General features: G+C 64.6%; 50 protein-coding genes. 28 read left to right on the top strand and 22 right to left on the bottom strand.

From position 1 onward, the window contains the following. A partial coding sequence (locus AC07ZH_RS04115; RefSeq protein ID WP_495198668.1) for an acyl-CoA thioesterase occupies window positions 1–462 on the top strand: 462 nt, incomplete at its 5' end. Further along, window positions 459–1,412 (top strand): EamA family transporter, encoded by a 954-nt coding sequence (locus AC07ZH_RS04120; RefSeq protein ID WP_495198669.1) that lies wholly within the window; start codon window positions 459–461, stop codon window positions 1,410–1,412. The genes AC07ZH_RS04115 and AC07ZH_RS04120, both read left to right, overlap by 4 nt. A 67-nt stretch (window positions 1,413–1,479) precedes the next feature. Here the strand turns inward: AC07ZH_RS04120 and AC07ZH_RS04125 are convergent, their stop codons facing one another. Next, window positions 1,480–1,776 (bottom strand): DUF4148 domain-containing protein, encoded by a 297-nt coding sequence (locus tag AC07ZH_RS04125; RefSeq protein WP_119109626.1) that lies wholly within the window; start codon window positions 1,774–1,776, stop codon window positions 1,480–1,482. Window positions 1,777–2,008: 232 nt separating this feature from the next. Between AC07ZH_RS04125 and dsdA the strand changes: the two genes are divergently transcribed. Both dsdA and AC07ZH_RS04135 read left to right on the top strand, forming a co-directional pair. Further along, a complete protein-coding gene (gene dsdA / locus AC07ZH_RS04130) occupies window positions 2,009–3,376 on the top strand; it encodes a D-serine ammonia-lyase (protein WP_495198670.1) in 1,368 nt (455 codons plus the stop codon). Between the two features lie 20 nt (window positions 3,377–3,396). Next, the gene (locus tag AC07ZH_RS04135; RefSeq protein ID WP_495198671.1) at window positions 3,397–4,524 is read left to right on the top strand and encodes an NAD(P)/FAD-dependent oxidoreductase; all 1,128 of its coding nucleotides are present in this window, start codon (window positions 3,397–3,399) and stop codon (window positions 4,522–4,524) included. A 68-nt stretch (window positions 4,525–4,592) separates the two neighbouring features. Here AC07ZH_RS04135 and pyrF read toward each other — a convergent pair whose 3' ends face one another. The 4 genes from pyrF to metX form a co-directional block, all read right to left on the bottom strand. Further along, window positions 4,593–5,417, bottom strand: a complete 825-nt coding sequence (gene pyrF, locus AC07ZH_RS04140; RefSeq protein ID WP_495198672.1) for an orotidine-5'-phosphate decarboxylase — start codon at window positions 5,415–5,417, stop codon at window positions 4,593–4,595. A gap of 92 nt (window positions 5,418–5,509) precedes the next feature. After that, entirely contained in the window at window positions 5,510–5,863 is a 354-nt protein-coding gene (locus tag AC07ZH_RS04145) for a gamma-glutamylcyclotransferase family protein (RefSeq protein ID WP_495198673.1), read from the bottom strand. Window positions 5,864–6,249: 386 nt separating this feature from the next. Then, on the bottom strand, window positions 6,250–6,837 hold the full coding sequence (gene metW / locus AC07ZH_RS04150) for a methionine biosynthesis protein MetW (RefSeq protein ID WP_495198674.1): 588 nt from the start codon (window positions 6,835–6,837) through the stop codon (window positions 6,250–6,252). Beyond that, complete coding sequence (metX, locus tag AC07ZH_RS04155) at window positions 6,834–8,012, bottom strand: homoserine O-succinyltransferase MetX (protein ID WP_495198675.1); 1,179 nt, start codon at window positions 8,010–8,012, stop codon at window positions 6,834–6,836. Before metX ends, metW begins: the two co-directional genes overlap by 4 nt. 344 nt (window positions 8,013–8,356) lie before the next feature. On the opposite strand from metX, the gene rbp (AC07ZH_RS04160) reads away from it, so the two are divergent. Both rbp (AC07ZH_RS04160) and rbp (AC07ZH_RS04165) read left to right on the top strand, forming a co-directional pair. Then, window positions 8,357–8,758: an RNA-binding regulator gene (rbp, locus tag AC07ZH_RS04160; RefSeq protein ID WP_119109631.1), complete on the top strand. Its 402-nt coding sequence runs from the start codon at window positions 8,357–8,359 to the stop codon at window positions 8,756–8,758. Between the two features lie 308 nt (window positions 8,759–9,066). Next, window positions 9,067–9,567 carry an RNA-binding regulator gene (gene rbp, locus AC07ZH_RS04165; protein ID WP_119109632.1) on the top strand — a complete coding sequence of 167 codons (501 nt, stop codon included), beginning with the start codon at window positions 9,067–9,069 and terminating at the stop codon, window positions 9,565–9,567. Window positions 9,568–9,686: 119 nt separating this feature from the next. Here rbp (AC07ZH_RS04165) and lptC read toward each other — a convergent pair whose 3' ends face one another. From lptC to AC07ZH_RS04180, 3 genes are read right to left on the bottom strand one after another with little or no spacing between them, the layout of a single operon-like run. Next, window positions 9,687–10,304: an LPS export ABC transporter periplasmic protein LptC gene (gene lptC / locus AC07ZH_RS04170; RefSeq protein ID WP_119109633.1), complete on the bottom strand. Its 618-nt coding sequence runs from the start codon at window positions 10,302–10,304 to the stop codon at window positions 9,687–9,689. Beyond that, the gene (locus AC07ZH_RS04175; RefSeq protein ID WP_119109634.1) at window positions 10,301–10,864 is read right to left on the bottom strand and encodes a KdsC family phosphatase; all 564 of its coding nucleotides are present in this window, start codon (window positions 10,862–10,864) and stop codon (window positions 10,301–10,303) included. The genes lptC and AC07ZH_RS04175 overlap by 4 nt, the downstream gene beginning before the upstream one ends. A 1-nt stretch (window position 10,865) precedes the next feature. Beyond that, window positions 10,866–11,867: a KpsF/GutQ family sugar-phosphate isomerase gene (locus AC07ZH_RS04180; protein ID WP_119109635.1), complete on the bottom strand. Its 1,002-nt coding sequence runs from the start codon at window positions 11,865–11,867 to the stop codon at window positions 10,866–10,868. A gap of 39 nt (window positions 11,868–11,906) precedes the next feature. Between AC07ZH_RS04180 and AC07ZH_RS04185 the strand changes: the two genes are divergently transcribed. Further along, entirely contained in the window at window positions 11,907–13,892 is a 1,986-nt protein-coding gene (locus AC07ZH_RS04185; RefSeq protein ID WP_119109636.1) for a monovalent cation:proton antiporter-2 (CPA2) family protein, read from the top strand. An 11-nt stretch (window positions 13,893–13,903) separates the two neighbouring features. Here AC07ZH_RS04185 and AC07ZH_RS04190 read toward each other — a convergent pair whose 3' ends face one another. Further along, window positions 13,904–16,966 carry a bifunctional diguanylate cyclase/phosphodiesterase gene (locus tag AC07ZH_RS04190; RefSeq protein WP_495198676.1) on the bottom strand — a complete coding sequence of 1,021 codons (3,063 nt, stop codon included), beginning with the start codon at window positions 16,964–16,966 and terminating at the stop codon, window positions 13,904–13,906. A gap of 151 nt (window positions 16,967–17,117) precedes the next feature. Here AC07ZH_RS04190 and AC07ZH_RS04195 point away from each other — a divergent pair, with 151 nt between their 5' ends. Next, complete coding sequence (locus AC07ZH_RS04195) at window positions 17,118–17,672, top strand: adenine phosphoribosyltransferase (protein WP_119109638.1); 555 nt, start codon at window positions 17,118–17,120, stop codon at window positions 17,670–17,672. 15 nt (window positions 17,673–17,687) lie between these two features. On the opposite strand, the gene AC07ZH_RS04200 is transcribed toward AC07ZH_RS04195, so the two are convergent. From AC07ZH_RS04200 to rpmH, 7 genes are all read right to left on the bottom strand, one after another. Further along, the gene (locus AC07ZH_RS04200) at window positions 17,688–18,452 is read right to left on the bottom strand and encodes a hypothetical protein (protein ID WP_495198677.1); all 765 of its coding nucleotides are present in this window, start codon (window positions 18,450–18,452) and stop codon (window positions 17,688–17,690) included. A 225-nt stretch (window positions 18,453–18,677) separates the two neighbouring features. Continuing rightward, window positions 18,678–19,169: a Crp/Fnr family transcriptional regulator gene (locus AC07ZH_RS04205; RefSeq protein WP_495198678.1), complete on the bottom strand. Its 492-nt coding sequence runs from the start codon at window positions 19,167–19,169 to the stop codon at window positions 18,678–18,680. 75 nt (window positions 19,170–19,244) lie between these two features. Further along, window positions 19,245–20,651 (bottom strand): tRNA uridine-5-carboxymethylaminomethyl(34) synthesis GTPase MnmE, encoded by a 1,407-nt coding sequence (gene mnmE, locus AC07ZH_RS04210; protein ID WP_495198679.1) that lies wholly within the window; start codon window positions 20,649–20,651, stop codon window positions 19,245–19,247. Window positions 20,652–20,816: 165 nt separating this feature from the next. Continuing rightward, the gene (gene yidC / locus AC07ZH_RS04215) at window positions 20,817–22,586 is read right to left on the bottom strand and encodes a membrane protein insertase YidC (protein ID WP_495198680.1); all 1,770 of its coding nucleotides are present in this window, start codon (window positions 22,584–22,586) and stop codon (window positions 20,817–20,819) included. Beyond that, entirely contained in the window at window positions 22,583–22,882 is a 300-nt protein-coding gene (yidD, locus tag AC07ZH_RS04220) for a membrane protein insertion efficiency factor YidD (protein ID WP_119109643.1), read from the bottom strand. The genes yidC and yidD overlap by 4 nt, the downstream gene beginning before the upstream one ends. Then, complete coding sequence (locus AC07ZH_RS04225) at window positions 22,879–23,295, bottom strand: ribonuclease P protein component (RefSeq protein ID WP_495198681.1); 417 nt, start codon at window positions 23,293–23,295, stop codon at window positions 22,879–22,881. Before AC07ZH_RS04225 ends, yidD begins: the two co-directional genes overlap by 4 nt. A gap of 56 nt (window positions 23,296–23,351) precedes the next feature. Continuing rightward, window positions 23,352–23,486 (bottom strand): 50S ribosomal protein L34, encoded by a 135-nt coding sequence (rpmH, locus tag AC07ZH_RS04230; RefSeq protein WP_005798102.1) that lies wholly within the window; start codon window positions 23,484–23,486, stop codon window positions 23,352–23,354. 248 nt (window positions 23,487–23,734) lie between these two features. Between rpmH and dnaA the strand changes: the two genes are divergently transcribed. The 3 genes from dnaA to gyrB all read left to right on the top strand — a co-directional run bounded on the left by dnaA (window position 23,735) and on the right by gyrB (window position 29,182). Further along, complete coding sequence (dnaA, locus tag AC07ZH_RS04235; protein ID WP_495198682.1) at window positions 23,735–25,156, top strand: chromosomal replication initiator protein DnaA; 1,422 nt, start codon at window positions 23,735–23,737, stop codon at window positions 25,154–25,156. Between the two features lie 90 nt (window positions 25,157–25,246). Further along, window positions 25,247–26,353 carry a DNA polymerase III subunit beta gene (gene dnaN / locus AC07ZH_RS04240; protein ID WP_495198683.1) on the top strand — a complete coding sequence of 369 codons (1,107 nt, stop codon included), beginning with the start codon at window positions 25,247–25,249 and terminating at the stop codon, window positions 26,351–26,353. 231 nt (window positions 26,354–26,584) lie between these two features. Beyond that, entirely contained in the window at window positions 26,585–29,182 is a 2,598-nt protein-coding gene (gene gyrB, locus AC07ZH_RS04245) for a DNA topoisomerase (ATP-hydrolyzing) subunit B (protein ID WP_495198684.1), read from the top strand. A 117-nt stretch (window positions 29,183–29,299) separates the two neighbouring features. On the opposite strand, the gene AC07ZH_RS04250 is transcribed toward gyrB, so the two are convergent. Continuing rightward, window positions 29,300–30,166: an SDR family oxidoreductase gene (locus tag AC07ZH_RS04250; RefSeq protein ID WP_495198685.1), complete on the bottom strand. Its 867-nt coding sequence runs from the start codon at window positions 30,164–30,166 to the stop codon at window positions 29,300–29,302. A gap of 553 nt (window positions 30,167–30,719) precedes the next feature. On the opposite strand from AC07ZH_RS04250, the gene AC07ZH_RS04255 reads away from it, so the two are divergent. The 15 genes from AC07ZH_RS04255 to AC07ZH_RS04325 all read left to right on the top strand — a co-directional run bounded on the left by AC07ZH_RS04255 (window position 30,720) and on the right by AC07ZH_RS04325 (window position 49,004). Beyond that, a complete protein-coding gene (locus AC07ZH_RS04255; RefSeq protein WP_495198828.1) occupies window positions 30,720–32,633 on the top strand; it encodes an ABC transporter ATP-binding protein/permease in 1,914 nt (637 codons plus the stop codon). Window positions 32,634–32,838: 205 nt separating this feature from the next. Further along, entirely contained in the window at window positions 32,839–34,356 is a 1,518-nt protein-coding gene (locus tag AC07ZH_RS04260) for a DUF3375 domain-containing protein (protein ID WP_495198686.1), read from the top strand. Between the two features lie 76 nt (window positions 34,357–34,432). Then, the gene (locus AC07ZH_RS04265; protein ID WP_495198687.1) at window positions 34,433–35,665 is read left to right on the top strand and encodes an AAA family ATPase; all 1,233 of its coding nucleotides are present in this window, start codon (window positions 34,433–34,435) and stop codon (window positions 35,663–35,665) included. Between the two features lie 2 nt (window positions 35,666–35,667). After that, entirely contained in the window at window positions 35,668–36,321 is a 654-nt protein-coding gene (locus AC07ZH_RS04270) for a DUF4276 family protein (protein WP_495198688.1), read from the top strand. 64 nt (window positions 36,322–36,385) lie between these two features. Further along, window positions 36,386–37,150: a DUF4194 domain-containing protein gene (locus AC07ZH_RS04275; RefSeq protein WP_495198689.1), complete on the top strand. Its 765-nt coding sequence runs from the start codon at window positions 36,386–36,388 to the stop codon at window positions 37,148–37,150. After that, entirely contained in the window at window positions 37,147–40,500 is a 3,354-nt protein-coding gene (locus AC07ZH_RS04280; RefSeq protein WP_495198690.1) for an ATP-binding protein, read from the top strand. The genes AC07ZH_RS04275 and AC07ZH_RS04280 overlap by 4 nt, the downstream gene beginning before the upstream one ends. A 51-nt stretch (window positions 40,501–40,551) precedes the next feature. Further along, on the top strand, window positions 40,552–41,739 hold the full coding sequence (locus AC07ZH_RS04285) for a Wadjet anti-phage system protein JetD domain-containing protein (RefSeq protein WP_495198691.1): 1,188 nt from the start codon (window positions 40,552–40,554) through the stop codon (window positions 41,737–41,739). Between the two features lie 298 nt (window positions 41,740–42,037). After that, window positions 42,038–42,709, top strand: coding sequence for an amino acid ABC transporter permease (locus tag AC07ZH_RS04290; RefSeq protein ID WP_495198692.1), 672 nt, complete (start codon window positions 42,038–42,040; stop codon window positions 42,707–42,709). A gap of 10 nt (window positions 42,710–42,719) precedes the next feature. Continuing rightward, window positions 42,720–43,373, top strand: coding sequence for an amino acid ABC transporter permease (locus tag AC07ZH_RS04295; protein WP_495198693.1), 654 nt, complete (start codon window positions 42,720–42,722; stop codon window positions 43,371–43,373). 67 nt (window positions 43,374–43,440) lie between these two features. Beyond that, window positions 43,441–44,247, top strand: a complete 807-nt coding sequence (locus AC07ZH_RS04300) for a transporter substrate-binding domain-containing protein (RefSeq protein WP_495198694.1) — start codon at window positions 43,441–43,443, stop codon at window positions 44,245–44,247. Window positions 44,248–44,264: 17 nt separating this feature from the next. Next, window positions 44,265–45,044, top strand: coding sequence for an amino acid ABC transporter ATP-binding protein (locus AC07ZH_RS04305; RefSeq protein ID WP_495198695.1), 780 nt, complete (start codon window positions 44,265–44,267; stop codon window positions 45,042–45,044). Between the two features lie 57 nt (window positions 45,045–45,101). Further along, a complete protein-coding gene (locus AC07ZH_RS04310; protein WP_495198696.1) occupies window positions 45,102–45,845 on the top strand; it encodes a sugar phosphate isomerase/epimerase family protein in 744 nt (247 codons plus the stop codon). Then, complete coding sequence (locus AC07ZH_RS04315) at window positions 45,842–46,807, top strand: sugar kinase (RefSeq protein ID WP_495198697.1); 966 nt, start codon at window positions 45,842–45,844, stop codon at window positions 46,805–46,807. Before AC07ZH_RS04310 ends, AC07ZH_RS04315 begins: the two co-directional genes overlap by 4 nt. Then, window positions 46,804–47,793, top strand: coding sequence for a 2-hydroxyacid dehydrogenase (locus tag AC07ZH_RS04320; RefSeq protein WP_495198698.1), 990 nt, complete (start codon window positions 46,804–46,806; stop codon window positions 47,791–47,793). Before AC07ZH_RS04315 ends, AC07ZH_RS04320 begins: the two co-directional genes overlap by 4 nt. Beyond that, complete coding sequence (locus AC07ZH_RS04325; protein ID WP_495198699.1) at window positions 47,790–49,004, top strand: LacI family DNA-binding transcriptional regulator; 1,215 nt, start codon at window positions 47,790–47,792, stop codon at window positions 49,002–49,004. The genes AC07ZH_RS04320 and AC07ZH_RS04325 overlap by 4 nt, the downstream gene beginning before the upstream one ends. Here AC07ZH_RS04325 and AC07ZH_RS04330 read toward each other — a convergent pair. Together AC07ZH_RS04330 and AC07ZH_RS04335 are read right to left on the bottom strand one after the other, a co-directional pair. Further along, window positions 48,958–49,650: a LysR substrate-binding domain-containing protein gene (locus tag AC07ZH_RS04330; protein ID WP_495198700.1), complete on the bottom strand. Its 693-nt coding sequence runs from the start codon at window positions 49,648–49,650 to the stop codon at window positions 48,958–48,960. The genes AC07ZH_RS04325 and AC07ZH_RS04330 overlap by 47 nt on opposite strands. Beyond that, entirely contained in the window at window positions 49,575–49,859 is a 285-nt protein-coding gene (locus AC07ZH_RS04335; protein WP_495198701.1) for a LysR family transcriptional regulator, read from the bottom strand. The genes AC07ZH_RS04330 and AC07ZH_RS04335 overlap by 76 nt, the downstream gene beginning before the upstream one ends. Window positions 49,860–49,965: 106 nt before the next feature. Between AC07ZH_RS04335 and AC07ZH_RS04340 the strand changes: the two genes are divergently transcribed. Together AC07ZH_RS04340 and AC07ZH_RS04345 are read left to right on the top strand one after the other, a co-directional pair. Beyond that, on the top strand, window positions 49,966–50,403 hold the full coding sequence (locus AC07ZH_RS04340; RefSeq protein ID WP_495198702.1) for a carboxymuconolactone decarboxylase family protein: 438 nt from the start codon (window positions 49,966–49,968) through the stop codon (window positions 50,401–50,403). A gap of 35 nt (window positions 50,404–50,438) precedes the next feature. Continuing rightward, window positions 50,439–51,968 carry an MFS transporter gene (locus AC07ZH_RS04345; RefSeq protein ID WP_495198703.1) on the top strand — a complete coding sequence of 510 codons (1,530 nt, stop codon included), beginning with the start codon at window positions 50,439–50,441 and terminating at the stop codon, window positions 51,966–51,968. A 134-nt stretch (window positions 51,969–52,102) separates the two neighbouring features. Here the strand turns inward: AC07ZH_RS04345 and AC07ZH_RS04350 are convergent, their stop codons facing one another. The 3 genes from AC07ZH_RS04350 to AC07ZH_RS04360 all read right to left on the bottom strand — a co-directional run bounded on the left by AC07ZH_RS04350 (window position 52,103) and on the right by AC07ZH_RS04360 (window position 54,487). Then, on the bottom strand, window positions 52,103–52,930 hold the full coding sequence (locus AC07ZH_RS04350) for an exosortase H-associated membrane protein (protein WP_495198704.1): 828 nt from the start codon (window positions 52,928–52,930) through the stop codon (window positions 52,103–52,105). Window positions 52,931–52,946: 16 nt separating this feature from the next. Continuing rightward, on the bottom strand, window positions 52,947–53,495 hold the full coding sequence (gene xrtH, locus AC07ZH_RS04355) for an exosortase H (protein ID WP_495198705.1): 549 nt from the start codon (window positions 53,493–53,495) through the stop codon (window positions 52,947–52,949). 197 nt (window positions 53,496–53,692) lie between these two features. Further along, on the bottom strand, window positions 53,693–54,487 hold the full coding sequence (locus AC07ZH_RS04360; RefSeq protein WP_495198829.1) for an IPTL-CTERM sorting domain-containing protein: 795 nt from the start codon (window positions 54,485–54,487) through the stop codon (window positions 53,693–53,695). Window positions 54,488–54,505: the final 18 nt, after the last annotated feature.

Consider the following 54,505-nt stretch of genomic DNA (forward strand, 5'->3'; position numbering starts at 1 on the left):
CGCCCACACCCGCCCATGCACTCCATCACCTTGCGCTTTCTGGCCCCGCACAACAGCCCGCACGCCGGCGCCGGCGCCCGCGTCTCAGGCGGCAGCGTTCTTGGCTGGGTGGACGAAGCCGGCTTTGCCTGCGCCTCGGCCTGGGCGCGGGGCGCCTGCGTGACGGCTTTTGTCGGCAACGCGCACTTTTTGCGGCCGGTGCATGCGGGCGATTTGGTCGAGGTGCGTGCGCACCTGGCGTTCACCGGCGAGACCAGCATGAGCCTGGCAATTGAAGTGCACACCGGCGCGCTGGCCGGCAGCGAGCTGCACATGGTGCTGCACTGCGCAGCCGTCTATGTGGCGCTGGATGCTGCCGGCGCGCCGCGCGCCGTAGACCATTTCATTCCCGAAACGCCCGGCGACATGGCCCTGGCGCAGCGGGTGCAAGCGCAAATTGCCGCCGCGCAGGCGGTGCAGTGAGCCGCCGCCCCGCCGGTGAGGCAGCGGGCCTGGGGACGGGCGACCTGCTGGCGGCGCTGGCCGTGGTCGTCCTCTGGGGGCTTAACTTCATTGCCATGAAGTGGGGGCTGGAAAGCTTCACCCCCTTTGAACTGGGCGGCATGCGCTACGTCGCCGCCGCCCTTCCGATGGTGTTTCTGGTGCGCCCACCGCGCATTGGTTGGCGCTGGGTGGTCGGATTTGGCATGTTCCAGGGCGTGGGACAGTTCAGTTTTGGTTTCTTTGCGCTCAAACTCGGCATGACGGCGGCGCTGGCCAGCGTGCTGATGCAGACCCAGGTGTTCTTCACCGCGCTGTTTGGCTTTATGGCGCTGGGCGAGCGACCCAGCCGCCCGCTGCTGATCGGCATGGCCCTGGCGGCTGTCGGGCTCGGGTGCTTTGCCATGAACTTCATTGGGCCTGAAGCGGGCAGCGCCGGCGGTGCCACGCTGATCGGCATTGCGCTCACGCTGTGCGCGGCGGCGTCTTGGTCGGTCTCGAACATCATTGCGCGCCTGGCACAGCGTGCGGCGCCGGGCTACGACCCGATTGCCTTTGTCGTCTGGTCCTGCCCGGCGCCGATTCTGGCGTTCGCTGCGCTCGTGGCGGTCACGGAGCCTGACGCTGGCCGCTGGCTCCACCTGGGTAGCTGGAGCGCTTTGCCCGGGCTGGCCTGGGGGTCGGTCGCGTACCTGGGCTGGGCGGCAACCATCCTCGGCTACGGCCTGTGGACACGTCTGCTCACGCGCCACCCGGCCAACCGGGTGGCGCCTTTCAGTCTGGGCGTGCCGGTCGTGGGCCTGGCGGCCGGCCTGCTGGTGCTGGGCGAAGTCGTGACCGGCTGGCAATGGGTCGGAACGGCCTTTGTCGTGGCGGCGCTGGTTTGCGTGGTGCTGGGCGGGCGCATGGCCCAGCGCAAAAGTACCCCGTAAAAAAGGCCCGCACCGTTTGCACGGTGCGGGCCTAGAAGCGAGGGCGCCTAGCGCCCTGCCGCAGTGTTTAGCTGCGTTCGCCGGTGGCGATCTGGTGGGCGCGGATAGCGACCAAGGCGTCCGAACGAACAGCGGCGCGGTCCAGATTGCTGGTGGTGCGTGCAGCGTAGTCGGCCACGGGGCCCTTGGCGAAGTTGGGCAGTGCCTTCTGGCCTTCGGCGCGCACGTCGGTGCTGCTGCGGGTGGATTGCACATGGGCTTCAAAGTCCGTGCCGTAGAGGTTGCCGTTCAATTCGCCGGCTTGGGCGCCGATGGAGGCAAAAGCGGCAACAGCGGCGATAGAGAGAATGCGTGCGGTGTTCATGATGGTTTCTTTCTTAAAAACGACTTAAAAAACCCGCTGCGGGAAGGACACGGTGCCCTTGGGGAGCGGTTTCGGTGAGTCGCCTTGTGTGTTCGGCTCATCGATGGGTTGAACTGTACGCCGCATGAGGTCGATTTAAAACCATTAAGTCACGAATTGACTGTTCCAGTATTTGAAACAATCTCGATCAACGGCAGGTGCGCAAAAGGTGCGCACTGGGCACAATGGCAACATGCCTTCCCTTGCTTCTTCCGTTCCACCCGCTGGCGCTGGCAGCGCCGAACTACTGGAGGCGCAACTGCGCCAAGCCGAGCCCTGTTTGTGGCCCAACCCCGATTGGCAGGCGGCCCCGGCGCCCGGTGAAGTCGGCCAGGCCCAGATAAACGCCGCGCAGCAGCGCTTCGAGCGTGCAACAGCCCTGTTGGCACACGTATTCCCGGCGCTAGCCGGTACCGGCGGACGCATCACGTCGCCTCTGGTGCGCACCGCCGATTTGCAGCGCGCCCTGGGCCTGGATGCTGCCTGCGGCGCGCTCTGGTTGAAATGCGACCACCTGCTCCCCGTTGCCGGCTCGGTCAAGGCGCGCGGCGCGACGCACGAAATACTGGAACTGGCCGAGCGTCTGGCGCTTGCCCACGGGTTGATGGCGGCAGGGGACGACCTGATGGTGCTGGCCAGCGCCCCCGCGCGTGCGCTGTTTGCGCAGCATGAAGTGGCCGTGGGCTCGACCGGCAACTTGGGGATGGGGGTTGGGCTGATTGCCAAGGCGCTCGGGTTTCGCGCCCGTGTGCACATGTCGCACGACGCCAAGGCCTGGAAGAAAGCGCGGCTGCGCGCGCATGGCGTGGAGGTGCTGGAGCATGCAGGCGACTACGCGCTGGCCGTGCAGGCCGGACGCGAAGCGGCCGCCCAAGACCCGCTGTGCCATTTCGTCGACGACGAGCAATCGCGTTCGCTGCTGCTGGGCTACAGCGTCGCGGCTGGCGAGTTGCAGGCGCAACTGGACGCCGCCGGCGTGGTGGTGGACGCCCGGCACCCGCTGTTCGTCTACCTGCCCTGCGGCGTCGGCGGCGCGCCCGGCGGCATCACCCTGGGCCTGCGCGAGCGCTTCGGGCCGCATGTGCACTGCTTTTTTGCCGAGCCGGTGCAATCGCCCTGCATGCTGCTGCAATTGCGCGCTGGCCTGGGCGCCGAGCCTTCGGTGTACGACGTGGGCCTGACCAACCGCACCGAAGCCGATGGTCTGGCGGTGGCGCAGGCCTCGCGCCTGGCAGCAGGCCTGATCCGCGAGCGGCTCTCTGGCGTGTACACGGTGGACGACGCGACCCTGTTCCAGCACCTGGTGCGGGCCCACGAGGCAGAAGGCCTGCGCATCGAGCCCTCCGCCGCCGCCGGGCTCGAAGGCCCGCTGCGCCTGACGCACAGCGCCGTAGGCCGCGCCTGGCTGGCGCACACGGGTTTGCTCGCGCAGTTGCCGCAGGCGACCCACGTGGCCTGGACCACCGGCGGCTCCTTGCTGCCGGACGCCGAATTCGGGCAATTTGTCGCGCGCGGACGGGGCCTGTCCGCAACCGCTACTGCAGGCGCAGCCGCATCCTGAACCCGCAAGGAGACCTGAGCATGTCCACCGTAGATTTCGCCATCGTCGGCGCCGGCATTGCGGGCGCCAGCCTGGGCTGGGAGCTCGCCGCGCACGGCAGCGTGCTGCTGCTGGAGCGCGAATCCCTGCCCGGCTACCACACCACGGGGCGCTCGGCGGCGCTGTTCCTGGAAACCTACGGCACGCCGGCGATTCGCGCCATGACGCGTGCCAGCCGGCCGTTCCTGCAATCGCCTCCGCCCGGTTTCTGCGACAGCGCCATCCTCTCGCCGCGCGGCGTGGTCTATATCGCAGGGCCCGACCAGCTCGACCTGCTGGACGCCACCGAAGCCGAACTGCGCCCCCATGCACCGCAACTCGAACGCCTGTCGGCCGACGCCCTGGCCGCACGCCTCCCCTGCCTGCGCCGCGAGGCGCTGGGCGGCGGCCTGCAGGAAGGGGGCGCCGCGGACATCGACGTGCACAGCCTGCACCAGGGCTATCTGCGTGGGCTGAGGCAGCGCGGCGGCGCGCTGCGCACCGATGCCGAAGTGGTCGCGGTCAAGCACCACGACGGGTGGTGGGACCTCACGCTGGCCGACGGCAGCCACGTGCGCGCGCGCACCCTCGTCAACGCAGCCGGCGCCTGGGCCGATGTGCTGGGTGAGATGGCGGACGCCGCCCCCATCGGCCTCACGCCGTGCCGGCGCACCGCCTTCACCTTCCCGGCGCCAGAGGGCATGGATCTGGCGCGGATGCCCGCCATCATTGCCGTGGACGAGAGCTTCTACATCAAGCCCGACGCGCGCCAACTGCTGGGCTCACCCGCCAACGCCGACCCGACGACGCCGCACGACGTCATGCCCGAAGAGATCGATGTGGCCACCGGCATCTTCCACATCGAGGAGATGACGTATTTCACCATCCGCCGGCCCACGCACACCTGGGCGGGGCTGCGCTCTTTCGTGCCGGATGGCGAGATGGTGATCGGCTGGGATGGCGGCGTGGGCGGCCTGTTCTGGCTGGCCGCGCAGGGCGGCTACGGCATCCAGAGTGCGCCCGCCTACGCCCTGCTGGCGCGCAACCTCGTGCTGGGCGAAGCGCTGGACGAGAGCCTGCAGGCGCAGGGCGTGGACCCGGCTGCCATGTCGCCCGCTCGTTTGCGCTGAAATTTAAGAGAAATAGGCCGCTAACGCACAGCCTGTATGCGCCTGCAGCTATATTTACCGTAGCTATCTTACGCCAGCGCTGCCTGCAGTTGCGCCCGCGTGCGCTCGGCTTCGCGCCGTGCAGCCTGGGCAAAATCCTTGCCGTTGCTGGCGTACAAAATGGACCGCGACGAGTTGACGACGATCGGCCCGTCCACCCGCCAGCCGGCGCGCACCGTGGCGGCGGCGTCGCCCCCCTGGGCCCCCACGCCGGGAATGAGCAGCGGCACCGTGGGCGCCAGTGCCCGCACGCGCGCGATCTCGGCCGGGTAGGTGGCGCCCACCACCAACCCGAGCTGGCCGTTGCGGTTCCACGGCCCCTGCGCGAGGCGGGCGATGTGCTCGTACACACGCGGCTGGCCTTCCACATCGGCCAGGTGCTGGTTCTGCAGATCGTCGCCCCCAGGGTTAGACGTGCGGCAGAGCAAAAAGACGCCCTTGCCGGGGTACTGCAAATACGGTTCGATAGAGTCGTAGCCCATGAAGGGCGAGAGCGTCACCGCGTCGGCGCCATAGCGCTCGAACGCCTCGCGTGCGTACTGCTCGGCGGTGGAGCCGATGTCGCCGCGCTTGGCGTCGAGGATCACCGGCACCTGCGGCGCATTGGCGCGCATGTGCTGCATCAGGCGCTCCAACTGGCCCTCGGCGCCGTGCGCGGCAAAGTAGGCGATCTGCGGCTTGAAGGCGCACACCAGGTCGCAGGTGGCGTCGACGATGGCGGCGCAGAAGTCGTAGAGCCGGTTCGGGCCCTCCGGCACGCAAGCAGGGATGCGTGTGGGTTCGGGGTCCAGCCCGACGCAGAGCATGGAGGCGTTCTGCGCCGAAGCGGCGCGCAGCATGTCGAGGAAGTCCATGGGGGGATTTTAGGCAGCCAGGACCACCAGTTTGCACGGTTCAGCGGCCTTGGCGTCGGCGCACAGGCATGGCGGATGGCATGAGGGGGGCATCACGGCGCTGCGAGGGTGCGCGCATCGATGTAAACCCAGGCCGTTCGCCCGGAAGCCAGTTGGGCCGCGACGCGCTTGTAGTCGGACACCTCGTAGCGGTCTGCCTGCGCGAGCTCCTCCTGCGTCACTTCGAAAACGGTCCCTGCCACACGGTCGTCTGGCCTGCCGGTGCGGGCGACGATGGGGTGGTGGGTTTTCCCGCTGGTCCTCACCACATCGGGATCTTCAATCTTGACCATGGATTGGTGAAAACCTAGCAGCTCGTCGGCGGTTCCATGAAGGAGTCTCCCAAACGTGGCCTGTTGCACATCACGCTGCTGGAGCGTTCCATAGGAGAAGAGAAGCTGCATCATGGGCATGGAAGTGTCATGAAAAACGGTTGCGCCCCGCATCGGCAAGCGTGCCGTGCCGGGAACATGGGGCGGTGAAGGCAATGCTGAATAAGTCCCTCACGCGCCGCGCATCCGTGCTTCGGGCGGTCTGCGGCGTTGCAAATCCTCACCATAGCTGCGGCTATGGCTGCGGTTTGCGCCTTGCATCCCATCCCGATGCACGGCACGCGCCATCGCGGTGACTTATTCAGCATCGCCTTAAATCATTCTATTGGGCGGCATCTGGAGACGGTATTTTGCGAGGAGTGAAACCCGCATGCTTGCCATTGACCCGCGCCACCGGCAACGATCCAAGAGGGCGTCGGCCTGGAACCGTGAATCGCTGCGCTCCCACCGGGTGCCCGCGCTCACGCAGCACGCTCAAAATGAAACACCGCCGTCCCCGCCCGCGCGTTCGGCAGCCAGCGCACCACTTCGCCGTCCTGCAACCCAAAGGCGTCGAGGATGCGCAGCTGGTTCTTATGCGCCAGCACCTCAAAGTCCTTGTAAGTGCCGACGCGGATGTTGGGCGTGTCGTACCACTGGTAGGGCAGGCGCCGCGTCACTGGCATACGCCCGCGCAGCACCGAGAGCCGATTGGGCCAGTGGGCAAAATTGGGGAAGGCGACGACGCCGGCGCGGCCTACACGCGCCGTTTCGCGCAGCATGACTTCGGCGTTGCGCAGATGCGGCAGGGTGTCGATCTGCAGCACCATGTCGAACGAGTTGTCCTCGAAGAGGGCCAGGCCTTCGTCGAGGTTGAGCTGCACCACGTTGACGCCGCGGCGCACGCAGGCCAGCACGTTGGCATCGTCAATTTCGACGCCGTAGCCGCTGCAGCCGCGCTCTCGTTGCAGGTAGTCGAGCATGGCGCCGTCGCCACAGCCCAGATCGAGCACGCGTGAGCCCTGGGGAACCAGCGCGGCCAGCGCCTGCATGGTGGCCTTTTCAGTCATGCCAGCTCCTTGGCAATGCGATCGAAATACGCGCCGACGACGCCCAGGTAGCGGGCATCGTCGAGCAAGAAGGCGTCGTGCCCGTGCGGCGCATCAATTTCGGCGTAGCTCACGTCGCGCCTGTTCTCCAGCAGCGCCTTGACGATTTCACGCGAACGCGCGGGGGCAAAGCGCCAGTCGGTAGAAAAGCTGACCAGCAGGAATTTGGCGCTGGCGCGCGCCAGCGCCTCGGTCAGGTTGCCGCCAAAAGCACGCGCGGGGTCGAAGTAGTCGAGCGCGCGGGTGATCAGCAGGTAGGTGTTGGCATCGAAATACTCGCTGAACTTGTCGCCCTGGTAGCGCAGATAGCTTTCGATCTGGAACTCGATGTCCTGCGTGCTGTAGTGGTAGTCGCGCAGCAGCGTGGCCGGGTCGTCCGACGGCGGCGCCTGGCCGGCGAGCAGCTCGGGCGGCCGCAGGCTGCGGCCGAACTTCTCGTTCATCACGTCGTCGGAAAGGTACGTGATGTGGCCGATCATGCGGGCGATGCGCAGGCCGCGTTTAGGAACCACGCCGTGGCGGTAGAAATTGCCGCCGTGGAAATCCGGGTCGGTCACGATGGCGCGGCGCGCCACCTCGTTGAAGGCAATGTTCTCCGCCGTGAGATTGGGCGCACTCGCCACCACCACGGCGTGGCGCACCCGCTCGGGGTACTGCAGTGCCCACGACAGCGCCTGCATGCCGCCCAGGCTCCCACCCAGCACGGCGGCCAACTGCGCGATGCCCAGCACATCGAGCAGCCGCGCCTGGGCATTCACCCAGTCTTCCACCGTGACCACGGGAAAGTCGGCGCCATAGACCTGGCCGGTGGCCGGGTTCTCGTGCATGGGGCCGGTGGAGCCAAAGCACGAGCCGAGGTTGTTGATGCCGATGACGAAGAAGCGGTTGGTGTCCACCGATTTGCCGGGGCCGATCATGTTGTCCCACCAGCCTTCGCTCTTGTCCTGGCCAGCATAGACGCCCGCCACATGGTGCGATGCATTGAGCGCGTGGCACACCACCACGGCGTTGGAGCGCGCAGCGTTGAGCGTGCCGTAGGTTTCAAACGCCAGCGTGTAGCCGGCGATGGACGCACCGCTTTGCAGCGCGAGTGGCTCGGAAAAATGCTGGAACTGGGGCGTGGCGAGTAGCGGCATAAAAAAACCCGGCAACGCTAAAAACGGTACCGGGTGGCTCGCGGACGGTCTTTAGCAGTATTTGTAAAGCGCCCGCAAGCTGTGGCAAATCGGCGCGTGGCAGCCACTATAGCAAAGCCGCAGGTGCCCATGCGCGCCATACGGGCGTTGTGCCAAGGCACAATTTAGAAGAAAAGGGAAATAAAAGCGGCCGCCCTGGAAAATTGGCTGATAATGGCCAGGTTTTTCCGCATGTCGAAAAAACAGTGAAGCGGTGCATGGTCAGTTTCGCGTCTTTGAAGTCGTCACAGGTTTGTTGATTGCGTCGGACTCCATCGCGTTTTTTGTTTCTTCAGGAGTCCCTTATGGGCAACAAACTTTACGTGGGCAACCTGCCCTATTCTTTCCGCGACAGCGACCTTGAGCAAACCTTCGGCCAGTACGGCTCGGTCTCCAGCGCCAAAGTCATGATGGAACGCGACACCGGCCGCTCCAAGGGTTTCGGCTTTGTCGAAATGGGCAACGACGCTGAGGCACAAGCTGCTATCGCTGGCGTGCACGGCCAAAACTTCGGCGGCCGCGACCTCGTGGTCAACGAAGCGCGCCCCATGGAACCCCGTCCTCCCCGTAGCGGTGGCGGCGGTGGCTATGGTGGTGGTGCTGGCGGCGGCGGCTACGGTGGTGGTGCCGGTGGTGGCGGCGGCTACGGTGGTGGCCGCAGCGGCGGCGGCGGTGGCGGCTACGGTGGTGGCCGCGGCGGCTACTGATCAGCCCCTTGCGAGCCGGCTTTCGCCGGCATAGCTAAAAAAGGAACCTTCGGGTTCCTTTTTTGTTGCCGGTGCACACAAAAATCCCAGAAAACCCTTGCTTTCCCGGGAAAAACAAGATTCATAATGCGCTGGCGGGTGCTCCATTGGAGCGCGTGCGGAGAGTGCCTTTAACAAATGGGGCGTGCTTCGTGCGGTCCCGTTGGGTTTGCGGTGATCCGTCGGTTTCACGCAGCGTCGTCAAGATGATCTGGTTGCGTTTTCGGGACTCCATCGCTTTTTTCATGTGTTTTTGAGGAATCCCGAACATGGGCAACAAACTGTACGTGGGCAACCTGCCCTACGGCGTGCGCGACAACGATCTGGAAGAGGCTTTTGCCGAGTTCGGAGCCGTGACCAGCGCCAAGGTGATGATGGAGCGCGATACCGGTCGCTCCAAGGGCTTTGGATTCGTTGAAATGGGCAGCGACGCAGAAGCGCAGGCCGCCATCAACGGCATGAATGGCCAATCGCTCGGCGGCCGGGCCATCGTCGTCAATGAAGCGCGTCCCATGGAGCCGCGCCCACCGCGCTCCGGTGGCTATGGCGGCGGTGGTGGCGGATACGGCGGTGGTCGCAGCGGTGGCGGCGGCTACGGCGGGGGACGCGAAGGTGGCGGTGGAGGCTACGGCGGTGGCCGCGAGGGCGGCGGTGGTGGCTACGGCGGCGGTCGCAGTGAAGGGGGTTTCCGCAGCCCTTACGGCTCTGGCCCCCGCGGCGGCGGTGGCCGAAGTGGTGGCAACGACTATGGCGGCGGAAGCGGCTACTGACCGGCCGCATAGCACTTCGACGAAAAGCCTCTGCGGAGGCTTTTTTTTTCGACCTAGCCAATCAAATGCTACTAATTATGTAGCACAAAACTGTTATTCCAATTACGATAGAGCGCTTTTTACTTTGATTTTCTCGGCACCAAGCTACCGTGCACGGCACCCTGCAGTTCCAACACCTGGGCGATGTTGTCGTACACCAGGCCATTCGCCGTGAAACGGTCATTGCCGCGGGTCAGCGTCACCGGTTTGTTGGACCGCACCCGCTCCAACTGCGGCCACACGTGCAGGAACTCGCCTTCAAACGCAAGCTGCGGCTGCGCCTGCCCGCGCACGCTGGGTACGGCCTCGCGCACCACCTTGGCATTCCCGAAAAGCTGCACTTCGGAGCCATCAGCGTTGCTCAGTGCACGGTCGGCAGAGGCATGGGTGACCCGGCCGGCAGCGTCCTGCGCGCGCAGGCGCATGCGGTCGATCTCCAGCGTGTCGGTGTCTGGGTAGTGGCGGCCCATTTCACCGCGTACTTCACTGAGCAACTGCCCCTGGGGGCCAAAATTCTTGACCGAAAAACCCTGCATGAAATAGTCCGCCTCATGGCCACGCACAGGCTCCTGCGCACCGGACGGAGCCGAAGGCGCACTGCGCACCAGCCACCAGGTGGCGAGCGCCAGCATCCCCATGAGCACGACGGGCAGGTACACCGATATGTGGTCCCACACGCGCTGCGGGCGGCTTCTCATACGCAGTAGTCGGCCAGCAGGCCAGCATAGCTGCCGCTGGCCACCAGCAGCAGATCACAGAACTCACGTGCGGCTCCGGCACCGGCCAATGCCTGGGTGGTGTATTGGGCGCTGGCAAGGACCTCGGCGTGGGCACCCGGCGGCGCACAGGCGAAGCGGGCGCGCCGCAACACTGGCAGATCGGGCCAGTCGTCGCCCATGGCAGCCGCCTGGCCCCAAGTGAGGCCCAGCTCTGCCAGCAGGCGCTCCGCGGCCGGGCCCTTGTCTTCGGTGCCGAACACCGCATGCTGCACGCCCAGGGCGGAGAGCCGCAGGCGCAGCGGCGCAGAATCGCGCCCGGTGATGACGGCGGGCACAATGCCGGCGCGCTGCAGCAGCTTGAGGCCATGGCCATCGAGCGTACTGAAGCGCTTGAGGGTTTCGCCAGTGTCGGTGAAATAGATGCCCCCGTCGGTCAGCACCCCGTCCACGTCAAAAAACGCCACGCGCACGCCCTGTGCGGCCAGCAGCAGCTCAGGCGCAAAGCGCAGGGCGGGGAGGGTTGGCGCAGCGCTCTTCATATCAGATCACCTTGGCGCGCATCAGGTCGCGAATGTGCACCACGCCCAGCAGCAGCGCATCGTCGCCGGCCACCAGCACGCTGGTGATGCCATGGGTTTCCATCAACGCCGCAGCGTCGGCCGCCAGCGCGTCGCTGCGGATGGTGCGCGGACCCGGATGCATGAGCTGCGCGGCGGTGCAAGGGCGCAGATCGGCGCCGTTCTCGATCCGCCGGCGCAGGTCACCATCGGTAAAAATGCCCAGAATATGGCCAGCTTGGTCCACGATGGCAGCGGCGCCCAGGCCCTTGGCGCTCATCTCGCGCATCAGTTCGCCAAATCCGGCTTCTGGGCCCACGCGTGGCAGTTCGTCGCCGCTGCGCATCACGTCGCTGACATGCGTCAGCAACTTGCGACCCAAGGCACCGCCGGGGTGTGAGCGCGCAAAGTCTTCGGCGCGGAAACCCCGTGCATCCAGCAGGGCCACGGCAAGCGCATCGCCGAGGGCCAGCTGCGCCGTGGTACTGGTGGTCGGCGCCAGGTTGAGCGGGCAGGCCTCGCGCTCGACGCTGCAGTCAAGCACGATATCGGCATGCTGCGCCAGCGCCGACTGCGGCTTGGCAGTGATCGCGACCAGTGGCGTGCCAAGCCGCCGCAGCACCGGGAGGATGGCAATCAACTCGGCGCTCTCGCCGCTGTTGGAAATGGCCAGCACCAAATCGCCCGGGGTCACCATGCCCAGGTCGCCATGGCTGGCCTCTGCGGGGTGAACGAACAGCGCCGGGGTGCCGGTGGAGGCGAGCGTGGCGGCGATTTTGCGCCCCACATGCCCGCTTTTGCCCATTCCCATGACCACCACGCGCCCCGTCGTGTGCAGCATGGCACGCACCGCGTCGGGGAACGCGCCGGTGAGCGATTCACCCAGGCGCTGCAGAGCAGCCGACTCGATTTCAAAGGTCTCACGACCAAGTCGCAGGGCTTGCTGCGGGTCGAAAGGGCGCTCGGAGGCGTGGGCAGCGTGCATCGGCCAATTCTATCGGTGGCGCTCCGCTAGCATTGCACCATGTCCAGCCTTGCGCTCACACTTCTTTATCTGCTTGCCGCAGTGCTGGGCGTAGTCGTGTGCCGAAGCCTGCGACTGCCCCCCATGCTCGGCTACCTGGTGGCAGGAGTGCTGATCGGGCCCCATGCGCTGGCGCTGGCGCGCAATTCCGACAGCGTGCGCCATCTGGGCGAATTCGGCGTCGTGTTCCTGATGTTTGCCATTGGCCTGGAATTCAGCCTGCCCAAGCTGCGCGCCATGCACCGCCAGGTGTTCGGGCTGGGTCTGCTACAGGTGACGCTGACCATGGCCCTGGGGTTTGGCGGGACCTTGTTCCTGGCCAAGTACCTGGGCGGAGTCTGGGATGTGGGGTGGCAGACCGCACTGGCACTCGCCGGCGTACTGGCCATGAGCAGCACGGCCATTGTGGTCAAGCTGATGTCCGAACGTGCCGAGCTGGAGAGCGAGCACGGGCGCAATGTCATGGGCATCCTGTTGTTCCAGGATCTGGCGGTCGTTCCGCTGCTGGTGCTGGTCCCGGCGCTGGGGTCGTCGCCCGACAACCTGCTGAGCGCCCTGGGCTTGGCCTTGCTCAAGGCCATTGTGCTGGTAACGGTGCTGCTAACGGGCGGACAAGGCGTGATGCGCCGGTGGCTCACGCTGGTGGCGCGGCGCAAGAGCGACGAGCTGTTCATGCTCAATCTGCTGCTCATCACGCTGGGCCTGGCGTGGCTGACCGACCTTGCGGGCTTGAGCCTGGCTCTCGGGGCCTTCATTGCGGGCGTACTGGTGTCGGAAACCGAATACCGACACCAGGTGGGTACGGACATTCGCCCTTTCCACGACGTGCTGCTGGGCCTGTTCTTCATCACCATCGGAATGATGCTGGACTGGCACATCCTGCTCGAACAAGGGTGGCTGGTGCTGGGCCTGGTGGTTGTGCCGCTGGCGCTCAAGCTGCTCATCATCCTGCTTCTGGCGCGCCTCACGGGGGCCAGCACGGGCGTGGCGCTGCGCACCGGGTTGTACCTGGCTCAGGCGGGCGAATTCGGCTTCGTGCTGCTCTCGCTGACCCTGCAAAACAACCTGCTGCGTCCGGCGCTCATGAACCCCATCCTCGCGGCCATGGTGCTGTCGATGCTGGCCACACCCTTTCTGATTTTGTACAGCAACCGCATTGTCATGCGCCTGGTGGCGAGTGACTGGCTTTTGCAATCGCTGCAGATGACAACCATTGCGCGCAAGTCGATTGACACCAACGGACACGTGATCATTTGCGGCTATGGCCGTTGCGGACAAAACCTGGCGCGCATGCTTGAGCGCGAATCGATACCGTACCTGGCACTGGACCTCGACCCGGACCGCGTACGCCAGGCCGCTGCCGCGGGTGACAAGGTGGTGTACGGCGACGCCACACGCCTGCAGGCCTTGATGGCGGCGGGCCTGGTACGCGCCAGTGCGGTGGCCATCACCTACCTGGAACTACCTGCGGCGCTCAAGGTGCTCGCCAATACGCGTACGCATGCACCGCACGTTCCGGTGGTCGTACGCACCCAGGACGATCTGCACCTGGAAAAATTGCGCGAAGCGGGCGCAACGGAAGTGGTGCCCGAGGCTATCGAGGGCTCGCTGATGCTGGCCAGCCACGCACTGGCGCTGGTGGGCGTCCCCATGCGGCGCGTGATCCGCTCCGTGCAGGACCAGCGCGAAGCGCGCTACCAGTTGCTGCGTGGCTACTTTCATGGTGCGGACGACGACACCTCCGCCGAGCGCGAACAGGCACGCCTGGCGACGCTGACGCTGCCTACGGGGGCGGCCACGCTGGGACAGGCATTGGGGACACTCCATTTGCCCGATCTGGGGGTGAGCGTGGTGAATCTGCGCAATCGCCTGGGCCATGCACTCAGTGTGAGCGAGGCGGCTGTACTGGCCGAAGGCGACACCCTGGTGCTTTCGGGCGCGCCGCCCGCGCTGGCACTGGCAGAGGAGCGGCTACTGCGCGGCTGAGTGCGCCGCCACTATGGCTGCAGCAAGGCCTCAGCAGGACCTGGGCGCCCGAACAAATACCCCTGAAAGCAGCGGCAGCCATTGTTCAGCAGAAACTGCCGCTGGCCTTCGGTCTCCACTCCCTCGGCCACTACATCGAGCCCCAGGCTCTGCGCCAGCGTGACAATGGTGCAGGCGATGGCGGCATCGTTGGGGTCGGTCAACACATCGCGCACAAAGCTCTGGTCAATCTTGAGCTGGTCCAGCGGCAAGCGCTTGAGGTAGGTCAGGCTCGAATACCCGGTGCCGAAATCATCCAGGGAAAACCCCACGCCCCGGCTGCGCAGGACCTGCATCTTGGCGATGCAATCCTCTACATCGTGCAGCAGCAGGCTTTCGGTGAGTTCGAGCTTGAGCAGGGCCGGCTGTGCTCCCGTTTCCTGAAGGATGGCGAGCACTTGCTCGACAAAGCCAGGGTGGCGAAACTCGTGCGCACTGACATTCACCGAGACCGTCCAGTGCGCGCTGGCCGCATGGGCAGCCCAGCGTGCGAGTTGCTCGCAAGCGCTACGCAGGACAGCACGGCCCAGCGGCAGGATCAAACCGGTCTGCTCAGCCAGACCGATGAACTCCATCGGTGGCACCAGCCCACGCTGCGGATGCTGCCAGCGCACCAGTGCCTCCGCCCCGAGCACACGGTTGTCTGCGTCGACCAGGCGCTGGTAGTGCACAAGAAATTCGGACCGCGCCAACGCCTGCCGCAGATCCGCTTCAAGCAGCGAGCGCGCCGATGCCGTGGCCTGCATCTGCGGATCAAAGAAGCACAGCGTATTGCGCCCCTGCGCCTTGGCCTCGTACATGGCGAGGTCGGCACGCTTGAGCAGATCCTGCGGCGTTCCAGAGGCCGAGTCAACCAGCGCGATGCCAATGCTGGGGGTGCTGTGGATGGAACGACCTTCGATCTCGTAGCTTTGGTTCAGGCGGGCGAGAATTTTGAGCGCCACGACCTCCACTTCCTGCGCCGCGTCCTGGGCCTTCCCGCTCAGGCCCTGGAGGATGACGACAAATTCATCTCCACCTAGCCGGGCGACGGTGTCCGAGGCGCGCACGCCTTCGGACAAGCGCTGGCCCACCTCTGCGAGGAGCCGGTCGCCCCATTCATGCCCCAGCGTGTCGTTGATGTCCTTGAAATTGTCCAGATCCAGGAACAACAGTGCGGCCTGGCTGTTGACTCGCTTGCACTGAGCAAGCACCTGGCCCAGCCGGTCCAGCAACAGGCGGCGATTGGGCAGGCCTGTGAGATCGTCGAAAAACGCCAACTGCTCGATTTTGGCCTCAGCACGCTTGCGCTCGGTAATATCGCGCGCGATACCGCGGTAGCCGGTGAATTGGCCCGCCTCGTCGAATATCGGCTCACCGCTGAGCGCCGCCCAGAACGTGGCCACGCCAGAATTGGCGCTCTGTATCTCGAAATCATGGAAGACCTTGTGCGCATTGAGCCGCCGGCGGTAGGCCGCCATCGCAGCCGAAGGGACTTGCACCGTCGCCATTTCCCACAAGCGCTTGCCGTACAACTGGTCTTCAGAGATGCCCAGATCCGCGCGGATATTGCCCTCCAGCCGTGTCAGGCGAAATTCGGCATCGCACTCCCAGTACCAATCGGAGGACAGTTGCGTGAGGCTGCGCCAGCGCGCTTCGCTCTGGCGCAGCGCGTCCTGTGTGACGAGGTAGTCGGTGACGTCGGCAAATGTGCGCACGCGTCCGCCACCTGGAAGCAGGCGGGTGCGCACTTCCAGATAGCGCCCCTCCATCGTCTTGCGGATATAGAGTGGCGGCATGTCCCCCAGTTGGGCCTGCGCGACAGACTCGGAGGCGACATAGCTGCGCGCATTCGGCTCAATCAGTTCGAACCCCACACCAAAGTCGCCGCGCTCCCGCTGAAAGCTCACGATCTCGCTCATATGGGGTTGGCGATCGAGCAGTTCCTGAGGCAGATCCAGAAGCTCGCGGTAGCGCTGGTTGTGCACGCGCACGAATCCCTGCTCGTCCACATTGGAAATGCCCTGGGAGACGCTGGCCAGCGTCACTTCGAGCGCCTGGCTCTTGGTGGCCAGCTCAGCACTGGTGCGCGCCAGCTGCGCCTCCATCGCCCGGCGTTCCCGGTCGGCGCGCCGCGCCATTTCCAACTGCCCCACGGTGTTGAGCAGCGGCTGCAGAAAGCTCACATCTGCCGTGAGATAGCCCTCGGCGCAGTTGGCCACACCCGCCAGCGCAACGACCTCGCCTCCTGCCAGAATGGGCAAGGCCATAAAGGAGTGCAGCGGCGGGTGGCCGGGCGGCAATCCGCCGGCACGCGGATCACTCGCGGGATCGTTGCTGATCAGGGGCACAGCCCCCTCAAGCGCAGCACCCAGCAGCGAGTGGGGATTGTTAAAGACCATGCCTCCCGCATCGAGTTGCGCAAGCTTTCTTCGTGATGGCACGTCCCAGGCAATGTCGGTAATGGCGTGGATGCGCAGTTGCTTTGCACCTGAGGGCGCTGCTTCCACCTGGCCAACGAAGCCCAGCGGACTCTGCGTCAACACCAGCATTTCGTGAAGAAGGGTTTCAAAAGCATCCCGGGGCGTTGCACTGGCAATGAACAAGGCCTGGGCCTTGAAAATCGCTTGCAACAAGCGGTGCTGGCGCGCGAGCAGCTGTTCGGCGGCTTCCCGGGACTTCGCGCTGCGGCTGCGCTCGAGCACGGCTTCGATTTGCGAAGGGAGGGTGAGCAGGTACTGACAGGCCGGGTCGTGCACAAAAAAATCGGCAAACCCGTGGCGCAAGGCATGGGCCGCCTGCGACTCGGCACCCGCCGGTACCGCGATCAGGGCTGGGGTCCCCGCCAGAGCCGCCAACGCATCGTAGGCAGCACCGTCCGACAGGCGGTAGGACACCAGCGCCACATCAAAACGGCGCTGCTGGAGGATTTCTCGTGCCTCACGAAGCGTGCGTGCGCGCTGGACGTCCCAGGCAAGCCAGGATTCGGCCAGTGCCCCGTGCACCTGGTCGGCGTAGTCGTCGCTGCTTTCGACAAGAAGAACAGAAACGGTCATGGGCTTTTGGGGTACGCGCGGACTCGCATTACCAAAGTCATTATGGGCGCTTTGCCACACACTTTGACAAGTGGCGGGTGCACAACGGTTCACTACACTGCCCGCTGGCACAGGCCATCAGCACCCGCGGATTTCATTGCAAACTCTCGCCATGCCCACACCCAGCTTTTCCGACTACCTGCGCCAGCACATCCGTACCGTACCGGACTGGCCCGCCCCAGGCGTGCAGTTTCGCGATATCACGCCGCTGCTGCAGGATCCCCAGGTGTTTCGCGTGCTGATAGACGCCTTCGTGCAGCGCTACATGCAGCGTGACTTGCGGCCAGACGCAGTGGCAGGCCTCGACGCGCGCGGCTTCATCCTGGGCGCGGTGGTGGCCTACGAACTGGGCGTGGGCTTTGTGCCGATCCGCAAAAAGGGCAAGCTGCCTTTTACCACCGTCGAGGAAACCTACGAGCTCGAATACGGCAGTGCAACGGTGGAACTGCACACCGATGCCGTGCAGGCTGGCGACCGGGTGTTGCTGATCGACGACTTGATCGCCACCGGCGGCACCATGATGGCGGGGAAAAAGCTGTTGGAAAAGCTCGGCGCTCAGGTGGTGGAAGGCGCCTGCATTGTCGATCTGCCCGAGCTGGGAGGCTCTGCGCGACTGCGCCAGGCGGGGCTACGCCTATATACGCTGGTGGATTTCGCCGGGCATTGAACGCGCCGGCAATGGTCACAAATCGCCGTACTGCGTGCCACTCAAGTCCGGGCCACGGGGTTCTGTGTGCGGCATTTCCGTGTCGGCAAAATCATCTGCCGTGGGGCGCCGCAACGGCCCCGTGCGCACCGCGACACCCGGCAGATTGGAGCGTTGCGGCGAAGCGCCCAGGGCCTTTTTGAAGGCTTCGACTTCATCGGCGGCGATTGGATCGAAGGGCGCCGGCGCGGGACGTGCAGCGGCGCGTACCGGCGCCACGACCGGGGGGCGCGTCGGCTGCGGCGCTACCGGGGCGTTGGCAGCGACCGGTCGCTGCGCTGCAACAGCCTTCTGCGGAATGCCCACGGCGACGTGGTCGTTGATCCGCCAATAGACGGCCGTCACCGCAATGTCGTAGCGCGACTTGGCCGTCTGCGCAATCAGCGCCTCGATTTCGCTCAGCCGAGCGGTATCCCCGCCAAACTCGCGCGCCAGATCCATCATGACGAGAAACTGGCTGCCGCGCTGGTCCAGCGAGAGCACCTTGAATTTGTAGCTGGCCGAGAGCACGCCTGCACGCACCATGGCGTCGCGCACGACGGTGTAGAGCAGTTCGCGCCGCTCCATGCGCTCATTCTTGCGATTGGCCGCATGGTCCATGGGCACAGGCTCGGGCATTTGGCGCCCATTGCGGCCCGGCACGAGGGGCACCGTGGCGTCGGCGTTCAGAAGGCCCGAAGGTTCAAGATTGCGTGCACCGACCGGCGTCTGCTTTCGGGTGAACCAACTCAGAATGGACATTGTTGTACTTTCTTCAACCTAAATGGGCCGCAGATGGCGTGCGCACCGCTGTATGCGGGCCGAGTTTAGGTCATGGCAGCCCGTATGGCGATAGGCGCTATGTCAGATAAACGGTCAATAAGGTGCCCGGCCGGGTGTAGCCCCCAATCAAGCATCCAGGGGCGCAGCGATGCACCGAAGCCCTCTCGCGGACAAGCGCCGCCGCAGCCCGCGCGAATGCAGCGCTCAGGTCGTCGCAATGCGGCGGCGGCGATTGCCCATGCGTTTGGCAATCACCGCCCCGACCGCCATGGCGAGGTGCAGAGCAATGGCGGGCTGGCGGTTGCTCAGTTCGGTAAAACGCATCGCCGTCAAACTCCAGAGCTTGCAAGGCGCCGTGGCCTGCACGGTGGCGCTGCGTGGCCGGTGCGAGAAGAATGCGCCTTCGCCAACCACGGAGCCCGCCGTGACGATAGCCAGGCGCAGTCGCTCCTTTTCGTCCTCGTAGTGCACGCTGAGGCTGCCGCTCTCGACAAAGTACAAAGTGCGCTCGGAGGCCCCCTGCGTAAACAGGGTCTGGCCCGAGGCAAGCGTCATGGGCTGCATGTAGGCCGACAGCATGCCCCAGTCGGCAGCATTCAGCGGATTGCTCAAACTATCTTCGGCGCTGGCCTGGACAATGGCGTTGATCAGGCCGCTTAAATCGAGCTTGATCGTGGAGGGCAGTTGGGCATTCATGATCCACTGACGCTACCGCGAATGCGAAAGGCACACAAGTAGACGTTACGGCCGCTTACAAGCAGGGTTCCGCGGCTATTTCCCAATACAGAAACTCGAGAAGATGGCGCCGAGCAGATCGTCGGCACCAAACGCCCCCGTAATGGCGTTCAGCGCATTCTGTGCCAGGCGCAGTTCCTCGGCCAACAGGTCCAGCGCCGGATTGCGGCCCTGCAATTGCCCAGTCGCAGCCTCCAGATGCGCGCCCACTGCGGCCAGTGCCTGCACATGGCGTGCACGGGCGATGAATACGCCGTCCGGGGCCGATTGCCAACCCGCCATGGCCAGCAGGCGCTGGCGCAGTGCGGCCAACCCCTCACCGGTACGAGACGACAGGCTTATGCCCTCGCGCGGCCCACCCAGAGGCACGCAGTCGCTTTTGGTCCAGACGTCGAGCAAGGGCACAGATTTCGGCTTAAATCTGACCATAGCGCTTGTCAGTATTGCGTCATCAGCTATATATTCAATAGCGTCACTGCGTGTGAGATCGTGCAGGAACAGCACAAGGTCGGCGTCGGCTATGGCCTCCCAGGCGCGCGCAATACCAATGCGTTCGACTTCGTCTTCGCTTTCACGCAGGCCTGCCGTGTCGATCACATGCAGCGGCACACCTTCAATCTGAATGGTTTGCTGCACCTTGTCACGCGTGGTTCCGGCAATCGGCGTGACGATGGCCAGCTCGGCGCCCGCCAGGGCATTGAGCAGTGAGCTCTTGCCTGCATTGGGCTGGCCGGCAATCACCACTTTGATCCCTTCGCGCAGCAGCGCGCCTTGGTGCGCGCGCTCCGTGAGAAGCCTCAGCTGCCGCTGCAAATTTTGTAGCTGCCCAGCGGCATCAGAACTGCGGAGGAAGTCAATCTCCTCCTCAGGAAAATCCAACGTAGCTTCCACCAGCATACGCAGATGCACCAGCGCGTCGCGCAGCGTGTGGATTTCCTGCGAGAACGCCCCCGCCAGCGAGCGCGCGGCGCTTCGGGCCGCAGCGCTGGTCGAGGCGTCGATCAGGTCGGCCACCGCTTCGGCCTGCGCCAGGTCGAGCTTGTCGTTCAGAAAGGCCCGCTCGGTAAATTCGCCCGGCTGCGCGAGGCGCAGGCCCGCCAGCCGCGGCGTTCCCGCCTGCGGGTCAGGCTCGGCGGCCGCCTGCAGGCAGCGCGCCAGCAACAACTGGAGCACCACCGGGCCGCCGTGTGCCTGCAGTTCCAGCACGTCTTCCCCTGTGTAGGAGTGCGGTGCGGGAAAGTACAAGGCCAGGCCATGGTCGATAGGCGTACCGTCGGCATCCAAAAACGGCAGGTAGCTCGCCTCGCGCGGGCGCAGCGCCTTGCCGCAAAGCCCCTGCACCAGCGCCTGTAGATTGCGACCGGAGACGCGCACGATACCCACAGCGCCTCGGCCGGGCGCGGTGGCAATGGCGGCAATGGGTTCGTGGTGGCGCGGCAGCATGGCGGTGGTGGGTGGGCGCTCGGGGCCAAAAGACTACTGGCGTGGGCTGGGCGCGGGACACCGCGCAAGGGCCGCCAATCCTCCCATGTTCCGGCGCTGGTGCAGTCCCCCTTCCCGCACGCAGTGCAAGAGAAGGAGGAAGCGGCACAGCCGCTCAGGGGGATGTTACTTAAACTTCGGCAGGTGGAACTGCGGCGGGACACCCATGCGCGTATTGATGACCCATTGCTGGGCAATCGACAGCAGGTTGTTCGTCAGCCAGTACATCACCAGACCGGCGGGGAAGAAGAAGAACATCACGCTGAACATCAGCGGCATGATCCACATCATCTTGGCCTGCATAGGATCGGGCGGCGCCGGGTTGAGCGCCGTCTGCAGCAGCGAACTGAGCGTCATGAGCAGCGGCAGGATAAAGAACGGATCTGGCGAGGACAAATCGTGGATCCAGCCGATCCAGGGGGCATTGCGCATTTCCACGCTGGAGAGCAGCACCCAGTACAGCGAAATGAACACCGGAATCTGAATCACGATGGGGAAGCACCCGCCCATGGGGTTGACCTTCTCCTCGCGGTAGATGCGCATCATCTCCTGCTGAATCTGCTGGGGCTTGTCCTTGAGGCGCTCACGCATCTCGGTAATCTTGGGATTGATGGCCTTCATCTTGGCCATGCTGGCGTAGGCCTTGGCGTTGAGCCAGTAGAAGGCGATCTTGAGCAGCAGCACCAGGCCCACGATGGACCAGCCCCAGTTGCCCAGCACGCTGTGCAACTGGTTGAGCAGCCAGTACAGCGGCTTGGAAATAATGGTGAAAATGCCGTAGTCCTTCACCAGCTCCAGGCCAGGGGCAAGTGCTTCGAGCTTTTTCTCTTCTTCCGGGCCGGCATACAGGTCGCTGTCAACGGTCCGGCTCGCGCCCGGCGCGATGGTGCCCAGCGGCATCACCATGGCCACGGAATACTGGTTGTCGCCCAGGCGCTTCACGCGAAATTCACGCTGCAGGGTCTGGCTATCGGGCGCGTTGAGCAGCCAGGCGGCGACAAAGTAGTGCTGCACCATGGCAATCCAGCCGTTATTCGCTGGCGCAGGCACCTCGGCCTTTTGCTTTTCAATATCAGCAAAGGGAATCTTGTGGAATTTCTTCTCATCGGTGTAGGCGGCCGGTCCGGTGAACGTGTTGGCCCCCAGCATGGTGCCCTTAGCCACCGTGCCATGGCGCACCAGTTGCAAATACAGCTGCGCGTCACGTGGCTGGTCGCCGACGTTGACCACCTGGTGCTTCACGCGGATGGAGTAGTCCCCACGGGTAAAGACATAGGTCTTGACATACTTGAGCCCACCCACAGGCTGCGATTCAAAGCTCACTTCCAGCGTCTTGGCGCCATCGGCCAGCACACGCGGGCCAGGCAGCGCCTGCATCGGCGTCAGGTGGTTGGGGAAGCTGGCGCCAGCGTCCACCGTGTTCAGCAGGCCGGTTTGCGCCACGTAGCGGGTCGCCGAGTTGCCGTCTTCCATCAGCGTGACAGGCGTGATCTCGACGGGAAGCAACGGCATGCCCAAGACGCCCTTGACGGCATCGACCAGCCCGCGGATATGCGACTTTTCCTTGTACTGCGTGAGCTCAAGCTCCGACAAAGTAGCGCCCTGGCTGTCAATCACGACCTTGAAGACATCGGTGGACACCGAAATTTTGTCGCGCGCCACAGGGCTCGCCTGGTCCGGCACGGCAGCCCCTATCTGGGCGCCTGCTGGCGCTGCGGCGGCGGCTGGCACACCGGACAGCGCAGCCTTGTTCGCAGCAGGCGCACTCGAGACTTGCTGCGCGGGGCTGGGGAAAAACGTGCCCTGGTGGCCGTTGTGCACCTGCCACTTGTCCCACAGCAGGACCATGGAAAAACCGAATATGACCCACAGAATGGTGCGGCGGATGTCGTTCATGGAGTCTTCTCAGAAGCAGGAGAGTGAGATTTTTCTTGCGCCACCAAAAGACGCGAGAACAGGCGCGAGGCGCGCGGCGAATCCAAAGGCACCGGGTCGTGCCCGCCCTGACACCAGGGCTGGCAGCGCGCCAACCGCGTGAGCGTGAGCCAACTGCCTGAGAGCGCCCCATGGCGCTCAAGCGCCTCTATGGCGTACACGGAGCAGGTGGGCTCGAAGCGGCAGGCCGAGCCGAGCCAGGGGCTGAGCAGCAGGCGATAGCCGCGCACCAGCGCGATCAGCACGCGGCGCATCAGGCGCTGCTCCGGCTGGCGCGCTCAAACAGCGTGTGCAATTCCTCGCGCACCGCGCTCTTGAGCACATCAGAGCTGGCACTGACAAACACCTTGCGATCAAACGCTGCGCGCAGCCGCACCACATGGGCCGCGAGAGGGAGCTGGGGCTCAAAGCTGGTCGCCACGCTAAAAATCTGGCGCTTGATGGCATTGCGCGTGACCGCGCGCCGGGCCCAGCGCTTGGGCACCATGGCGCCAAGCCAGACCATGCCGGACATGATCAAAGGCTTGGGCACGAAACCCCCATCAACCGGCGTTTGCAGCGCAGCAGCGGGCGCCAGGACAAGGCGGTGCATGGCGAAATGGGGCGTCCGCGCCACCGTGCCACCGTCGAGAGTGGCCTGGAATTGCGGGCGGGTTTTCAGGCGCTGCATACGAGCGTGGCGCGCCGGGCACGAAACTGCCACCGACCGCTGATGCTCACGCAGGCTCAGACAGCCAGGCGCTTGCGGCCCTTGGCGCGGCGGGCGTTGATCACGGCGCGGCCGCCGCGCGTCTTCATTCGCACGAGAAAACCGTGGGTGCGGGCGCGGCGGGTCTTGGAAGGTTGGTAAGTGCGTTTCATGGTCTTTCCTTGGAAGTTATTCAGGCAAGCCGCCAGCCATAAATGGCGCCAGGGCAGTTGCGTGCGAAGTCAAAATTGCCCTGAACCTTTTCAGGGAAACCGGCAATTATCGCAGGCTTGCATGAACGAAGCAATCCAACTCGCCGCAAATGCCCTTGCGCACGCCTTTTCATGGGTGTGGATAAGATCTTGAAAAGCTACAATTCCGGGCCTCATAAGCTCCCTCTATCCACAAGAAAACCATCTACATGACAGAGGAATTCGCGAACCCTGCCCCTGACTCATCCGCACCACAAGCAGGACAGGCATTGTGGCAGGCCTGCCTGGAGCAACTGGCGCAAGACTTGCCCGCCCAACAGTTCGGCACCTGGATCAAACCCCTGAGCGCCCAAGTCTCGGACGACTTCTCCCGCGCCACGCTGTACGTTCCCAACCGCTTCACACTCGACTGGATTCGCTCGCAGTATGCCGGGCGCATTGCCTCGGTACTGGAGCAGCTCTCGGGCCAAACCGTGACGCTGGAGTTAGCGCTTGCTCAGCGCGCAGCCCCCGCGCGTGCGTACGCTGCACCCGCAAATACCGCCGCCCAGGCGCCGACGGAGGCGCTTGCATCACAGCGCCCCGAGGGCGATGCTGCGTACAGCCCGCCGCGCAACCGGCTGAACCCTGGCCTCACCTTCGACACCCTGGTCGAAGGCACGGCCAACCGCATGGCGCGCGCCGCGGCCATGCATGTGGCGGGGATGCCTGGGCATTTGTACAACCCGCTTTTCATCTACGGCGGCGTCGGCCTGGGCAAGACCCATCTGGTGCACGCCGTGGGCAACAAGCTGCTGGCCGATCGGCCAAACGCCAAAGTTCTCTACATCCACGCCGAGCAGTTCGTCTCGGATGTGGTCAAGTCGTACCAGCGCAAGACTTTTGACGAGTTCAAGCAGCGCTACCACTCGCTCGATCTGCTGCTGATCGACGATGTGCAGTTCTTTGCCAACAAGGACCGCACGCAAGAAGAATTCTTCAACGCCTTCGAGGCGCTGCTGGCCAAAAAGAGCCACATCGTCATGACCAGCGACACCTATCCCAAAGGGTTGGCCGATATCCACGAGCGCCTGGTGTCGCGCTTTGATTCCGGCCTGACGGTAGCCATAGAGCCGCCCGAGCTGGAAATGCGCGTCGCCATCCTGATCAACAAGGCGCACGCCGAGAGCGTCGAGATGCCCGAGGAAGTGGCCTTCTTCGTGGCCAAGAACGTGCGATCGAACGTGCGCGAGCTCGAAGGCGCGCTGCGCAAAATTCTGGCGTATTCGCGCTTCAACCAGAAAGAAATCTCGATTCAACTGGCGCGCGAGGCCCTGCGCGACCTGCTGTCCATCCAGAACCGCCAGATCAGCGTCGAGAATATCCAGAAAACGGTGGCCGACTACTACAAAATCAAGGTCGCCGACATGTACAGCAAGAAGCGCCCAGCCAGCATTGCCCGGCCACGCCAGATTGCCATGTACCTGGCCAAGGAGCTGACGCAAAAGAGCCTGCCCGAGATCGGCGAGCTGTTCGGCGGGCGCGACCACACCACCGTGCTGCACGCGGTGCGCAAGATATCTACCGAGCGCCAGCAGCTCACGGAACTCAACCAGCAGTTGCATGTGCTGGAGCAGACACTCAAAGGCTAGGCCAGACGGCGTGGCACACAGGCAAAATGGTGGGTTAAACGGCGCGGGAGACAAGCGCCGGCCAATCGCAGAAAACCACAAGAGGATGAAATGATCGTTCTGAAGGCTCCCCAAGACAAGGTTCTCGCAGTCCTGCAATCGGTCGCCGGCATCGTCGAGCGGCGCCACACCCTGCCGATCCTGGCCAATGTGCTGCTCAGGAAGACCGGCAACGCGCTGCAACTGACCACCAGCGATCTGGAAATCCAGATCCGCACCACGGCGGAACTCGGCGGCGACACCGGCGACTTCACCACCACGGTCGCGGCGCGCAAGCTCATCGACGTGCTGCGCACCATGCCCGGTGACCAGACCGTGAGCCTGGAGACAGCGCAAGAAAAGCTCGTGCTCAAGGGCGGCAAGAGCCGCTTCACCTTGCAGACCCTGCCGGCGGAGGATTTCCCGCTGGTGCAGGAGGCTGCCAGCTTCGGTCCGGCTTTCAGCATTCCGCAAAAGACGCTCAAGGACCTGCTCGGCCAAGTGGCCTTTGCCATGGCGGTGCAAGACATCCGCTACTACCTGAACGGCATTCTTTTTGTCGCCGAGGGGAAAACGCTCAGCCTGGTCGCCACCGACGGCCACCGCCTGGCATTTGCCAGTGCCACGCTGGATGTCGAGGTGCCCAAGCAGGAAGTCATCCTGCCGCGCAAGACGGTGCTGGAACTGCAACGCCTGCTGAGCGATGGCGACGCCGCCATCGAAATGCAATTCGCCGGCAACCAGGCCAAGTTCAGCTTTGGCGCGATGGAGTTCGTCACCAAATTGGTCGAGGGCAAGTTCCCCGACTACAACCGCGTGATTCCCCGCAGCCACGGCAACAGCATCACCCTGGGCCGCGCGCCGCTTCTGGCCAGCCTGCAGCGCACCGCCATCATGACCAGCGACAAGTTCAAGGGCGTGCGCCTGAACCTGGAGCCCGGCAGCCTGCGCGTGACCAGCAACAACGCCGAGCAGGAGGAGGCGGTGGACGAGCTGGACATCGACTATGGCGGCGAGCCGATCGAGATCGGCTTCAACGTCACCTACCTGATCGACGCGCTCGCCAGCATGCCGCAAGACATGGTGCAGATCGCCCTGGCCGACGGCAGCAGCTCAGCGCTGATCACCATTCCCGAAAACGACAGCTTCAAATACGTCGTGATGCCGATGAGGATATAGGGCCTTCCCCCTGTGTCGCTGCGCTCCTTCCCCCTTCTCTCGCAACGCTGCGCGTTGCGGGAAGGGGGACGCCCCCAGTGGCCTGGCGGAGCCAGTTCCACGGTGGCCACTGGCGTGGTGCTTCCTTTTCCAAGGCTGCAGTGGTGCAAGACGCCAAGTGCTTTTACTGCATTTTTTATAGCTACTAACGCTTTACTTATAAGCGCTATAGGCCAATTTGGCTAGAAATTTATGACCGCTGAACACAACCTGCCCGAATCCGACGAACCGCTCACGCCTGTCCAGCGGATCGACGCCCACCAGGTCGGCGCCAGCGAAGGCTATGGCGAAGGCGCCATCACCATCCTGGAAGGCCTGGAAGCGGTGCGCAAGCGCCCCGGCATGTACATCGGCGACACATCCGACGGCACCGGCCTGCACCACCTGGTGTTCGAGGTGGTCGACAACTCCATCGACGAGGCGCTGGCCGGGCATTGCGACGACATCGTCGTCACCATCCACTCGGACAACTCGGTCTCCGTCACCGACAACGGCCGCGGCATTCCCACGGGCGTGAAGATGGACGACAAGCACGAGCCCAAGCGCAGTGCCTCCGAGATCGCGCTGACCGAGCTGCACGCGGGCGGCAAGTTCAACCAGAACAGCTACAAGGTCTCGGGCGGTCTGCACGGCGTGGGCGTGAGCTGTGTGAACGCGCTCTCAAAAATGCTGCGCCTGACGGTACGCCGCGAAGGCAAGGTGCACGTGCTCGAATTCAGCCGCGGCTTTGTGCAAAACCGCCTCATCGAGACCGTGGACGGCGTCGAAGTCTCGCCCATGAAGGTGACCGGCGACACCGACAAGCGTGGCACCGAGGTGCACTTTCTGCCGGACACGGACATCTTCAAGGAAAACAGCGATTTCCATTACGAGATTCTGGCCAAACGCCTGCGCGAGCTCTCGTTCCTGAACAATGGCGTGCGCATCCGCTTGAAAGACGAGCGCACCGGCAAGGAAGACGATTTCTCCGGCGCCGGCGGCGTGCGCGGCTTTGTCGAGTTCATCAACAAGGGCAAGACCGTCCTGCACCCCCATTCCTTCTACGCGGCCGGCGAGCGCCCGGCAGAGACCTACGGCGGCATCCCCGGCACGCACATCGGCGTCGAAGTGGCCATGCAGTGGAACAGCGGCTACAGCGAGCAGGTGCTGTGCTTCACCAACAACATCCCGCAGCGCGACGGCGGCACCCACCTGACCGGCCTGCGCGCCGCGATGACGCGCGTCATCAACAAATACATCGACGAGAACGACTTCGCCAAGAAGGCCAAGGTCGAAGTCACCGGCGACGACATGCGCGAAGGCCTGTGCTGCGTGTTGAGCGTGAAGGTGCCTGAGCCCAAGTTCAGCAGCCAGACCAAGGACAAGCTGGTGTCGAGCGAAGTGCGCGCCCCGGTGGAAGACATTGTCGGCAAGCTGCTCACCGATTACCTGCAGGAGAAGCCCGCGGACGCCAAGATCATTTGCGGCAAGATCATCGAGGCTGCCCGCGCCCGTGAAGCCGCCCGCAAGGCGCGCGACCTGACGCGCCGCAAGGGCGTACTCGACGGCATGGGCCTGCCCGGCAAGCTGGCCGACTGCCAGGAAAAAGACCCGGCGCTGTGCGAGATCTACATCGTCGAGGGCGACTCCGCCGGGGGCTCTGCCAAGCAGGGCCGCGACCGCAAGTTCCAGGCCATCCTGCCGCTGCGCGGCAAGATCTTGAACGTCGAGAAAGCCCGCTACGAAAAGCTGCTGACCAGCAACGAAATCCTCACGCTGATCACCGCGCTCGGCACCGGCATCGGCAAGGCCGGCGGCAGCACCGGCAACGACGACTTCGACGTCGCCAAGCTGCGCTACCACCGCATCATCATCATGACCGACGCCGACGTCGACGGCGCCCACATCCGCACCCTGCTGCTGACCTTCTTCTACCGCCAGATGCCCGAACTGGTCGAGCGCGGCCACATCTACATCGCCCAGCCGCCGCTGTACAAAGTGAAGGCCGGAAAGGACGAGCTGTACCTGAAAGACGCACCCGCGCTGGACACCTTCCTACTGCGCGTGGCGCTGCGCGATGCCAGCGTGACCACCGGTGGCGCCGACCCGCAAACCCTCACCGGCGACACCCTGGCCGAGCTGGCGCAAAAGCACCAGCTGGCCGAAAACGTCATCAACCGCCTGTCCAACTTCATGGACTTCGAAGCCCTGCGGGCGATTGCCGGCGGCGTGCATTTGAACCTCGACACGGTGGAGGCGGCTGAAGCGAGCGCCGTCGCCCTGCAAACCGCTCTGCGCGAGCTCTCCAGCACCGGCATCCCCGCCGAAGTGGCCAGCGAGTTCGACGCCCGCACCGACAAACCCTTGCTGCGCATCAGCCGCCGCCACCACGGCAACGTCAAAAGCAGCGTCATCACGCAAGACTTCGTGCACGGCGCCGACTACGCCGCCCTGGCCACCGCGGCCGACACCTTCCGCGGCCTGCTGGGCGAGGGCGCCAAGGTGCAGCGCGGCGAAGGCGAGCGCCAGAAATCCGAGAAAGCAGGCGACTTCCGCGAAGCCATGGCCTGGCTCATTTCGGAGGCCGAGCGCACCACCAGCCGCCAGCGCTACAAGGGCCTGGGCGAAATGAACCCCGAGCAGCTCTGGGAAACCACCATGGACCCCGAAGTGCGCCGCCTGCTGCGCGTGCAAATCGACGACACCATCGAGGCGGACCGCGTGTTCACCATGCTGATGGGCGACGAAGTGGAGCCGCGGCGGGAGTTCATTGAGACAAATGCGCTGCGGGCGGGGAATATCGACATCTGAGCTATGTTGTCGTGTAGGTTGTCAGAGAAACTGAAATATCTGCCAAGTTGTTGAAATTTCGCTGACATCTCTGAACTGCCCGATAGGTGGCAGGGTCTGCCCACCGTTCCAGAAGCATCAGCGGGCGCTCGCTTCCGTCTCCACCCAGGCTTCACTGCGCTGCCACAACTGGGCCGCCAAAGCCGCATCGAGCGCCAGGGCGCTCGGCGTGCGCGGCCGGCACTTGTCGTAGTACAGGCCAGACGCTGTGGCAAGTTCGGGTGCGGTGGCGCAATGCAAGCTCGTGGCGGCACCTTCCTCAGTAGAGATCATGCCGAGCTTCATCAACGGGCGGATCGGCCACGGCACCGCGCGCCAAACGTCCGAGGCCACCACGCCCGGATGTACCGCGTAGGTGCTCACACCGCTGCCCTGCAGCCGGCGGCCTAACTCGGCGCTGAACAGCACATTGGCAAGCTTGGAATTGCAGTATTCGTCAATGCCGGTGCGGCTGCGTGTGCCTTGGCGCAAGGCCTCCCAGTCCAATCCAGCGGCACGAAAATGCGCCCGGCTCGCCACGGTGACGATGCGCGCCGGTGCCGAGCGCTTGAGGCGTTCGAGCAGCAACTGCGTGAACAGGAAATGGCCCATGTGGTTGACGCCAAAGGCCAGCTCAAACCCTGAGGCAGTCAGCCCGCTCTTCCCCCCGAGGCCGGCGTTGTTGACCAGAATGTGCAGCGGCAGCTCGCGGGCCAGAAAAGCGTGCGCGCAGGCGCGCACCGAGGCGAAATCGGCCAGATCCATCGACAGGGCTTCGACCTGTGGGTTGCCGCTGCCGGAGCGAATCTGCGCCACCGCTGCCGCGCCGGTGGCCGCATTGCGGCAAGTGACGAACAGATGGGCGCCGCGCTCGGCCAGCACACGCGCCGTCACCAGCCCGATCCCGGTGTTGGCCCCGGTCACCAGGGCAACGCAGCCGCGCAGGGGGAGATTCAGAGTTGGCATGGTGGGCGCACAGGCAGCAGGACGATCGTGCCATGGTAATCAGGGGCGCCGGCTGACGAACCCGCTTGCACCAAGGTTGAGACCGAAAATTTTAGGAAAATAAGCCTCTAGCGCTTATTTAGTAAGCGCTGATAGCTATATATTTCATAGTTAATTGATCGTCTGCGCCGTGGACACCCAAGGGCCCGCTGCGCGCCCGGCCTGGCGCAGGCGCAGAGGCGATGGCCCGCGTGCTCACACGGTTGTGACCGCGTCGCCGGCTGCGCTGCGCGGAACCCGGCGATGCTTGCTCTGCTCCAATGCCTCGCCTTGCACCTACCCTAGCGCCCCAGTGCAAGAGCGAAAAGGTTTTTCCCCACGGCGCGTCGTTCGAAATCGCTGTCTCTGACCGCCGCACCGCACATCCCCGCCACCGCATTCTTCGGATTCCCGCATGCCCCCAGCTCCCGCAGACCAACACAATCCCGGCCCAGGTGCTGTTGGGCCTGCCCACAACCGCCGCGATGGCGGCGCCGACCCTTACGGCGAAGGCGAGCCCGACACCCCACCGGGCATGCCCGCCACCGTGGGCGATCTGCGCGGGCGGCTGCGGCTCGCCGACAGCTGGGCGCTGCTCAAACCTTACTGGGTGTCGGAAGACCGCAAGGCGGCGCTCGGGCTCCTGGCCTTCGTGGTGGCGCTGAACCTGGCGGTGGTGGCCATCAATGTGTGGCTCAACAACTGGAACCGCGTGTTCTACAACGCGCTGGAAGCCAAGGATTTCCCGGCCTTCAAGACGGCGCTGGCGCAGTTCTGCGCGATTGCGGCGGCCTTCATCGTGGTGGCGGTGGTCAAGCAGTTCTACACCATGCGGCTGCAGATGCGCTGGCGCACCTGGATGACGAACCGCTTCCTGGCTCGCTGGACGGCACACCAGGCCTACTACCGCATCGAGCAGTCGCGCAGCGCCGACAACCCGGACCAGCGCATCTCGGAAGACATCCGCAGCCTCACCACCGACAGCCTTTCGCTCTCGCTCGGTCTGCTCAATTCGGTGGTGACGCTGCTGTCGTTCATCACCATTCTGTGGACCATTTCGGGCCCGATCAGCTTTGCGCTCGCAGGGCACGCGGTGACGGTTCCCGGCTACATGGTGTGGGTGGCGCTGCTGTATGCGGCGGCCGGCTCGTGGATCACGCACCGCGTGGGCAAGCCGCTGATTGGCCTGTACTTCCAGCAGGAGCAGACCGAAGCCGGTTTTCGTTTCGGCCTGGTGCGCCTGCGCGAGAACGCCGAGGGCGTGGCGCTGTATGGCGGCGAGGGCACGGAAGCGGGCGTGCTCAAAGACCGCTTCACGCTGATTCGCCACAACTGGCACTGGCTGATGGTCTACATGCGGCGGCTGGTGTTTGTGAACTCGGGCTATGGACAGATCGCCATCGTCTTCCCACTGATCGTCGCCGCGCCGCGCTATTTCGCCGGCAAGATCACGCTGGGTGGCCTCATGCAGATCAACTCGGCCTTCGGGCAGGTGCAGGGCGCGCTGTCGTGGTTCGTCGACAGTTATGCCTCGCTGGTCAACTGGCAGGCGTCCTCCAACCGGCTGCTGGATTTGCAGGACGCGATCGAGCGGGCCGAGCGCGACGAAGCCGCGCGCGATGGCGCCAACGGCATCGTGGTCACACAAGGCGGCGCTGCGGCGCCACCGCAAAGCGGCAGCGCGCCGCTGGCGCTGCTGGCGCAGGGCCTGGTGCTGGCCACGCCCGGCGAGCTGCTGCCGCCAGGATCGCCCGCGCTGGGCGATGACACGACCGCCGGCCACGGCCAGATCCTCACCACGCCGTTTGACCTGCGAGTCAACGCGGGCGAGCGCTGGTTGGTGTCGGGCCCGTCGGGCAGCGGCAAAAGCGTGCTGTTCCGCGCCCTCTCGGGCATCTGGCCGTATGGCCGCGGGCATGTGCAGCACCCTGCCGGTGCGCGCTTGCTGTTCCTGCCGCAAAAGAGCTATCTGCCGTCGGGCACGCTGGCCGACGCCCTGTGCTACCCGGCCCACGGCCACACGCAAGACGCCGCCGCGCTGCGGGGCGTGCTGGTGGCCTGCCGCCTGGGCGCCCTGGTGGAGCGGCTGGAGACGGCCGACAACTGGTCGCTGCGGCTCTCGCCCGGCGAGCAGCAGCGCCTGGCGTTTGGCCGCGCCTTGCTGCAGCAGCCCGATTTTCTGTTTCTCGACGAAGCCACCTCGGCGTTGGACGAAGAAACCGAAGCCGCGATGTACGCCCTGTTGGTGGAGCGCCTGCCCCATGCCGCCATCGTCAGCATCGCCCACCGCAGCACGGTGGCGCGCTGGCATGGGCACCATTTGCGCTACGAGCGGGCGGAAGCGGTACGAGGCGCCGAAAGGGCAACCCTGGACACCGCCACGGCATCGCACAAGGCTGCCGAGCCATGGGCCGCGCAGTTGATGCGCCCGGTGGTAGTGGCCGGGTAGGCCGGCACACTTCGAACCGAGGCGCCCGGAACATCGCATACCGGACGAACGCAGGCTCACGTTTATCTGACCCCTACCATGCCAGTCGTCACACGCCACGGCACCAAGAGCAGTCCTAGGGCGTGCGCCCCAAGGATGTGGAGAATGCCAGGTGAATCCGGGACGGGGCCTTTGTTTGCGCCCGGCCTGAAATCCCGCTCGCCCTATGCCCAGCCTCAACCAGCAGCGCACGCACAAATACATTGCAGCCCGCCAGCAACACCCCGCCTGGCTGCTGCTGGCGTCGCGGCGCGCGCCCTTGATGCTCAGCTGCCTGGAGGCCCTATTCGAGCACCAGCGCGAAGGCGTGCCGTTTGACCATGCGGTGCAGGCACTGGCCGACATGCTGGCGGCACATGCCAACCAGCCTGATTTCGAGATCGACATGGCAGACACCCTCGCCCAGGCACGGCGTGAGCTGCGCGACTGGATTCGCCGCGCGCTGGTGACCGAGCGCGAAGGCCGCATTCACGAAACCGATGCCCTTAAAACCGCCCTGCGCTTCGTAGCGCAGCTCGATCACCGTTTGATGACCTCCACCGCCTCGCGCTTGGCCGTGGTGCAGCGCGAGATCGACAACCTGGCGACGGCATTGGACCCTAACCCACACAGCCGCGCAGCGCAGATTGAGCGGCGCATCGAGGACTTACAGCAGCAGCTCGATGAGGTGCGCACCGGTCGCCTACCGCTGCTGAGCGAAGCGCAAGCGGTGGAGGGCATCCGCGAGGTGTATGCGCTCGCCACCAGCCTGCGCGCCGATTTTCGGCGTGTGGAAGATTCGTGGCGCGAGGCCGACCGCACGCTGCGCCAGGCCATCCTCGGCGCGCAGCAGCACCGCGGCGCGGTGGTGGACCAATTGCTCGACGGCCACGCCAGCCTGCTCAGCACGCAGGAGGGTCGCGTGTTCGAGAGCTTTCAGCAGCAGCTCGACCACCAAAGCGAGCTGGCCGACATGCGCGCGCGCATCCGGGGCATCCTGGGCCACCCGGCATCCACGCGGGCGCTGGACGATTTGCAGCACAGCACGCTGCGCCTGCTGGTGCAGCAACTCATCAAGGAAGCCAAAGTGGTTCAGGGCGTGCGCGCCCGCAGCGAGCGCGAGGTGAGCCAGTTCATGAAAACCGGTCAGGCGGCCGAGAACCAGCGTGTCGGCCAGTTGCTCAACGACATCCTGCAGCAAGCGCTGGACATCGATTGGCAGCGCCAGGCCGTGCGCCGCCAACCCGCACCGCTGCCCCCGCTGGGGGTGGCGCTGTCGGGCCTGCCGCTGATTGAGCGGCTGCGCATCAAATCGCTCGATGGCGGCGGGCAGGACGCCGAATTGCTGCTGACCACGCACTATGCCGATCTGAACCAGGTCGAAGACGAGTTCTGGCAGGCCTTTGAAGGACTGGACCGCCAAGCCTTGCTGCAACAAACCCTGGCCGTGCTGGAAGAAAGCGGCCAGCCCATGACGCTGGCCGCCCTGGCCGAGGCGCTGCCACCGGGCGCGCACGATCTGGAAGTGCTGACGCTGTGGCTGTCCGTGGCGCGTGAGGCCGATGTTGCATGGGACACAAGCGAAGCACAGGAAACGATCATCACCACCGATTCAGAGCAAGACCCCATTCGGCACTGGCGCTTTGGCGTGCCGCGGGTGGCGCTGGATGCTGCGGCGGTGCGGGGTGTGGGCGCAGAGTGGTAATGTGAAAGCATGCTTGGAAATAAAGTTGTAATAGTCATCAAGGCGTAGGCATGGCAGACACGAAAAAAGGTTTGAAATGGCACAAATAGAGGGTTTTCGGGTCCGCAATTACCGGGCGTTGCGCGATATCACCCTGGGAAAGCTCTCAGCCGACCAAAAGGGCGACCCGCTGACGCCATTCACTGTGGTCATTGGAAAAAACGGCGTCGGTAAAAGCACCCTGTTCGATGCCTTTGGCTTTGTGGCTGATTGCATGAACACCGACGTAGAGACCGCCTGTGATAGCAAGCTGCGCGGAGGCTTCGAGCGCATGCGCTCTCTGGGGGTTGAAGAGCCAATCCGCTTCGATATCTACTACCGCGAAGCACCGGGTGAGCGCCCCATTACCTATGAGTTGGCCATCAACATCGACAACAGCGGTCGGCCTTTCGTCGAATCAGAAGTACTGAAGCAGCGCCGCAAAGGCCAAAAACATGGCAGGCCTTATCCGTTCTTGCGTCTGCACCATGGTGTCGGCAAGGTGTGGGTTGGCGAGGAGGCCGTCGAGGCGGCGAGCGGCGAGGAAGACAGGGCCCAGGAAGATGTCGAACTGACCGACCTGCGCCAATTGGGTATTGCTACGCTGGGCACGCTTAAAGAGCATCCCCGCATCAAGCGCTTTCGGGATTTCTTGAAAGGCTGGTACCTCTCCTACTTTCACCCGGATGCCGCACGCACCATCCAGCCAGCGGGAGCGCAGCGCCATCTGAACATCCATGGCGACAACCTCAGCAACGTCGTGCAGTACATGGAGCGCGAGCACAAGGCACGCTTTCAGACCATTCTGGATCGCATCGCGACCAAGATTCCGGGCGTACAGAGCATCAATACCAAGGTGACAGACGACAAGCGGGTGCTGCTTCGTTTTAACGACGGAGCGTTCACCGACCCTTTCTACGCCTCGCAAATGTCTGACGGCACGCTGAAGATTTTTGCCTATTTGCTCTTGATGGAAGATCCCGATCCACCCCCTTTCATCTGCATCGAAGAACCCGAGAACGGGCTCTACCACCGCCTGCTCGAATCCCTGGCAAGTGAGCTGCGCAGCCACGCGACAGGCAAGAAGAATGACTCACAAATCTTCGTGACTACGCACCAACCATATTTTGTGGACGCCCTATCGCCCAATGAAGTCTGGATTCTGGAGAAAGGCAGCGACGGTTTTTCAACCGTGCGCCGTGCTTCCGACATTGAACTGGTGCGAAATCTCGTGGCGGAGGGCCTCCCCTTGGGTGGGCTCTGGTACAGCGACTACCTGGACGCGAGGTAGGCATGCACATCGAGGTATTGGTGGAGGACAGTTCCGGCGCCGCTTTGATCGAAACCCTGCTGCCTCTGGTGATTGGCCCGGAAGGTGCACCACACACTTGGCGCGTTCTGTCGTACAAAGGCATTGGCCGCATACCCAAAGGGCTGACCACTAAGGCGGACCCCGCCAAACGGGCGCTGTTAGATCAACTGCCGCGCTTGCTCGCCGGATATGGCAAAACTCCTGGTTATGAAACCGTGGTTGTGGTGTTAGACAGCGATAGGCGCAACTGCAAGGAATTCCTCGCCGAACTCAATACCGTACTGAAGGAGTGCGCGCCAGCCCCCAGAACGCTTTTCCGTTTGGCCGTAGAGGAGATGGAAGCCTGGCTTCTGGGCGATCGCCAGGCGCTGCTAACCGGGTATCCCAAGGCGAAGAGGGATGTACTGGCGCGCTACACGCAAGACAGCGTCTGCGGTACTTGGGAGTTGCTTGCCGATGCTATCCACCCTGGGGGCCACGCGGCCATTCAGAAGGCGGGCTGGCCCCTCCCCGGCCAGATGAAACACGAATGGGCCAAGAAAATCAGTCCGCACATGGATATCGAAACCAATACGTCGCCAAGCTTTGGAAAATTTCGTGACGGGCTTCGTCGAATAGTGGCCTACGTGGATTGAACTCCAGCCACACAACATTTCCACAAAGCAAACGCGTATTGCTCGCAGTTCTATCCAATCCACCATGCCGCCCCAAACCCCTTCCCCTGACATCTTCGACCAATGGGCCAGCACCGCCCCGGTTGCTGATGCGGACGCAGGCGCAGGCGCAGGCGACCCCCAGAATGCAGCACCCGCTGCAGACAACAGTGCTCCACTTGCCACACCCATCACCCCCGTAGCCCTGCGCCGCGCCGTGCAGGAGCTGCTCAAAAATGGCGTATTGGAACAAGCCGCCAAACCCCAGCTATTCCGCCAGATTACCAGTGACACCGCACGCGTCAACGCGCAGCTTGAACCTCTGGACTTGCAGGTTCGCGTGGACGACGTGCGCGGGTTGGCCTTTGTGGCCATTGCGCAGGCCTACCAGCCGGACGGCGAGGAGGGTGACGACAGCGACGAATGGACGCACCCGCTGGTGCGCCGCCTGCGCCTGACGCTGGAGCAGTCGCTGCTGCTGGCGATCTTGCGGCGCGAATTCTTGCAGCGCGAACAAGAGGGCGGCCTGGGCGTGCCGGTGCGCCTAGCGGTGGACAGCCTGCTGCCGCAACTCAACATCTACCTGGGCAGCACCGGCAGCGACATGCAGGAGCGCAAGCGCCTGGCGACGCTGCTCGAGAGCCTGCGCGGGCACGGCGTGGTGTCCGAAGTCGATACGCAGGAGAGCATCACCCTGCGGCCCATGATCGTGCACCTGGCCAACCCACAAAACCTGCAAGCGCTGCTGCAACACCTGCGCGCGCTGGCGGCCATGCCCGCCGCCCATGAACCGCAGGAAAGCCCGGAATGACCGCCCCCGCGAGACCGGCCCACAGCTACCACCTGCACGAGCTGCATCTGTACAACTGGGGCGCATTTGCGGGCCGCCACCAGGCCAGCATTGATGCGGCCAACACCGCCATCATCGGCCCCACGGGCAGCGGCAAGACCACGCTCATCGACGCGCTGATGACGCTGTTGTGCCAAAACCCGCGCTACAACCTGGCCTCCACCGGCGGGCACGAAAGCGACCGCGACCTTGTCTCCTACGTACGCGGCGCCAGCGGCCCTGGCCATGCGGGGGACGACAGCAACCACCTGGCCCGCACCGGGCGCACGGTGACCGCCATTGCGGCGCGCCTGGTGCGGGGAGACGCGCGCGAGGGGAGCGAAGCGCCAGTCGACACGGTACTGATCGGCGCCCTCTTCTGGTTCGATGGCAGCAGCTCGTCCGTCAGCGACATGGGGCGGCGCTGGTGCTTTGCGCAGGGTGCGGGGCACAACCTGGACCTGTGGCTCGAAGAACACCACAGCGGCGGCGCACGCGCCCTGGGGCGGATGGAGAAGCACACCGATGGGTTGCAAATATTTAACAGCAAGACCGCCTACCTGGCGCGGCTGCAGCGTTTTTTCGAGGTCGGCCCGAACGCCTTCACGCTGCTCAATCGCGCAGCGGGCCTCAAACAGCTCAACAGCATCGACGAGATTTTTCGTGAACTGGTGCTCGACGACCAGTCTGCATTCGACGACGCGCTGAAGGTCGCCGCCAGCTTTGACGAACTCGCCGCCATCCACACCGAGCTGGAACTCGCCAACGCCCAATACCTGGCCCTGCTGCCGCTGCGTGACATGGCGCGCCACGACCAAAAGGCGCAGCAACGGCTGGAAGATTTGCGTTCCCTGCAGGCCGCCTTGCCCCACTGGTTTGCCAGCGAGGGCTTGCGCCTGTGGCAGCAGCGCAGCGCCGGTCTGCAAGCGCAACTTTTGCAGCAGCAGGCCGGGATAGACGCAACACACACCGCGGTGGGCAACGCCCGCGCCGACGAGCAACTGCGCCTGGCGGACTACCTGCAAACCGGCGGTAGCAACATCGAACTTCTGCAAGGCAGCATCGCCAGCCAGCAACAGGTGCTGGGTCAACGCCAGGCGGCGCTGGCCGACTACCAAAAGCTGGCGCGCAACCTGGCACTCGCATGGCCCGCAGACGCTGCGCCCAGCGCCGCGCTGCTGGCCACGCACCAGCACCAGGCGGGCGAGGCGCTGCAGCAGCTTGAGGCAGCGCAGGTGGAACATACCAAGGCAGCCGAAGCCGCCGTCGTGCGCGAGGGCAATGCCCAGGCCGAGTTGGAGCACCTGCAAGCCGAACACAAGGCGGTCCTGCAGCGGCCCGGTTCCAACCTGCCGCCCGCGTTCCAGCCGTTTCGCGCGGCCTTGGCCGACGCCTTGCAGCTTGCGCCCGAGGCGCTGCCCTTTGTCGCCGAACTGGTCGAAGTGCACAAAGACCAGCAGGCCTGGCGCGGTGCCATCGAGCGCGCCCTGGGCAGCCAGCGCCTGCGGATCCTGGTGCCGCCCGGCGCCATGCACGATGCGCTGGAGTGGGTGAATCAGCGCCACAACCACCTGCACGTGCGCTTGCTGGAGGCACAGGACGCGCCCGCCACCGCCTTCTGGAGCGATGGTTTTTGCCAAAAGCTGACCCTCAAGCCGCACGCGCACCAGAGCGCGTTGAAGAAGCTGCTTGCCGAGCTCGACCGCCACTGCGTGGACAGCGCCGAGGCCTTGCGGCTCACTCCCCATGCCATGACGCAGCAGGGGCTGATGTCGGGCCGCGCGCTGCACTTTGACAAACAGGACCAAAAGCGCCTCGACCAGGACTGGATGACCGGCTTTGACAACCGCGACCGGCTGGCCCAATTGGCGCAGCACATCGCGCAGGCGCAGACGCAATGGCAGGCGTGTGACGAAGACAAGCGGACCGCCTTGCGCACTGCGGCCGAGGCAGCGAGCCAGCACCAGTTGTGGCAGCACCTGCAAGCCCTGCGTTTCGATGCGCTCGACGTAACCGACACCCAGCGCCAGTTGCAGCGCCTGCAGGGCCAGCTTGACGTACTGCTCAGCCCGCAATCGGACACCGCCCAGGCCAAGACCCGCTGGGAGCAGGCGCAAAAACTTCGCGAGCAGGCCGAAGACCGGTTGCGCACGCTGGAGCTTGCGCACGCCGGTTTGCAGGCCGAGCAGCGCAGCGCCGAAAGCAAACAGGCCGACTGCGCCGCCCGGATGGTAGAGCAGTCGGCCCATGTGACCGCGCTGGACGAGCGTCTCACCCGCCTGCTCCCCAGCGGACTGCCCAGCTTGGCCTGCGACCAGCTCGACGCCCAGGAGCGCAGGACGGTTGATGCGCTGCGCGAGCAGCTCGACAAACACCAGCGCCAACTGGCCGAGCTGCAAAAAGACCTCATCCGCCAGATGGGCCGCGCCCGCCAGCAAGACCGCGGCGCGCTGACGGACCACACCGAAGACCTGGCCGCCCTGCCGCACTACCTGGAACGCCTGCGCGTGCTCGAAGAAGAAGCCCTGCCCGAGAAGCGCCTGCGCTTTCAGGACTACCTCAACACCGCCTCCGAGCAGGGCGTGAACACCCTGCTCAACGGCATCGAGGCCCAGGTGGCCGAAATCACCGAGCGCATCGACGCACTCAACCAAACGCTCGCGCGGGTGGACTTTCAGCCCGGCCACGCCCTGCAGTTGGCGCCGCAACCCGTAGTACACCAAAGCCTGCAAACCCTCCACAAAGCCATGGCGCAACTGCGCATCGAGCGCCTGCGGGACGACGGCGGCCAGGGCCACTACCAGGCGCTGCGCGCCATGGTCGAGCTGCTGCGAGAACACGCCACCAACCGCCGCACCAAAGCCGCGCAGGCCCTGCTGGACGCGCGCTACCGCCTACAATTTGCCGTGCATGTGGTGGACCGCGCCAGCGGCCAGATTCTGGAGCGCCGCACCGGCTCACAGGGCGGCAGCGGGGGCGAGAAGGAAATCATCGCCAGCTACGTGCTCACCGCCTCGCTCAGCTACGCGCTGTGCCCGCCGGGGCGCAGCCGTCCGCTGTTTGGCAGCATCGTGCTCGACGAAGCCTTCTCCAAAAGCTCGGCCGCCGTGGCGGCCCGCATCATCCAGGCGCTGCACGAATTCGGCCTGCACGCGCTGTTTGTCACCCCCAACAAGGAGCTGCGCCTGCTGCGCACCCACACCCGATCGGCCGTGCTGGTGCACCGGCGCGGGCGCCAGGCCAGCCTGGCATGCCTGAGCTGGGAGGAACTTGGCGAGAAGCTGGAGGCGCGCAATCACCGACGGAAAATTTTGAGTGAAATAGGCCTTTAGCGCTTATCCGGTAAGCGCTACCAGCTCTATTTTCAATAGTATTTACTCGCTATGAGATCCCCGCAGCAACTCGCCCAACAGCTCGCCCGCCAATGGCAGCGCAGCGACTGGCGCGAGGCGCAGTTGCTACCCAACCCTGCCGCGTGGCCGCTGCAGCTGGCGATTGGCATACCCAACGCCCAGAGCTTTCGCGGTGCAGGCCCGGCACTGCGCCAGCACCTGCAGGCATGGAAGGCCGTCACCGACCACGGCCCCGGCAACGTGCAATGGGCGCCGCGCAGCTACCGGGGCGGCGCTGCGCCGTTGGACGTGCCCCTGCACTGGACCCTGCCGCGCCCGTCAGACGCCATCGCCGCCATCGCCCGCTTTGCCGGGCCCGGCCACGCCGGTATTGCCGCCGACTACCAGGCACTCGCCACCGTGCTGGCTCAGGTCGATGCGTCCTTTCACCGCCTGCTGCTTCGCCGGCTTACGCTGTGGCGGCACCTCCCGACTGCGCAGGTCGTCACCGCCACCCGCGTGGCCCAGCAACTGACACCGGGCTGCGCCGCCGGCAAACCGCTGAGAGTATTGGCCGTAGCTGGGAACGACAGCAAATTCTTCGAGCGCCACGACAGCCTGCTCAAGGCGCTGCTGGACGAGCGTTTTGGCGGGGAAGCCAGCCGCCAGGGGCTGACCGCCTTCCTGGGCGCCAGCCCCGAGGGTGAGCACTGGGTGCTGGTGGCACCGCTGGCGGGCGGCCTGCTGCCGTTTCGCCGCCAGCGCGTGACCACCACCGAGCTGCACAGCACCGCCTTGCCCGCTGACCGCATCCTGCTGGTGGAAAACGAGCGCAGCCTGCACCAATTGCCCCTGCCGCTGCCAGGCACCATCGCCATTCTGGGCAGTGGGCTGAACCTGGCCTGGCTGGCCGCCCCCTGGCTGCAAGAATGCAACGTGGCGTATTGGGGCGACCTGGACACCTGGGGCCTGGCCATGCCAGCCACTGCGCGCCACCACCTGCCGCAGCTGCAGGTACTGTTGATGGACCGCACCACGTTCGATGCTCACGCGCACCTGGCGGTGACCGAACCCGTGCCTTGCGACACCCTGCCGTTCGAGGCGCTGCACCCACAAGAGACCTCGCTGGTACAGCACCTGCGGGGCCTTGCACGGGGGCGGCTGGAGCAGGAGTTTGTGCCTGCAGACGAGGTGGCTTTTGCAGTCTCGCGCTGGGCGGAGCGGTGCGCAGGCGACTGATCCGCCAGACGGTAATCGCGCGCAAACGCGGCGTGACTTGGTTTGGGGGGCAAGCCCTGCGGGGGTTGCGCCGTCGCGTTTAGCCTGTCGATGGGCTTCGACAAACTGTCGCTCAAAAAGGGCGATGAGGACTCTACGGAGGCATTGACAAACCGTCTCCCACTTCGCCACGGGTAAGGACAAGAGCGCCACCTTTTCGCTGCCAATGGGCGCACATTGAGCCCTTGCGGGTTTTTCCTTATATTTTTATGAAACCGGTTTCATAGAATCTAGCCAAGCCCCCAAAACAGCTACCTGCGTGAACTACCAATTTCAGTTTGACACCGTCTTCGCCGCCTGGCCTTTGCTGCTCAAGGGCACATGGATCACCGTGCAGTTGTCGCTCACCGCGACGGTGCTTGGCTTGTTGGTCGCCATCGCCTGCGCGTGGGGCAAGACCTCCGGACCCACCTGGCTGCGTTTTGTGGTCGGTGCCTATGTCGAGGTGATTCGCAACACGCCGTTCCTGGTGCAGCTTTTCTTCTTTTTCTTCGCACTCCCGTCCATCGGCCTGCGTTGGTCGCCCTACACCGCCGCACTCACAGCCATGGTGGTGAACCTGGGGGCCTATGCGGCTGAAATCGTGCGCGCCGGCATTGAGTCGATTCCCAAAGGGCAGATCGAGGCAGCCAAGGCGCTCAACCTCAAGCCCGCGCAGATCTTTCGTTTCGTCATTCTCAAGCCGGCGTTCAAGGCCATCTTTCCGGCGCTGACCAGCCAGTTCATTCTGCTGATGCTGAGCTCGGCCGTGGTCTCGGTGATTTCGGCAGATGACCTCACCTCGGTGGCGGCCAACCTGCAATCGCAGACCTTCCGCAGTTTCGAGATCTACATCGTGGTGGCGGGCATTTATCTTGTCCTGGCCATGTCGTTCTCGGCGTTGTTCAAGCTGATCTACCAGCGCACGCTCAACTATCCCGACCGCCGCTGAGGCCACTGCCATGCGTACTTTCGGATTTCCCGAGTTCTGGTTCATCGTGCAGGCTGCGCAGTGGACGCTGGCGCTCTCCGCCATTGCCTTCGTAGGCGGCTCGATCCTGGGGCTGATCGTGGCGCTGTCGCGCACGTCTGAGAGTCGCGCCGCCCGCCTTGCGGCAACGCTTTTCATCCAGGTATTCCAGGGCACGCCGCTGCTTCTGCAGTTGTTCCTGATCTTTTTCGGCGCACCGGTGTTTGGGCTGGACATCAACCCCTGGGTGGCCGCCGGCGCTGCGCTGGTACTCAACAGCGCCGCGTTCCTGGGCGAGATCTGGCGCGGCTGCATCGAGGCGGTGGCCCGTGGGCAATGGGAAGCTGCGCACGCGCTGAACCTGGGCTATGTCGACCGCATGCGTTTCGTGGTGCTGCCGCAGGCCTTCAAGATCGCGCTGCCGCCCACGGTGGGCTATGTGGTGCAGATCATCAAGGGCACCTCCCTGGCCGCCATCATCGGGTTCACCGAGATCACGCGCGCCGGCCAGATCATCAACAACGCCACCTTTGAGCCGCTGCGCGTATTCGCCACCGTGGCAGCGCTGTACTTCGCCATTTGCTGGCCGCTGTCGCTGATGGCAGCGCGCATGGAGCGCCAGCGCGCCAAAGCACTGACCCGTTAAGCGCCTAACCATCAGCGCACAACGGTCCTTTCCCTCTTTTCACCCCGCCACCACCAGGAGACTTCGCATGACCTTTTCCCTGCAACGCCGCACCGCTACCGCCACGCTCGCGGCACTGGGCCTCGGCGCCGCCCTGACCGTTTTCGCACCGTTTGCCAGCGCGCAAACGGTCTCCGAGATCAAAAAGAAGGGTGAGATCACCATCGGTATGCTGATCGACTTCCCGCCCTATGGCACCACCAACGCACAAAACCAGCCCGATGGCTACGACGCCGATGTGGCCAAGCTGCTCGCCAAGGACTTGGGGGTCAAAGCCAACATCGTCCCCGTGACCGGCCCCAACCGGATTCCGTTCCTGCAAACCAGCAAGGTCGACGTCCTGGTGGCATCGCTCGCGATCACGCCCGAACGCGCCAAGCAGGTACAGTTCTCCAAGCCCTACGCTGCGGCCACCATCGTGCTGTACGGCAAAACAGGCTCCAGCATCAAGAGCGGTGCCGATTTGAAGGGCCTGCGCGTGGGCGTGGCGCGTGCCAGCACGCAGGACGTGGCGGTGACCAAGGCGGCGCCCGAAGGCACGGAGATCCGCCGCTTCGATGACGATGCGTCTGCCATGCAGGCTTTGATTTCCGGGCAAGTCGATGCCATTGGCTGCTCGGTCACCGTGGCCGCGCAGATCGCCAAACGCGTGCCGGCCAATACCTTCGAGAACAAGTTCAACCTGCTGCAACAGGCCATGGGCATTGCCATGCGCCCCGGGCAGGACGACTTGCTCAAGGCAGTGAACGATTTTGTCGAGCGCAACACGGCCAACGGCGAGCTCAACAAGCTCTACCAGAAGTGGCTGGGCGCCGATCTGCCCAAGCTGCAGTAAGTGGCGAGGAATCCCCCATGACGGACGCAGTCACGACCCTGCCCGCCGCGGCGCCCATCATCGAGATGCAGGGTGTCGACAAGTGGTACGGCAGCTTTCAGGTGCTCACCGACATCGACCTGTCGGTGCGCGCGGGTGAGCGCATCGTCATCTGCGGGCCTTCGGGCTCGGGCAAATCCACCTTGATCCGATGCATCAACCGGCTCGAGACGGTGCAAAAGGGCCGCATCGTGGTCGACGGCATCGACCTGACCGCCGGTGGCAAGAACGTGGACGCGGTGCGCGCCGAAGTCGGCATGGTGTTCCAGCAGTTCAACCTGTTTCCGCACCTGACCATTCTGGAGAACTGTGTGCTCTCGCCGATGCGCTCCAAGGGCATGTCGCGCCAGGAGGCCGAGGCCACCGCCATGCAGTACCTCAAGCGCGTGCGCATTCCGGAGCAGGCGCAGAAGTACCCCAGCCAGCTCTCGGGCGGCCAGCAACAGCGCGTCGCCATCGCGCGGGCGCTGTGCCTATCGCCCAAGGTGATGCTGTTCGACGAACCCACCTCGGCCCTGGACCCGGAAATGGTCAAGGAAGTGCTCGACACCATGATCGGCCTGGCCGACGACGGCATGACCATGCTCTGCGTGACACATGAGATGGGCTTTGCCCGCAGCGTGGCCGACCGCGTGATCTTCATGGCCGACGGAAAAATCCTGGAGCAGGCGCCGCCGGCGCAATTCTTCGGGCAACCCCGGCATGAAAAGACACGCCAGTTTCTCGGCCAGATTCTCACCTCCCACCAGGCCCATTGAGCTTCGCCCACGCGGGGCTGGTGTTCCGTGCCGAGCGCAGTTCCTGAAAGAACAGCAATGAATGTATTGATCTCCCTGTCGTCCTTCGGCGCGGCAGAAGTCGGCCGCCATGGCCAGCTCTGGTGCGCGCAGCTCTCGCGCGCTGCCGGAGCCGACAGCGTGGAAGTGCGCGGTGAGCTGCTGCGCGATGCTGCTGCCGAGCTGCCCGCACTGGTCGGCATGGCGGCGGTGTATTCCAGCCCCGAAGGGCTGTGGGCCGCCACGGGACAACTCGACGAGCAGGCGCTGGCGCGCGGCCTGCACGCCGCGCAGGTGCTGGGTGCCCCGCGGCTGAAGATGGCGATTGGCGGTTTCGGCACGGTATCGCACGCATCGCTCGCGCGGCTCAAAGAGCTGCTGGCTGGGCACGCCACCGAGCTGGTGATAGAGAACGACCAGACGGAGAGCGCCGGCACGTTGGCCGCCATGCAGGGCTTTTTTAATGCGCAGGAACGTGCCGGGCTGGACCTGGGCATGACCTTCGACATGGGCAACTGGCACTGGCAAGGCGAATGCCCGCTGCAGGCTGCGCAGGCACTGGCGCGCCACGTGCGCTACGTGCACTGCAAGGGCGTCCAGCGCCAGTCGACCAAGTGGGTAGCGGTGCCGCTCATGGCATCGGCCGCGCCGTGGCGTGCGGTCTTGCGGGCCCTGCCTGCCGACGTTCCCCATGCCATTGAATACCCGCTGGTGGGCGACACGCTGGAAGCCGTCACGCGCGCGCAGATCGAGGTGATTCGCGCCGCCCGGAGGAGCCTATGAGTGCCGACGCCACTGCGCAGACCGCGCTCGACGTCGCCCTGTTTGGCGAGGCCATGCTGCTGCTGGTGGCCAACGAGCCCGGCCCGCTGGAGCATGCCACCGGCTTTCACAAGCGCACCGCAGGGGCGGAAACCAACGTCGCGATCGGGCTGGCACGCCTGGGCCTCAAAGTCGGTTGGGCGAGCCGCCTGGGCACAGACTCCATGGGCCGCGCGCTGCTCGCCACCATGCAGAGCGAAGGGATCGACTGCTCGCACGTGGTGTGCGACGCCGGGCAGCGCACGGGGTTTCAGTTCAAGGAGCGCGTGACCGACGGACGCGACCCCCAGGTGGAGTACCACCGAAAAGGCTCGGCCGCCAGCCAGATGGGCCCGGCCGATGTGGACGCGGCATGGCTGCGCAGCGCACGCCACCTGCACGCTACCGGCGTCTTCGCCGCGATTTCAGACACCAGCTTGCAGGCAGCCGTCCGAACGCTGGAGGTGATGCGCGCCGCCGGCCGCACCATCTCGTTCGACCCCAACCTGCGGCCCACGCTGTGGTCCTCGCCGGAGACCATGCGGCACTGGATCAACGAGCTCTCGCGCTACGCCGACTGGGTGCTGCCGGGCATGCAGGAGGGGGCGTTCCTCACAGGCGAAACGACGCCCGAAGGCGTGGCACGCTTCTACCGTGAGCGCGGCGCCAAGCTGGTCGTGGTAAAGCTTGGCGCCGAAGGTGCGTACTTCGACAGCGAAGTGGCGGGCACCGGCCGCGTGGCGGGTTTCCCGGTGGTTCAAGTGGTCGACACCGTGGGCGCAGGCGACGGTTTTGCCGTCGGCGTGATCACTGCACTGCTGGAGGGGCAGACCGTGCTGGCCGCCGTGCGGCGCGGCGCCTGGATCGGCGCGCGCGCGGTACAGGTGCTGGGCGATACCGAGGGCCTGCCATCGCGCACCCAACTGCAGGAAGCCGGCCTGTGACGCGCAAGAAGATCCTCGTGTTCCGGGAATTGCCACCCGACCAGCTGGCGCGCCTGCAGGCAGCGCACGACGTGACGGTGGCCGACCCACGCCAGCCTGCGCAACGCCCACTCTTTGACGCTGCCCTGGCCGAAGCACACGGTCTGATCGGGTCGAGTTTCCGGCTTGGCGCTGCGCTGATCGAGCACGCCCAACACCTGGAGGTGGTCTCCAGCATTTCGGTGGGCGTGGACAACTATGACCTCGGTGCCCTGCACGCGCGTGGCATCGTGCTGTGCCACACGCCGGGCGTGCTGGACGAAACCGTGGCCGACACAGTATTTGCACTGCTTATGGCCACCTGCCGCCGCGTGGTGGAACTCTCGCAACTCGTGCGCGAAGGCCATTGGACACGCAACATCGGCGAAGACCTGTTCGGCACCGACGTGCACGGCAAGACGCTGGGCCTATTGGGTTTTGGCCGCGTCGGCCAAGCCATCGCACGGCGCGCAGCACTGGGCTTTGGCATGCCGGTGCTGTACCACGCGCGCCATGCGGTGGACCTGGCAAGCCAGGCCCCTGAGCTACAAGGCAAAGCCGAACACACACCGCTCGCCACCCTGCTGGCGCAATCGGATATCGTGGTTGCCATGCTGCCCTTGACCAACACAACGCGCGGGATGGTGGATGCGAAACTCTTCGCGGCCATGAAGCCTGGCGCCTTCTTCATCAATGGCGGACGCGGCGCCACCGTGGTCGAGGCAGATCTGCTCGCCGCGCTCGACCACGGCCACCTGTGCGCGGCAGGCCTTGACGTGTTCACCACCGAACCACTGCCGCTCGCCTCGCCCCTGCGCACACACCCGCGCGTCACGCCGCTGCCGCACATTGGCTCGGCAACGCACGATACGCGCCACGCCATGGCCGCCCTCGCCACGCGCAATCTGCTACAAGCACTGGCAGGCGAGCGGCCTGAAGCGGCTTACCCTACAGCCCCAGCAACATGAGCGCCCGGCGCCCGCCGAAGCCGGCACTGCCAGAAGCGGCCCCGTCACCAGCCGTGCGCACCGCTGCCGCTAGCGTACCGCGCACCCGCCCGACGATTGCCGACGTAGCCACCGAAGCCGGCGTGTCCAAAGCCACGGTCTCGCGCTTCTTCAATCACCGAGAGCGCCTGCTCAGCCCCGATATCGCCACCCGAGTGGAGGCGGCCATCGCCAAACTGGCCTACAGCCCAAGCCCCATGGCGCAGGCGCTCAGCCATGGGCGTTCCAGGCTGATCGGCCTGGTGGTAGCCGACATCACCAATCCGTTTTCCGTCGCCGTGCTGCGCGGCGCGGAAAAGGTCTGCCAGGAGGCGGGCTACCTGGTGATGTTGTTCAACCTTGGCAACGAGCGTGAGCGCGAGCGCGATGCCATCGACGCGCTGGCCAGCTACCAGGTTGACGGCTTTATTCTCAACACCCAGGGGCAAAGCGAAGCACTGGGCAAAAACCCAACCGACACGGATATTCTCCGGGGCCGGCCCGCCGTGCTGGTGGATCGCCGCCATGCTGCCCTGAACGCCGATTTCGTCTCGCTGGACAACCAGAGCGCCATGCGCGCTGCCTACGACCATCTGGTGGAGCAGGGCTGGCGCGACCTGCTCTACATCACGCAGCCCCTGGAGGACGTAAGCTCGCGCCAGGAGCGCGCCAGCGCATTCTCGAGTTGCATCAAGGTGCACGCGCAGGCCGTGCGTGGACAGCTGCTGGAGCTGGGCAAAGCGATGACGGGTACTGCTGATGGGGAACCTGACGGCACACTGGACGCCGCAATCCGCGCGCTGCGCGAACGCGCTGGCGCCAACGGGTGCGGGGCGATCATCGCGGGCAACTCGGTGGTGACCTTGCGCGTAGCCGCGGCCATGGCGCGCCTGGGCTGGAGCTTTGGCCGCGAGCTGGGCTTTGTCGGCTTCGACGACCCCGACTGGGCACCGCTGATCGGCCCTGGCCTGACCATGGTCTCTCAGCCAACCGACGCAATTGGGCAGAGCGCCGCGCAGTGCCTTCTGGAGCGGCTGGGCGGCCTGCAAGGCCCAGCACGCGAACGTCTGCTGCCGGGCCGGCTGGTCGTGCGCGGCTCGTCAGCTGCGGCCAAGGCACGGCCGGCGACTCGAAACCAGAAGCAGCTCACCCCCCCAGAGCCCCCGGAATGTGCAGCACCAGGTGGTCGATGAGCGCTCGCACGGCCGGGAGCAGGCCGCGCCGGCTGACGAACACGAGGTGGATGTCCTGCTCCAGCGTGCGCCAATCCTTGGCCACATGGACCAGCGTTCCGCTTTCCAGAGCGCGCCAGACGATGCGCAGCGGCAGCAGCCCGATGCCGACGCCGCCCGCCACCGCCTCCAACTGCACGGCGTAGTCTGAGCACAGCAGGCGCGGGCGGTGCGCGATGCGCGCGCTGCGCCCGTCCGCGGCTGTGAGCGTCCAGATCTGCTCAGCGCCCTCGCGCTGACCGCTGACGGTGTCGTGCTCGGCAATCTGCGCCGCATCTGCGACAGGCTCACGCCCTGCGAGGTAGACCGGCGCCGCCACCAGCACGCGGTGGCCCGAGGCGATGCGCCGCGTCACCAGGCCCGGGTCCTCCAGGCCGCTGGTGCGCACGCGCAACGCCACGTCGATACGTTCTTCGATCAGGTTGACCATCCGGTCGGTAGATTCGATCTCCACCCGCACCTTGGGGTGCTCGCGCAGGAAATCGGCGACCACGCGCGCCGCGTAGAACTGCGCGATGGCCACCGGGCAGGTCAGCCGGACGGTGCCCGATGGCGCCGAGCGCAGCGCGTCAATGGCCTGGTGCGCTGCCTCGGCTTCCACCAGCATGGCGGCGCAATGCTCGTAAACGCCTGCCCCGCCTCGGTGAGCGACAGGCGCCGCGTGCTGCGCTGGAACAGGCGCGCACCGAGGCGCTCTTCCAGCAAAGCGACACGGCGGCTGAGCTTGGATTTGGTGACATGCGTCGCGCGCTCGGCAGCGCTGAAACCCCCATGCTCGACGATAAGGGCGAAGTAACGCAGGTCGTTCAAGTCCATGGTGGCGTCTCATTTTTAGGACAAGTATTTGCTATTTTGCCGTCTTATCGCCGATTGTTGCTACCTATATCGTTGCATCCATTCACAACACCCCAAGGAGCCGACGATGGATACCCGCCTTAATTTCTACACCGCCAACCCCGAAGCCATGAGAGTACTCGGCGCGCTGGAGCAGCGCATCGCCAAATCCGGCATCGACAAGCCGCTTGCCGAACTGCTGCGGCTGCGTGTCTCGCAGATCAATGGCTGCGCGTACTGCCTGGACATGCATTTCAGCGATGCGGTCAAGGCGGGCGAGCAGACGCGCCGCCTGGCCACCCTGTCGGCCTGGCGCGAAACGCCGTTCTTCAGCGACCGCGAACGCGCCGCGCTGGCCTGGACCGAGGCCGTCACGCTGGTGGCGGACACGCATGTGCCGGACGCGGTGTGGGAGGACATCCGCCCGCATTTCACGCCTGAAGAGCTGGTGGATCTGATGCTGTTGATCACGACCATCAACACCTGGAACCGCTTTGCCATCGCGTTTCGCAAGATGCCGGCCTGAAGCGCTGCACCCTTTTGCAACCCCTGCGCGCTGCCATGAGCAAAGCCTCCTCCAACCGGCTGGTCTGCTGCACGATCTTCGTACTGGCGCTGACCGAATTCCTGCAATCGGGCATGACGGCGTTTGCCGCCGCCCCCATCATGGGCGAGATCGCCATCGGTCCGGAGGAATTCAGCCTGATCGCCGCGGTGTACGCGAGCGTGGCGATCCTGGCGATCTCCATGCAGCGCTGGTGGGTTGAACGCGTCGGCGGACAGCGCTTTATCCAGGCCGGTGCGGTGGTATGCGTGGCAGGCTCCCTGGTGTGCGCCAGCAGCCGCAGCTTCAGCAGCTTTTTGCTGGGGCGCGCCCTGATGGCGCTGGGTGGCGGCGCGTTTTTCACCGCCAGCCGCATGATCATCCAGCACCGACTGGGCGGCCCCGCACGCTTTGTCGGTATCCGCTGCCTGGCCACCGGCCTGGCAATGGGGATCGCCGCCGCGCCATGGCTGGCGGCCACCGCCGTAGCCCAAAGCCATTGGTCGGCCATGTACCTCCTGTTGGCAGCGCTGGGCACGGTTGTTTTTGTGCTGGCCACACTGGCCCTCAATGGCGGACCGCGCGACGTGCCGCAGCGCCGCTCAGCAGCGCAGCCTTGGCAACAGTTGCTGTTGCTCGGCGCAAGCTTCGGCTGGTTGTACGCCCTGCAGCGCCTGTACTACGATTTCTATTCCAACACGGTGACGGTGCTGCTGATGCTGGCGGGTGCTCTCGCAGCGCTGGTCCTCTACCTGCACGCGCAGCACCGCCACACCGAGCCGCTGCTGCGCGTGCGCGAGATGTGGAGCCCACGCTTCCTGGCTGGGTTGGCACTGTTCGGTTTTGCCTACCTGGTGCTGGGTGCCAACAACTATGTCGTTCCCATGCTGCTACAGCGCGCGCTGGGCTTTGGCTGGCAGACCGTGGGCCTGATCGAAGCGCTGGGTCTTGGCGCAGCGCTGCTCACCTGGGGGGTGATGTCGCGCGTGCTGCCACGCTACCCCTCGCCACGCAAGTTCCTGGTCATCGGGTTTCTGGCACTGACGGTCTCTGGCGCGCTGCTGACACAACTCAACACAGGCGTGGACTTGTGGCGCCACGTGCTGCCCGCACTGGCGCTCAACAGCGTGTTTCTACTGACCGTATTGCCGGTGTCGGCCATGCAGACATTTCGCGGCGTGGAGCACGACGAATCGGTGTTTTCCCACGCGCAGCAGCTCAAGAACATGCTGGGGCAGGCTGGTATTGCCATGGGTATTGCCTTGGCCACCATCGGCCAGCAATGGCGCGGTGCGGTCCATTACGAGGTGCTGGCGGCGCAAGTGAACGCATACAACCCCCAGTTCATTGCGCTCGTTCATCATCTGCGGCAGGCGCTGGGCGGCGCAATGCCGGCGCCGGAGGTCACACGGCTCGCACTGGCGCAGGCGGCGCAATGGGTGGCGCAGCAAGCGACCCTGCTGGCGGGCGTGGACTACTTTGCGCTGATTGCGGTGCTGGGCATGGCGGGAATGTTGGTGGCGGCGGGACAGCGGGTATTTCGCTGAGCAGGCACTGCTATCGCTATGTCAGCGCATCACGACGATCCGTCAATTTTTTGGCAATGCTGCGCCACGCGAGTAGCCACGCATATCGACGGAAAATGATGACCAACGCAAGGCACCCTACTCACCCTTGCAGGTCACGAACCGTCTGAGCGGCGCTTGGGCAAGGCCGCCGCCGCATCCGATGAGATAAGCGACTCCTCTTGCTGTCTTGTCAGACGCGTAGTGGCCTCACTGTCCGAGCGAACAGGGCCTCGGAGTGGCGTTTGCTCGGTCACTGCTTCCGCGGAGAGCGTTTGCAGCATCGGCGGTAATACCTCTTGCGAAAGAGGCACTGGCTCTGCCGCACTCCCCGCAGACGCCACCAAATGCGCACGCATCCCGGGCGCCACCACTTCTATAAAAAATTTCTTATCGATCCACAGCCACAACATGATGGGCACCAAAGTCGGTACGACGAGAGCACCCACCTGATACCCATACACGATAGCTTCGATCTGCCAATGCGGCACCTTGAGCACCTCTGCACTGGTCTTCGCATACAGCACGATCTGAATCAATACAAACATGGTCAGACTGAACACTTGCGCCGGCAGCAACAGCAAGTAGCCCAGAAGGGCCTGCCCCGCACGGCCACGCAGTCGTGCCGCAAACAAGAGCGCCAGAAAAATGGGCAGGCCATACGCATAGCGGCCCGGATCGGCCTCGACCGAAAGCTCACCAAGACGACCACCAGCATCCTGCACGGGCATTTCGACGGTGGTTTCGACCTCCATTTTTCCGAGTTCACTATGGATACTGCGCACCCACATGGGCGCGGTCTGCTCCAGCACAACTTGCGATAGCTCCGCCACGGGCCATGAAGTCCATGGCGACACCTTGCTCCATACGAGCGTCAACGCCACCATCCAACCCAATGCGGAGAGGGCGAAAGCGAACCAACCAGAAGGACGACGCAACTGCACAGTCCAGCCTTTTTCGCTATCCCGCGACCAGAGGCGCTGGGGACGACGGGGGTGAACCGCCAGAATCGCCAGATGATGGGAAAGAGGAATGCTTCAAACCCGCACGCACCCATAGCAGCCAAACCATCAACACGTCGATCATGATCAGCCCTTGCCACAGATATTCGTGCGCAAAGTTGAATACCGCCGTGTTCCATTGTCCGAGATAGAACAGGCTGATGATGCGCACAACATTCAGCGCCTGCACTGCAAAGAATCCTGCCCCGACCCCGAGGAGTTTGTGACGCCAGCGCTCCGGAAATGCAACGATCGCGGCAAACAGAACGATGCACGCTTCAATGCCATTGCACCCCGGCTCAATGGAAACGCCAAAGCCCGTTTGCGTGTTCCACAGCACCTTGCCGGTTGCGGCCGCACTGGAGTCAAACCACATCACCAGTTCGACGCAAAAACGGGCGAGCAATTCCGTCCAAGGCAACACAAGATGCTGCTGAACCCAATTGAGCATATTGATGCCGAACAGGCTGAGCTGAAGTGCAAGAAATACGAGAAAAAACCGAAACATGAAAATCGAATGATTGACCTATAGAAGCCGCCCGGCAACTTCCACCAGAAGAACGATTATCTGCAAGCTCGGTTTGCACACATGAAAAGGCGCATCGCGCTGTCCCATATCCAAAGCGCAAAGCAGAAAACCAGCGCGGACGCAAGCCCTATTGCCCAAGTCAAAAACTTGGGCAATAGGAGTCCTCCACATGGCTTTTAGCGGAGCATCAAACGCCTACGGCGCCAGGCAAACAACCCAATCAACGCAGACAAACTTGCCAGCGCCCACGGCGCATCTACAGGAATGCTACTCGCCGGCACCAGTGGACCAAAACCTGGTGCAAATGGATCACTGATCTTGCCCACTGTGGGATCTGAATCACCCACCCCATTGTCTGAGATGGTGTATTTCACCGTCTTGCGATCGGGGCTGAGCGTTGCACTTGCCCACCTGAACCAGGTCGATACAGGGGCCAGTGCAGTTTGAGGCCCATATTTCCAGAACTGGATGTTCATGGGCAAAGCCTCGGGGTAGGTCAGCGTCATGGTCACGCTTGTGGTGCAGCCCACAGCCTGGAATGCAAACTCACCATACGACAAGGTCGTTCCTGCAGGTGTAGGCGCGCCAACCACACTGTTGAAACTGGTAGATGGCTCCAATGTGCAACTGCTGCCCCCACCCGAAAGCGTTGCCGTAGCTGTACCAGCCATACCGGGCACAGTTCCGGTCACCGTCATGAGCAATGGCGTGACGCTGTTGGACGCTGCCGATGCACTGCCCGTGCCCGCCGCGTTGGTGGCGGTCACCGTGAAGGTGTAGGCCGTGCCGTTGGTGAGGCCAGTCACCGTGATCGGGCTGGCTGCACCGGTTCCGGTAAACCCGCCAGGATTGGACGTGACGGTGTAGCCCGTGATGGCCGAGCCTCCATTGCTGGCCGGTGCCGTGAAGACAACGCTGGCCTGCGCAGCGCCTGCCGTGGCGGTGCCTATCGTGGGCGCGCCTGGAACCACCGCGTTGACGCTGAAGCT

The sequence above is a fragment of the Simplicispira sp. GW247-4R2A genome, from assembly GCF_059424465.1.

What these genes read in the sequence shown, in the direction of transcription:
- AC07ZH_RS04125 (WP_119109626.1), bottom strand. Translation starts at nt 1,776, where the DNA reads ATGAACACCGCACGCATTCTCTCTATCGCCGCTGTTGCCGCTTTTGCC.
- dsdA (WP_495198670.1), top strand. Translation starts at nt 2,009, where the DNA reads ATGCCTTCCCTTGCTTCTTCCGTTCCACCCGCTGGCGCTGGCAGCGCC.
- AC07ZH_RS04135 (WP_495198671.1), top strand. Translation starts at nt 3,397, where the DNA reads ATGTCCACCGTAGATTTCGCCATCGTCGGCGCCGGCATTGCGGGCGCC.
- pyrF (WP_495198672.1), bottom strand. Translation starts at nt 5,417, where the DNA reads ATGGACTTCCTCGACATGCTGCGCGCCGCTTCGGCGCAGAACGCCTCC.
- AC07ZH_RS04145 (WP_495198673.1), bottom strand. Translation starts at nt 5,863, where the DNA reads ATGATGCAGCTTCTCTTCTCCTATGGAACGCTCCAGCAGCGTGATGTG.
- metW (WP_495198674.1), bottom strand. Translation starts at nt 6,837, where the DNA reads ATGACTGAAAAGGCCACCATGCAGGCGCTGGCCGCGCTGGTTCCCCAG.
- metX (WP_495198675.1), bottom strand. Translation starts at nt 8,012, where the DNA reads ATGCCGCTACTCGCCACGCCCCAGTTCCAGCATTTTTCCGAGCCACTC.
- rbp (WP_119109631.1), top strand. Translation starts at nt 8,357, where the DNA reads ATGGGCAACAAACTTTACGTGGGCAACCTGCCCTATTCTTTCCGCGAC.
- rbp (WP_119109632.1), top strand. Translation starts at nt 9,067, where the DNA reads ATGGGCAACAAACTGTACGTGGGCAACCTGCCCTACGGCGTGCGCGAC.
- lptC (WP_119109633.1), bottom strand. Translation starts at nt 10,304, where the DNA reads ATGAGAAGCCGCCCGCAGCGCGTGTGGGACCACATATCGGTGTACCTG.
- AC07ZH_RS04175 (WP_119109634.1), bottom strand. Translation starts at nt 10,864, where the DNA reads ATGAAGAGCGCTGCGCCAACCCTCCCCGCCCTGCGCTTTGCGCCTGAG.
- AC07ZH_RS04180 (WP_119109635.1), bottom strand. Translation starts at nt 11,867, where the DNA reads ATGCACGCTGCCCACGCCTCCGAGCGCCCTTTCGACCCGCAGCAAGCC.
- AC07ZH_RS04185 (WP_119109636.1), top strand. Translation starts at nt 11,907, where the DNA reads ATGTCCAGCCTTGCGCTCACACTTCTTTATCTGCTTGCCGCAGTGCTG.
- AC07ZH_RS04190 (WP_495198676.1), bottom strand. Translation starts at nt 16,966, where the DNA reads ATGACCGTTTCTGTTCTTCTTGTCGAAAGCAGCGACGACTACGCCGAC.
- AC07ZH_RS04195 (WP_119109638.1), top strand. Translation starts at nt 17,118, where the DNA reads ATGCCCACACCCAGCTTTTCCGACTACCTGCGCCAGCACATCCGTACC.
- AC07ZH_RS04200 (WP_495198677.1), bottom strand. Translation starts at nt 18,452, where the DNA reads ATGTCCATTCTGAGTTGGTTCACCCGAAAGCAGACGCCGGTCGGTGCA.
- AC07ZH_RS04205 (WP_495198678.1), bottom strand. Translation starts at nt 19,169, where the DNA reads ATGAATGCCCAACTGCCCTCCACGATCAAGCTCGATTTAAGCGGCCTG.
- mnmE (WP_495198679.1), bottom strand. Translation starts at nt 20,651, where the DNA reads ATGCTGCCGCGCCACCACGAACCCATTGCCGCCATTGCCACCGCGCCC.
- yidC (WP_495198680.1), bottom strand. Translation starts at nt 22,586, where the DNA reads ATGAACGACATCCGCCGCACCATTCTGTGGGTCATATTCGGTTTTTCC.
- AC07ZH_RS04225 (WP_495198681.1), bottom strand. Translation starts at nt 23,295, where the DNA reads ATGCAGCGCCTGAAAACCCGCCCGCAATTCCAGGCCACTCTCGACGGT.
- rpmH (WP_005798102.1), bottom strand. Translation starts at nt 23,486, where the DNA reads ATGAAACGCACTTACCAACCTTCCAAGACCCGCCGCGCCCGCACCCAC.
- dnaA (WP_495198682.1), top strand. Translation starts at nt 23,735, where the DNA reads ATGACAGAGGAATTCGCGAACCCTGCCCCTGACTCATCCGCACCACAA.
- dnaN (WP_495198683.1), top strand. Translation starts at nt 25,247, where the DNA reads ATGATCGTTCTGAAGGCTCCCCAAGACAAGGTTCTCGCAGTCCTGCAA.
- gyrB (WP_495198684.1), top strand. Translation starts at nt 26,585, where the DNA reads ATGACCGCTGAACACAACCTGCCCGAATCCGACGAACCGCTCACGCCT.
- AC07ZH_RS04250 (WP_495198685.1), bottom strand. Translation starts at nt 30,166, where the DNA reads ATGCCAACTCTGAATCTCCCCCTGCGCGGCTGCGTTGCCCTGGTGACC.
- AC07ZH_RS04255 (WP_495198828.1), top strand. Translation starts at nt 30,720, where the DNA reads ATGCCCGCCACCGTGGGCGATCTGCGCGGGCGGCTGCGGCTCGCCGAC.
- AC07ZH_RS04260 (WP_495198686.1), top strand. Translation starts at nt 32,839, where the DNA reads ATGCCCAGCCTCAACCAGCAGCGCACGCACAAATACATTGCAGCCCGC.
- AC07ZH_RS04265 (WP_495198687.1), top strand. Translation starts at nt 34,433, where the DNA reads ATGGCACAAATAGAGGGTTTTCGGGTCCGCAATTACCGGGCGTTGCGC.
- AC07ZH_RS04270 (WP_495198688.1), top strand. Translation starts at nt 35,668, where the DNA reads ATGCACATCGAGGTATTGGTGGAGGACAGTTCCGGCGCCGCTTTGATC.
- AC07ZH_RS04275 (WP_495198689.1), top strand. Translation starts at nt 36,386, where the DNA reads ATGCCGCCCCAAACCCCTTCCCCTGACATCTTCGACCAATGGGCCAGC.
- AC07ZH_RS04280 (WP_495198690.1), top strand. Translation starts at nt 37,147, where the DNA reads ATGACCGCCCCCGCGAGACCGGCCCACAGCTACCACCTGCACGAGCTG.
- AC07ZH_RS04285 (WP_495198691.1), top strand. Translation starts at nt 40,552, where the DNA reads ATGAGATCCCCGCAGCAACTCGCCCAACAGCTCGCCCGCCAATGGCAG.
- AC07ZH_RS04295 (WP_495198693.1), top strand. Translation starts at nt 42,720, where the DNA reads ATGCGTACTTTCGGATTTCCCGAGTTCTGGTTCATCGTGCAGGCTGCG.
- AC07ZH_RS04300 (WP_495198694.1), top strand. Translation starts at nt 43,441, where the DNA reads ATGACCTTTTCCCTGCAACGCCGCACCGCTACCGCCACGCTCGCGGCA.
- AC07ZH_RS04305 (WP_495198695.1), top strand. Translation starts at nt 44,265, where the DNA reads ATGACGGACGCAGTCACGACCCTGCCCGCCGCGGCGCCCATCATCGAG.
- AC07ZH_RS04310 (WP_495198696.1), top strand. Translation starts at nt 45,102, where the DNA reads ATGAATGTATTGATCTCCCTGTCGTCCTTCGGCGCGGCAGAAGTCGGC.
- AC07ZH_RS04315 (WP_495198697.1), top strand. Translation starts at nt 45,842, where the DNA reads ATGAGTGCCGACGCCACTGCGCAGACCGCGCTCGACGTCGCCCTGTTT.
- AC07ZH_RS04325 (WP_495198699.1), top strand. Translation starts at nt 47,790, where the DNA reads ATGAGCGCCCGGCGCCCGCCGAAGCCGGCACTGCCAGAAGCGGCCCCG.
- AC07ZH_RS04330 (WP_495198700.1), bottom strand. Translation starts at nt 49,650, where the DNA reads ATGCTGGTGGAAGCCGAGGCAGCGCACCAGGCCATTGACGCGCTGCGC.
- AC07ZH_RS04335 (WP_495198701.1), bottom strand. Translation starts at nt 49,859, where the DNA reads ATGGACTTGAACGACCTGCGTTACTTCGCCCTTATCGTCGAGCATGGG.
- AC07ZH_RS04340 (WP_495198702.1), top strand. Translation starts at nt 49,966, where the DNA reads ATGGATACCCGCCTTAATTTCTACACCGCCAACCCCGAAGCCATGAGA.
- AC07ZH_RS04345 (WP_495198703.1), top strand. Translation starts at nt 50,439, where the DNA reads ATGAGCAAAGCCTCCTCCAACCGGCTGGTCTGCTGCACGATCTTCGTA.
- xrtH (WP_495198705.1), bottom strand. Translation starts at nt 53,495, where the DNA reads ATGTTTCGGTTTTTTCTCGTATTTCTTGCACTTCAGCTCAGCCTGTTC.